Here is a 55,213-nt window from a genome sequence, read left to right as displayed (position 1 = left end):
GCTTGTCCTCCGGTGCCCACGCGAGCAGCACCGGCCGGTCGAACGTCCGCAGGGCTTCGGCGGCGGCCAGCGTGTGCCGCGGGTGCACTTCCCGCAGCAGCTTGCGCAGGTCGCGCCGCACCCCGGCGGACTTCCGCAGCGGCGAGAGGTAAGCCTGCGCGACCGCGTCCGGCAGCGGCCGCTTGACGACCCAGCCGAAGAGGATCGGCAGCGGGTACAGCGCGCGGATCCGCAGCAGCTGCCCGAGCACCGCCATCGACCCGGGGATCCGGGCGAGCGGCGGCAGGGCCTTGAAGATCGGCGGGAAGAAGTATTCGAAGCAGTCGGACGGCGTGAGCACGACCCGCCCGACCCGGTCCGGACGGCGGCTGAGCAGGATCTGCGTCAACGCGCCGCCGGTGTCGTTCGCGACGAGCGTGACGTCCCGCAGGTCGAGCGCGTCGAGGAAGTCGGCGATGACGTCGGCGTTGCCGGTGGGGGAGAGGTCGGCGCCGGTGTGCATCGGGAGCTCGTGCGAGCCGAGCGGCAGATCCGGCGCCAGGCACCGGAACCCGGCCGCGGCGACGTCGGGAACGACCTTCCGCCACAGCTCGGCGTTCGTCAGCACCCCGTGCACGAACACCACCGGGGCTCCCGTGCCCCGCTCGGAGTACCGCACCTCGCCGGCGGGCAGCCGGACGCGGCGCTCCTGACCCAGGGACTCACTGCGCTTCGTCATGCGATCAGGTTACATACATGGAGTATGTATGTAAATGGGTGAGAACGTCCGGCGGCTGATGTGCAAGCTGGAAGCGCTGCGGCTCGGCGCCCACGGCCGCGGCCGACATCTACGAGTACGCGTACGGCTCGCAGGGCTGGTGGTGGGAGAGTGGCCCTATCCGCTGAGTGATGCGGTGGTGCCCCGGGACTTGGCTTCGGGGAAAGGTCGGCTCCGGGGGCACCACCGCCCGCGGGACAGCTGACACGGTGTCCTGCGGTGGACTCACCCTACGAACCGCCGGGGGCTCTGACCAGGGCCTCGATGCGGTGTCGAAGGTTTGTCGCCCGGTCGGTCGGCAGGCCTACCGAGAGTGGGTCCCGGTGAACCCCGCATCGGGCGCGGGTTCGTCCGGGGGCCGGTCGGCGTGGCGGTGGACGATCTTCCACTCGCCGTTCTCGCGCCGGTACACGTGGGTGGCGCGCAGGGTGTACGTCGTCGGCGTGCCGTTGAGCGACACCGTGTTGTGCTCGAAGCCGATGGTGTAGGCGAGGTCGCCGCTCGCGCCGGCCGCGATGACCTCGAAGCGGTAGTCGCGCGAGTCGGAGAACTGGGCCGCGACGCGCTTGAAGGCCGCGCTGACGTCGGCCCAGCCGGTGCGGATCGGCAGCCAGGCCCCGAACAGGCTCACCGGGTCCGCCTGCGACCACAGGGTGGCACGCGGTTCCTGGTCCCCTTGGTGCATGGCCCTTTCGGCGGCGGTCTGCCGCGGCAGCATCTCGGCGAGGAACGCGTCGGTGGGTGATGGCATGATGACTCCAATGCAGTCAGACTGTTTTCAATACAGTGAGGATGTATCGAATGAGCGGGCCCGTCAAGCGCCAGTACGACTCGAGCCGGCGCCGGGAGCAGGCGGAAGAGAACCGGCGGCGGATCCTGGACGCCGCGCACGCCTTGTTCGTCACGCGCGGTTACGGCCGGACGACCATCGCGGACGTCGCCGCCGAGGCCGGGGTCGCTCCGGAGACGGTCTACTCGGCGTTCAAGAACAAGCCCGCGCTGCTGCACCGCGCGTGGGACGTGGCCGTGGGCGGGGACGACCAGGACGTGCCGCTGCTGGAACGCCCGGAACTGCGGGCCGTCTTCGCCGAGCCCGACCTGCGGACCCGGTTCGCCGCGTTCGCCGTCTTCAACACGGCGGTGATGCGGCGGACCGCGCTGCTGCACCTGGCCGTCCGCGGCGCGGCGGCGAGCGAGCCCGCGGCGGCGGCGATGCTCGAGGAGATCGACCGCCAGCGGCTGGCGGCGATGGCCGAGCACGCCAGGGCCGCCGCGGAGACCGGGCGGCTGGGGGTGTCCGAAGCCGAGTGCCGGGACGTGCTGTGGTCCACGACGGACGGCACGCTGTGGCACCAGTTCGTCGAGCGGCGCGAGTGGTCCGACGAGCGCTACGCGGCTTGGCTCGGCCGGCTGTGGGGCTCGGTCCTGGTGGGTTGACCCGTGCTGAACACGCGCTTAACATTAAGTTGAAACTTCAATAGAACTGCGCGCAGCACGGAGTCCCGATGTCGATCTTCCGCCTGAACCACGCCGTGCTCTACGTCCGGGACCTGGCCGAAAGCGTGGCGTTCTACCGGGACGTGCTCGGTTTCGGGTACATCGACGGCGGCGAGGCGCACCGGGGCGCGGCGTTCCTGCGGGCACCCGGGTCGGCCAACGACCACGACCTCGGCCTCTTCGAGCTCGGCGCGGCCGCGGCGGATTCCGGGGCCGGGCGGACCTCGGTGGGGCTCTACCACCTCGCCTGGGAGGTCGACACCCTCGGGGACCTCGAGCGGCTCGCCGCCCGGCTCACCGAAGCGGGCGCGCTGGTCGGCTCGGCCGACCACGGAACCACGAAGTCCTTGTACGCCAAGGACCCCAGTGGGCTGGAGTTCGAGGTCGTCTGGCTCATCCCCCGCGAGCTGCTGACCGACGAAGACCGGGCGAGGGGCGCGTCGACCGGGCGACTGGACCTCGCGCGGGAACTGGCGAAGTACGGTCCCGACGCGCGCAGCGGCGTCGGGATCTCCCGTACCTCCTAGACCTTCTGGACCTTCTGGACCGTGGCGCGCTCCCGCGTCGGCTCGGAAGTCCGCTGCCGGACCGAAAGGTTGCCCAGTGCGAAGCGGCCCGCACCGACGAACGCGATGAGCAGCAGCGACCAGCAGAACAGAACGGCCGCTTCGCCGCCGTTCTGGATCGGGAACAGGCCGGTCGGCAGGTGGACGGAGAAGTAGGCGTAGGCCATCGACCCGGAGCCGAGCACGGCGGCGACCCGGGTGCCGAGGCCGACGCAGACGAGCACGCCGCACACGAGCTGGATGACCGCGGCCCACCAGCCGGGCCAGGACCCGACGGTGGCGGCGGACTTCGCGCCGAACAGGCCGAAGAGCGTCTTGAGGCCGTGGCAGGCGAAGAGGAAGCCGATGACGATGCGGTAGAGCCCGAGGACGTGGTCTCGGGCCGGGTCCAGGCGGTGCATGGTGCCTCCGGGGAGCGGGGAGAGGGCAGCGGCGAACCGGCCGGTGGTACGGCCGGCCGCGTTCGAATTCCGGTCACCCAGATATACCGGTCGTGGAGAGTTGCCACAAGCGCCAAATGTCGGGTAAGCGAGTTTCAGAAATGTTAACTCGCTGGTCGTCGCGGTACCGCTGCCTTGTGGCGCAACGGAAAGCCGCCGTACGGGTGATCTTCCTCAGTGGTCTGGACCGCCGGATAATCCGGCGCGCTCTTTCGGGATTATTTTCGAGTCTTTCGATGCGGCTGCTTAACAGACGACTTAACAAAATGGTGGATCCGAATGTCGTATTCCACGCACCCGAATGATGTGCTGATTCCCGGGTGCCGCGTCTGCCGAACATGTTCGCGACGAACTTGCTCGTAACGAACATGTTCGTTACGGTGGGGGCATGACTCCGGGAAGCACCTACAACCGCCGGGAGCGCTCGGCGAAACCCGCGTTGACGCGCGAGGGCATCGTGGCGACCGCGCTCGCGGTGATGCGCGCCGAAGGCGTCGAGCGCGTCACCATGCGCCGGCTGGCCAAGGAGCTCGACACCGGGGCGGCGTCGCTCTACGTCTACGTCAAGGACACCGAGGAACTGCACGCCGCGGTGCTCGACGAGCTGCTCGCCGAGGTCGGCCCGGCCGGGGAGGGGGACTGGCGCGAACGCCTGTGGGCGGTGCTGGACTCCTACCGCGCGGTGCTGTTTGCGCACCCCACCCTGGCCAGGGTGGCGCTGGTGACCCGGCTGAGCGGCCCGCACTACCTCGCGCTCGTCGAGGCGGTGCTCGCGCTGCTCGACGAGGGCGGCATGGCGCCGGGGCAGGCCGCGTGGGCGGTCGACGTCCTGCTGCTGACCGCCACGGCGACGGCCGTCGAACACGGCACCCGCCGGGAGAAACCCGGGGCCGCCCGTGAACACGAAGAGATGACCGAGTCCCTGGCGGGTGTCTCGCCGCGGACGCACCCGCACATCGCCGCGCTCGGCCCCGATCTGGTGTCCGGGCCCGGCCCCGCCCGCTCGAGGTGGGCGTTCGACGCGCTGCTGAACGGCGCGCTCGCCACCCCGCGCCCCGGCCCCCGGGAGCCCCGATGATCGCCTCCGTCACGATCGTCGGCGGTGGCCTGGGCGGCCTCACGCTGGCCCGGATCCTGCACACGCGCGGAATCCCGGCGACCGTCTGCGAACTCGAAGCCACACCGGCCGCCCGCGACCAGGGCGGCACGCTCGACCTCCACGAGGAGTCCGGCCAGCGGGCGCTGGCCGAAGCCGGGCTGACGGCCGAATTCCGCGCCGTCGCCCGCGAAGAGGGCGACGCGCTGCGCATCCTCGACCGCCACGGTGCCGTCCGGTTCGAAGAAGGCCCCGGCGAGGGCGGCGGGACGCGGCCGGAGGTCGATCGCGGCGACCTCAAGCGGATCCTGGCCGGGTCGCTGCCGGAGGGCGTGGTCCGCTGGGGCACCAAGGTGACCGCGGTGTCGCCGGGGAAGGTCACTTTGGCCACCGGCGACGTCCTGGAAGCGGACCTGGTGGTCGGCGCGGACGGCGCCTGGTCGAAGGTCCGGCCGGTGCTTTCCGGCGCCGTGCCGCGCTACTCCGGGCTGTCCTTCGTGGAGGCCCGGCTGTCCGAGGTGGACGTCCGGCACCCGGCGGTGGCCGCACTGGTCGGGCCGGGGTCGATGTTCGCGCTCGCCGAAGGGAAGGGGCTGATCGCCCAGCGCACCGGCGGCGGCCGGATCCGGGTGTACGCCGCGATCCGCACGGAGGACGCCGGCGCCGTCACCGGGCTGGCCGAGCGGGACCGGCTGCTCGACGCCTTCGCCGGCTTCGCCCCGGGCCTGCGGGCCCTCGTCGCGGACAGCGAGGGTCCGTTGATCCCGCGGCCGATCCACGCTCTCCCGGTCGGGCACCGCTGGGCGCGGGTGCCGGGGGTGACCCTGCTCGGCGACGCCGCGCACCTCATGTCGCCCTTCGCCGGCGAGGGCGCGAACCTCGCCATGCTCGACGCCACCGAGCTGGCCCTCGCGCTGGCGGACCACGACGACGTCGAAAGCGCTCTCTCAGCCTACGAAACCGCGATGTTCCCCCGGGCGGAAGCAGCCGCCCGGGCCTCGGCGGACAACCTCGAAGCGTGCTTCGCCGCCGGCGCCCCCGACGCGATGGTCGAGCAGATGACGCGCTTCGCCACGCAGGGCCGACAGGACTGACAGGACTTACGGAAGGAAGCTCATGGATTTCGACCTCCTCGACACCGGCGGCGGCGACCGCGCCGTGCTGGTCCTCCACGGTGGCGCCGGACCCCGCAGCGTCACCTCGATCGTCGAGCACTTCGCGTCGCGTGCCCGGGTGCTGGCACCGACGCACCCGGGCTGGTCGGGCACCCCGCGCCCGGCCGCGTTCACCGGCGTCGACGACCTCGCCCTGGCCTACCTCGACCTCCTCGACGACGAAGGCCTGGCGGACGTCGTCGTGGTGGGCAGTTCCTTCGGTGGCTGGGTCGCGGCCGAACTGGCGGTGCGGGACCGCGGCCGCCGCCTCGGCCGGCTCGTCCTGCTCGACGCCATCGGGCCGGAGATCGCGGGACAGCCGGTGCGGCTGCCGCAGCCGCCGCCCGGTGCGCCGGGCCCCGACCCGGCCGATCTGGCCGCGATGCGGACCTACGCCGGTCCGGACCTCGCCGACCCGAAGCTGCTGCGCCGCCTCGCCCGGGTCCGGGTCCCGGCCCTGCTGATCTGGGGCGAAGACGATGTCGTCGTCCCACCGGCGTTCGGCAAGGCGTACGCGGCCGCCTTCGCCGACGCACGGTTCGAGGTGGTGGCGGGCGCCGGGCACCAGCCGGCGCTGCAGGCTCCGGAAAGGACGTTCGACTTGATCGACGAGTTCCTCGCCTAGCTTGAGGTGCCACCCCCTAAGGTGGCTCCATGGTGGACGAAGAAGTCGTCTCGGAGCGCATCCGGCAGATCGCCGCCACCCTCGAGGGCCGTGCGGGCGAACTCACCGGCGAGCTGGTCCAGCTGTACGCCACCGATCTGCCGCAGCTGGTCAACGACGACGAGCGCATGGTGAGCCTGCTGTCGGCGAGCGTGTACCAGAACATCGAGACCGCGCTGCAGATCTTCCGGCACGGCATCGACCCGGCCGGCGTCGAGCCGCCGGCCGCGGCGGTCGAGTACGCGCGCCGGCTGGCGCAGCGCGGCACCCCGGTGTTCGACCTGATCCGCGCGTACGACCTCGGGCAGGCCGCGATGCTCGACTTCGGGTTCCAGGAGTGCATCCGGCTGGTCGACGACGCGGCCCTGCTCGGCGCCATGATGCGCCGGCTGCTGCGGGTCGCCTACGAGTTCATCACCCGGGTCGTCCGCCAGCTCGTCGGCATCTACCAGGACGAACGCGACCGCTGGCTGCTCAACCGCAGTGCCGCGCGGGCGGCGAAGGTGGCGGACCTGCTCGACGGGAACGGCGAGCCGCCCGACGTCGACGCCGCGGAGGCGGTGATCGGCTACCGCCTGCGCGGCACGCACGTGGGCATGATCGTCTGGCACGCCTCCGAGGCCTTCGTCGACGACGCGCTGTCGTTGCTGGAGTCGGTCACGGGCGCGGTGTTCGAGCGCGTCCGCGGGCAGGGCCGTCCGCTGTTCGTGCCGCGTGACGAGGCCAGCGCCTGGGTGTGGCTGCCGCTCGCGCCGGGCGCGACGATCGGCCGGGCCCTCCTCGACGCGGCGCTCGCCGAAGCCGAAGCCGGCGTGCGGGTGACCGTCGGCGACCCGGGCACGGGGGTCGCCGGCTTCCGCGACACCCACCAGCAGGCCCGCCGGGTGCACGCACTGGCGCTGGCCGCCGGGGACCACTGCGACCGCGTGCTGACCTTCCGGGAGGTCGGCACGGTGGCGCTGATGACGAGCGACCTGAACGCGGCCCGCCTGTGGGTCGCGAGCACGCTCGGGCCGCTGGCCGCCGACGACGAGAACGGCGGCCGGCTGCGCGAGACGCTGCGGGTGTTCCTGACGACCGGCGGCAGTTACACGGCGGCGGCCGCGGAGCTGACGATGCACAAGAACTCGGTGCAGTACCGCGTCCGCAAGGCGCAGGAGCTGCTGCCGCGCGGCCTCGGCGAGGACCGGCTGGACGTCGAGCTGGCGCTCGCCCTGTGCCGCCGGCTGGGCTCGGCGGTGCTCTCCCCGGCGTGACTTTGGTGTCCCGGACCACCGGTGCCCAAGATCGTTGGGTCGCGGGCACGAAGCCTTGATCCGCCTTTTGGCCTAGTTTTCCGGCTATGGGTGAGAACGGTGGAATGCTCGCATTGGTGCGGCTACGCCGAGGCGTCGTCGGCGAGAGCAGACGCGTCTGCCACCTGATCCCGGTGCCCGCCGGCCCGGTGCCGGAGCACCTGACGGCGTTGTGCGGCGAGGCGATCTTCCCGGGCGAAGCCGAGGTGCTCGACGGGCTGTGCGGCATGCCGTGCCACGCGTGCCTGGTGCGCAGCGCCCCGCCGGGACAGGGCTTCCTGGCCAACGCGGGCTGAACCCCTTCGCGGGGCTCGGCTGCGGGCCGCCGTGGCAGGATGGCGCGATCATGGTGATCGACGACAAGCCGGTGGTGGTGCTGCTCGCCCACCCGCGGCCCGGCAGCTTCAACCACGCGCTCGCTTCGCGAGTGGTCGCAGCACTGGACCGGGCCGGGGTGCCGGTGCGGTTCCACGACCTGTACGCCGAAGGCTTCGACCCGGTCCTGACCGCGGAAGAGGCCTACACCAGCGGGACCCGGGCGGAGGAGTTCCTCGCCGCCGAACCCGACCCGCTCGTGCGGCGGCACCGGGAAGAGCTGGGGACCGCGGGCGGGCTCGTCGCGATCCACCCGAACTGGTGGGGCAAGCCACCGGCGATCCTCAGTGGCTGGCTCGACCGGATCCTCGTCCCCGGCGTGGCCTACCGGCTCGACGACGCCGGCGGCGCACCCGAGTCGCTCCTGTCCCTGCGGCGGCTGCTCGTCGTCAACACCTCGGACACCACGGAGGAGCGGGAGCGGACGCTGTTCGGCGACCCGCTGGACGCGATCTGGCGGCGCTGCCTCGCGCCCTACCTCGGGGAGCCGGAGGTGCACCGGCTGGTGCTGCGGGTGGTGGCCGACGCCGGCGCGGCGCAGCGGGCCGCGTGGCTCGACGACGTCTCGTCGGAGGTGCGGCGCCTCTTCGGTTAGCTCCGGAAGGCGTCGAGGGCCAGCTTCGCGGCCTGCGCGATGAGCCGGTCGTCGTGCTCGGCGTGCTCGGCCTGACGGCTGGACATGATCGCGAGGACGATCGGTGCCCGCCCCGGCGGCCAGACGACCGCGATGTCGTTGCGCGTGGCGTATTCGCCGGTGCCGGTCTTGTCGGCGACGGCCCAGCCGGCCGGCGTGCCCGCCCGGATCACGGTCGCGCCGGTCTTGTTGGCCCGCATCATGTCCGTGTACATGGTGCGCTTCTCCGGGGGCAGCGCGTCGCCGAGGGCGAAGGTGCGCAGGGTGCCGGCCATCGCGCGCGGGGTGCTCGTGTCGCGGATGTCGCCCGGAGCGAGGTCGTTGAGTGCGGGTTCGGTCCGGTCGACGTGGGTGGTCGTGTCGCCGATCGCGCGCAGTGCGGCGGCGAGTCCCGGCGGCCCGCCGAGCTGCTGGAACAGCAGGTTCGCGGCGGTGTTGTCGCTGTAGCGCAACGCCGCGTCGATCGCGTCGTGCAGCGAAATGCCGGTGTCGACGTGCTTCTCGGTGACGGGGGAGTTCTCCTGCAGGTCGGCTCGGCGGTAGGTCAGCACCTTCGCGAGGTCTTCGATGCCGGTGCGCTGGAGCACGGCGGCGGCGGAGAACGCCTTGTGCGCCGAGGCGTAGCCGAAGCGCTCGTCGGCGCGGTGGGCGATCTCGCGGCCGGAGCCGGTGTCGAGGGCGTACACGCCGAGGCGGGCGTCGAAGCTGCGTTCGAGCGGGGCGAAGTCCGGCTGCGGTGCTGCTGCCGGTGCCGCGACCGGGGCCGCGGCCGACGTCGGTGCCGGCTGCGGCGTTTCCGCCGTGCAGGCGGTCAGTGGGACGAGGAGCAGCGCGGCGAGCGCGGCCCACCTGGCTCGGGGGAACGGCACGAAGACTTCCTTCCGGTTTTCTTGATCGTCCTCCGCAGTCTCACGACGTTCGCTCATGCTGTCCAAGACGGAACTGTGCGGTTTGATGCCGAACCGGCATAAAATGAGGTCGTGGACCTGGTCGGCGGCTGCAGGGCGTTCGTGAGCGTGAGCGAGACGGGGAGTTTCACGGCCGGCGCGGCGCTCGCGCGGATCCCGCAGCCGGTCGCCAGCCGCCGCATCGCCGCGCTCGAACGGCACTTCGGGGAGCGGCTCTTCGACCGCTCGACCCGCCGGGCGCGGCTCACGCCGTTCGGCCGGGACGTGCTGCCCTCGGCCCGCCGGCTGGTGCAGCTGGCCGAGGCGATGGAGCACGACGCGAAGCGGGCCCGGCTGCGGCCGGTGCGGGTGGCCGTGCCGGCGACGTGCGGGGTGCGGGAGCTCGCCGGGCTCGCCGCCGAAGCCCGGGCATGCGAGATCCACCTCGAGTTCCGCGCGGCGGGGCCGGGGGAGCGGGCCGAGCTGGCCCGCACGAACGAGGTGCGGGCCGCGCTCACGGCGGTCCCGGCCGAGGAAGGCGTGTGGGCGGTCCCGCTGGGCGTCGCCGGCGTGGCGCCCTCGCCGAGCCGGGTCGTGCACCTGGAGACGCTGCGGGTGGGCCGGTCCACCGGCGTGCGGCGGCGGGTCTGGATCCAGCCGGAGGACGACGTCCCGCACGTCCGCGACCGGGTGCTGCGGGTGCGGGACGCGGTGGGCCTGTCCCCGGCCCAGGTGGCGGTGGCCGATTCGCTGACGTCGGCGGCCGCGGAGGTGTTCGCGTCCGAGGACCTGCTGCTGTGCTCGGTGGCGCAGGCGGAGGACCTGGGGTTGTCCTGGCGCCCGATCGGCGAGCTGGCGCCGGCCCGCGGCTTCGACGTCACGGCGGCACTGGCCGAGGACGCGGACCGGCTCCGGACGACGTTGCGCGCGGCGGTCGGCCGGTGCCTCGGAGCCGGCCGGTGACCGCCTCGCTGGTCCGCGACCTGCGCGCGGCCCTGGACGAGGGCGGCCTGCGCGGCTCGTTCCTGGTCCGCGACCTGCGCTCGGGCGCCGAACTCGGCATCGACCCGGACCGCGAGTACCCGATCGCCTCCCTGGTCAAGGTCCCCCTGGCGGCGGTCACCCTGGACCGCATCCGCCGGGGCGAGCTCGCCGCGGCCACCCAGCTGGAGGTACCGCCCGGCAGCGTCACGACCCCCGGGCCGACCGGCCTGACCCGCTTCCGCCACCCGGCGCGCGTGGCTGTCGGCGACTTGGTGTACTTGAGCACGTCCCTGAGCGACGGGACGGCCGCGGACGTCCTGTTCGGACTGACGCCGCCGCCGGAGATCACGCGAACGCTGGCGGAGTGGGGCATTCCCGGGATCGCGGTGCGCCACCTCATGCGCGACCTGGTGCAGACCCCGGCCGAGCGGTTCGACGCGGGCGAGGCGGACCTGGCCCACGCGCTGGCCATCGGCGCGTCGACGGCGGGCCAGGGCCACCGCCTTCCCCAGCTCGACGTCACCCGCGCGAACTCGGCGTCGGCCCGCGCGCTGCTCTCGCTGCTGGAAGCGCTGTGGACCCCGTCGAAGATCGACCCGGCGGTGGCCGCGGGCGTGCGGGAGCTGATGGCGAACAACGTGATCCGCCACCGGTTGACCCCCGAGTTCGCTTCCGACGCGGCCCGGTGGTCGTCGAAGACGGGAACGTTGCTGAACTTGCGGCACGAGATGGGCGTGGTCGAGCACGCGGACGGCGGGGTGTTCGCGGTGGTGGCGCTGACGGAGTCGAGGGTGCCGGCGGCGGTCCAGCCGGAGGCGGAGGTCCTGATGACCCGGGTGGCGCGCGCCTTGCGCGACGAGCTGCGCGGAGGTTGAGGAAGGGGGCGCGATTTCGCTGCTCCGGCTGGGCTGGGAGCAATCTTGCCGCTCCGCCCACGCTGCGAGCTGCTGACCGCTTGGCCTGGGCGCAGCTTCGCTGCCCTGGCCGCGCTCGGAAGGCGCCGACCGCCTGGCTGGGGCGCAGTTTCGCTGCTCCGGCTGGGCTGCGAAGGCGCCGACCACCCGGCCGGCCGCAACCCGGCCGCCCTCAACCCGCCGACCACCCCGCGCGGCAGCAACCTTGCCGACCGGTCGCGCCACGAAAACCGCCGACCACCCGGTCCGGCAGCAACCTTGTCCACCGGCCGCGCCCCCGAAACCCGCCGACCATCCGGCTGGCCGCAACCCGGCCGCCCTCAACCCGCCGACCACCTCGCCCGGCAGCAACCTCGCCCACCGGCCGCGCCCCGAAAACCGCCGACCATCCGGTCGCCCGCAACCCGGCCGCCCCCAACCCGCCGACCACCCGGCCCCGGCAGCAACCTCGCCCACCGGCCGCGCCCCCGAAGCCCGCCGACCGGAAACCGACCCTCAGGCGGGTGCCTTCACTCCGAACTCCACCTCGGCCGTCTCCACCGTGCCGGCCGTCCGGCCCGGTGCGGTCTGGTACTTCCAATACAGGTTCGTGTGCGCGATGACCTGCCCGGGCGGCGGCGCGCCATAAGCCGTCAGGTCCTCCGTCGAGTGCGCGTCCGCCACCAGCGTCACGTCGTAACCCCGGGCGAGCGCGCCGTGCAGGGTCGAGCGGATGCAGGCGTCCGTCTGCGCGCCGGTCACCACCAGCGATCCCACGCCCCGGTCCGCCAGCACGTCCTCGAGGTCCGTGTCCTCGAAGGAGTCGCCGTACTCCTTGTGCACCAGCGGTTCCTTCTCCGCGCGCACCAGCTCCGGTACGTACTCCCAAGTCCGGCTCCCGCGCGGCAGCTCGTCGCTGGTGTGCTGCACCCACACCACCTCGGTGCCGGCGGCGCGGGCGCGGTCCACCAGCGTGACGATGTTGCGCAGGACGGTTTCGCGCTCGTGTGCCGTCTCCATCACGCCGTTCTGCACGTCGATGACGAGCAGGGCGGTGTTCTGACGGCCGGTCAGTGTGGTCATGGCGTCACCCTAGCCACCGGTACCGACAATTTCCGCGAAGTAGCATGCCCGGCATGGACTACGGGATGCTCTTGTTCGGTGTCGTCGTGCTGGTCGCCGTCGTCGGGCTGGCTTCGTCCTCGACGGACCGCAAGCTCGGGCGGGTCGACCGCCGGCTCGCGCGGGTGGAGCGGAAACTCGATGCGATCGCCGATCGGCTCGGCGTGTCCACCGAGGAGCCGGAACTCGCCGAGGTGACCGCGTTGTTGCGGCAGGGCAAGAAGATCCAGGCGATCAAGGCCTACCGCGACCGCACCGGCGCCGATCTCAAGGAGGCCCGTGACGCCGTGGAGCGGCTCACCTAGGCGCCCCGCCGATGTGCTTGGCCGACACCGCTTCCCACACCGCGTCGAAGTCGTCGTACCGGTCGCTGTCCGGCAACCCGCCGAGCGACCCCAGCACCGAATCGCCGCCGCCCGCCGCGGCTGCCCGGCGCAGGAGCTCGTCGCGGCCGCAGGGGTACTCGGTCTCGGACAGGTGCTGCTCGAGGCTGGTCCGGTCCGGAGCGGGCATCGCACACCTCCTGATCGTTTCTCCTGCCCGGCGTACCCGGGCGGCCGGGAAGGGAAACTCAGCCTACGACGATCGTGTGCTCCGACCGCGGCTCCAGGGACCCGATCACCGGGTGGCCCGGCAGCTCCCCGGCGACCAACAGGCCACCGGACGTCTGCGCGTCGGCCAGCAGCAGCGCCTCGTCGGTCGAGATGCGGGACAGCTCGGCGTGCGGGCGGACCCAGTCGAGGTTCCGCCGGCTGCCGCCGCTGACGTACCCGTCGCGCAGCGCCTCCCGTGCGCCCTCGAGGTACGGCACCGCCGCCGGGTCAACCCGGGCCGTCACGCCGCTCGCGCGCGCCAGCTTGTGCAGGTGGCCCAGCAGGCCGAACCCCGTCACGTCGGTGGCGCACACGGCCCCGGCGGCCAGCGCGGCCCGGCCCGCGGCCGCGTTCAGCGTCGTCATCGCGTCGATGGCCTGCGGGAACCGTTCGCCGGTGGCCTTGTGCCGCGAATTGAGCACACCGATGCCGAGCGGCTTGGTCAACGTCAACGGCACGCCGGCCCGGCCCGCGTCGTTGCGCAGCAGCCGCGCGGGGTCGGCGATGCCGGTCACCGCGAGCCCGTACTTCGGCTCCGGGTCGTCGATGCTGTGCCCGCCGGCCAGGTGACACCCCGCCTCGGCGCAGACGTCGAGGCCGCCGCGCAGGACCTCGGCGGCCAGCTCGAACGGCAGCGTCTCCCGCGGCCAGCCGAGCAGGTTCACCGCCACCACCGGCGTGCCGCCCATGGCGTAGACGTCGGACAGCGCGTTGGCGGCCGCGATCCGGCCCCAGTCGTAGGCGTCGTCGACGACCGGGGTGAAGAAGTCCGTGGTGGCGATCAGCGCGGTGTCGCCGGAGATCCGGACCGCGGCCGCGTCGTCGCCGGTGTCCAGGCCGACGAGCAGCTCGCCCGGGGGATCGACGGGTACGGCGCCGGTCAGGCCGGCCACGGCCGCTTCCAGCTCGCCGGGCGGGATCTTGCACGCGCACCCGCCGCCGTGCGCGTACTGCGTCAGTCGGTAACCCACCGGTTCATCGTGCCCGCCGGGCGCGAACTTGGCAGGATGACCCCCATGGTGCAGGGAGGCGTATCCGGCCTGGTGACCGGCGCGGTCTTCAAAACCGTCGAACGGCAGGTTCTGCCGCTGGCGGGTTCGATTCCCGTCCGCCTCCGCCATGCCTGACCCGCGCCGCGCGGTCCCGCGGACCGACGCGGTCCTGGCCGAGCCCCGGATCGCCAAGGCCGCCGGGTCGCTCGGCCGGGACCTGGTCAAAGCGGTGGTCAACGACGTCCAGCAGGCGGTGCGGGCGGGGGAGCTCGCCCCCGCCGACGTCGTCGACACGGTGCTGGCCCGGCTCCCGGCGAGCGCCTCCTCGCTGCGGCCGGTGATCAACGCGACCGGCGTCGTCGTGCACACCAACCTCGGCCGCGCCCCGCTTTCGGCGGCCGCGCGCGACGCCGTCGTCGCGGCCGCCGGCGCCACCGACGTCGAATTCGACCTCGCGACCGGCGAGCGGGCCCGCCGCGGCCGTGGCGCCCTCGCGGCGCTGGCCGCGGCTGTGCCGGACGCCGGTGCGGTGCACGTGGTCAACAACAACGCGGCGGCCCTGCTGCTCTGCGCGCTCGCGCTGGCCCCGGGCCGGGAGATCGTCGTCAGCCGGGGCGAGCTGGTCGAGATCGGCGACGGCTTCCGGATCCCGGACCTGCTGGAATCGGCCGGCGCGCGGCTGCGCGAGGTCGGGACGACGAACCGGACGACCGCCGGGGACTACGCCGCGGCGATCGGCCCGGACACCGGGTTCGTGCTCAAGGTGCACCCGTCGAACTACCGCGTCACCGGGTTCACCGCGGAAGCGGCGCTGGGCGAGCTGGCCGGGCTCGGCGTGCCGCTGGTCGCCGACATCGGCTCGGGCCTGCTGGCCCCGCACCCGCTGCTGCCGGCCGAACCGGACGCGGCGAGCGCGCTGCGGGCGGGCGCCACGATCGTCACCGCGAGCGGGGACAAGCTGCTCGGCGGTCCGCAGGCCGGCCTGCTGCTCGGCGACGCGGACGTCGTCGAACGGCTGCGGCGGCACCCGGCCGCGCGGGCCCTGCGCATCGACAAGCTCACCCTCGCCGCCCTCGAAGCCACCCTGCGGGGGCCGCAACCCCCGGTGCGTGCCGCGCTCGACGTGTCCGTCGCGAGCTTGCGGGAACGAGCAGAAGCCCTGGTCAAGTCCCTCGAGAACGTCGATGCCGAGGTGGTCGCGTCGGCGGCGGCCGTCGGGGGCGGGGGAGCGCCCGGCGTCGAGCTGCCCAGCGTCGCCGTGAGCCTGCCCGCCCGGTACGCGGCCGCGCTGCGCACGGGCGAACCCGCCGTGGCCGGCCGGGTCGTCAAGGACCGCTGCCTGCTCGACCTGCGGACCGTGCGGCCGGAAGAGGACGCCCAGCTGCGGGAAGCCGTCCGCCGATGCGGGTGATCGTCACCGCCGGGCACGTCGACCACGGGAAGTCCACGCTCGTGCGGCGGCTGACCGGGATGGAACCGGACCGGTGGGCCGAGGAACGCCGCCGCGGCCTCACCATCGACCTCGGCTTCGCGTGGACCCGGATCGGCGCCGAGGACGTCGCGTTCGTGGACGTGCCGGGCCACGAGCGGTTCGTACCGAACATGCTCGCCGGCGCCGGGCCGGCCCCGGCGGTGCTGTTCGTCGTCGCCGCGGACGAGGGCTGGATGCCGCAGTCGGCCGAGCACCTCGCGGCCTTGGCCGCGTTCGGCGTCCGCCGCGGGCTCCTGGTCGTCACCAAAGCCGACCGCGCCGACCCGGCCGCCGCGACGGCCGCCGCGCTGCGGGAGATCGCCGCGACGTCGCTCGGGGCCGTCCCGAGCGTCGCCGTCAGCGGCACCACGGGCGCGGGCCTGGCCGGCCTGCGCGCGGCGATCGGGGAGCTCACCGCGGGGCTGCCGACGCCCGATCCGGACGCCGACGTACGGCTGTGGATCGACCGGGCCTTCACGGTTTCGGGGGCCGGCACGGTCGTCACGGGCACGCTGGCCGCCGGCACGATCGCCACCGGCGACGAGTTCCTGCTGGGTTCGGCGCGGGTGAAGGTCCGCGCCCTGCAAGCCCTCGGCGAACCCCGCGACCGGGTCGGCGCCGTGGCCAGGGTCGCGGTGAACCTGCGCGGCACCGCGCGGGGCGACGTCCGCCGCGGCGACGTCCTGCTCACGCCGGGCCGGTGGCGCACCACGGCCGAGTTCGACGTCCGGCTGCGCGGTGCGGCCGCCGCGGACCTGCACCGCGAACTGGTGCTGCACCTGGGCACGGCGGCCGTGCCGGTGCGGGTCCGTCCACTCGGGACGGACACCGCGCGGCTCACCACGGCCACCGCGCTGCCGTTGCGCACCGGCGACCGCGGCCTGGTGCGCGATCCCGGCGAACACCGGATCGCCGCCGGGTTCGACGTCCTCGACGTCGACCCGCCCGCCCTGTCCCGCCGCGGCGCGGCGCGGGCCCGCGGCCGCGAGCTGGCCGAACCCGACCTCGCCCGGGTTTACCTGCGCCGCAAGGGTTTCGTGCGTGCGGAGGACTTCACGGCGATGGGCCTGCCCGCGACGGGGGAGCGGCTGGGCGAGTGGTGCGCGGACGAGGAGCGCCTCGCGGCGTTGCGCACGCAGGCGGCCGAGATCGTGGGCGCGTGGGACAGCACGGCCGCGGGCGTACCGGTGGAGGCGTTGCGGCAGCGGCTCGGGCTGCCCGCCCCGGAGCTGGTCGTCCCCGTGGTGCGGGACACCGGCTTCGAGGTGGCCGGCGGCCTGGTCCGCCGTCCCGGCGCCGGGCTCGCCCCCGCCGTCGAGAAGGCCTTGGAAACGGTGGCGAAACGGCTCGCCGAGCACCCGTTCCGCGCGCCCGAGGCGGACGAGCTGCGCGCACTGGGTCTCGGCCGGCGCGAGCTGGCGGCGGCGGTCCGCCTCGGCCGGTTGACCGCGCTCGCCGAGGGGGTCGTGCTGGGCCCGGACGTGGCGGAGCGGGCGGTGGAGGAGCTGCGCCGGGTGCCCCAGCCGTTCACGGTTTCCGAGGCGCGCAAGGCCCTCGACAGCACCCGCCGGGTGATGATCCCGCTGCTGGAACGCCTCGACGCCGCCGGGCGGACCGAGCCCCTCGGCGACGGCACCCGCCGCACGAGGGACTAGCGCCGCAACGGCCGTGGCCGTCGGTTACCGGGTCGGCCTGCGGCCCGGCTGCGGGTGCCCGGCCGGCACCTCAGCTGCGTGCTCGAACCTCGGTCGCCGGCGTCTCCTCGCCGGCCGCCCACGACGCCAGCAGGGCCAGACCGTCCGCGGCCGCCGTGCCGGCGGCCGCGGTGTAGACGTTCAGGAGCAGGCCGGGGTCGGCGGTCAGCTCCATCGACTCGACGTCCAGGTCGAGCCGGCCCACCACCGGATGGTGCACGCGCTTGCGTCCGGACCGGTGGAACCGGACGTCCTGGGACGCCCAGCGCTGCCGAAACAGTTCACTGCGTGTCGACAGTTCGCCGACGAGGGCGATCAGGTCCTCGTCGTGCGGATTGCGGCCGGCTTCCATGCGCAGCTTCGCGGCCACATCGCCGACGATCCGGTCGTAGTCGACGAAGAACTTTTCTGCCGCTTCGGAATCCAGGTACACGAACCGCGCGGTGTTCGCCGGCCGTCGCGGGTCGGCCAGCAGCGGTGAATACAGCGCGCGGGCAAGGTGATTCACGGCCAGGACGTCGTAGCGGCCGTTGCAGATCCAAGCCGGCGCGTGCGCGATGGCGTCGAGCACCTGCTGAAGCGCCGGACGCACCGTCACGGCGGGTCGACGGCGGCGTGGACCGCCGGGCGCCCTGGACTGCCGCGCGAGGTGGAACAGGTGATCGCGCTCGGCCTCGTCGAGGTGCAAGGCGGAGGCCACCGCGTCGAGCACCCCGTCGGAGGCGCCGGTGAGGCTGCCGCGCTCCATGCGCACGTAGTAGTCGACCGATATCCCGGCCAGCAGAGCCACCTCTTCGCGGCGCAGGCCTTTGACCCGGCGGTTGCCGCCGTAGGCGGGCAGCCCGGCCCGCTCGGGCGCGATCCGCGCGCGACGCGAGCTCAGGAATTCCTTGATCTCGGTGCGCAGATCGATCTTGGTCACCCCTTCACCATAAGCCCTGTCCGCGGGCGGAGGGAGGTTCTGCTGGTACCCCCGACGGCTACGCACCCCTCGCACGCGGCCTAGGTACCAGTCGCGGTCGTGGCGATGCCGCCGTCGACCGGGATGACGGTGCCCGTGAGGTACGCGCCGGCCCGGCTGGCGAGGAACACGGCGATGCCTGCCATGTCGTCGTCGCGGCCGAGCCGGCGCAGCGGGGCCTTCGCCGCGATCGTGTCGCCGACGGCCTCGAGCGTGGCCGCCATCATCTGCGACGGGAACGGTCCTGGGGCCACCGCGTTCACCGTGACGTGCTGGGGACCCAGCTCGCGGGCCAGCACCCTGGTGAGCTGGTGGAGTCCCGCTTTGCTGCTGGCGTAGGAGTAGTTGGGCGACTCGGCGACGTGGATGGCGGCGATGCTGCCGATGTTGACGACCCGCGCGGGATCCTCGGCGGTGCCCGCCCGGCGAAGTGCCGGGAGCAGCGCCTGCACCAGCCAGAACGGCGACTTGAGGTTGAGGTCGAGCACCGTGTCCCAGGCCTCGTCCGGGAACGTCTCCAGCGGCTCGCGCCACATCGCTCCCGCGTTGTTGACGAGGATGTCCAGGCGTTCGAAGCCGGACTCGACAAGGTCGGCGAGGCGCTGACACTCGTCGTGAGTGGACAGATCGGCGGGGATGGCTTGAACGTCACCGAATTCGGACAGGAGCCGCTGGGCCTCCGCGCACGCGTCCGCCTTGCGTGAGCTGATGACCACGCGGGCGCCCGCCTGCAGGAGGCCGCGCGCGATCATCATTCCGATGCCCTTGGTTCCGCCGGTGACCAGGGCGTTCTTTCCCCGCAGATCGAAAAGGTCCGCGTGGGTGGTGAATGGGCTGTCCGCCATGGGTTTTCGGTCCTTTTGTCGTGGAAGCCTGTGCTGAAAGGTTGACAGGCGTCCAGGACGTCCGGGAGACCCTGGCGATCCAGGTACTGCGAGACCCCCTTGCCGGGGTCGATCAGCGTTCCTCGACCAGCGACTGCGTGCCGAGGACGCCCAGCAGCGCCAGCCGGTCGGCCGCTTCGGTGCCCGGTTCGGCCGAGTAGACCATGAGACGCAGGTCGCTGCCCGCGACGCTGAGGATGTCGCAGTCCAGGGTCAGCGCGCCGACGTCCGGGTGGTCGATGGTCTTGCGGGCGGACTCGTGCTGCCCGACGGCACCGGACTCCCAGAGGGCGGCGAAGCGCGGGCTGTGCCGCCGGAGGTCGGCGATGAGCGAGCGGAGGTCCGGGTCGCCGGGGTAGCGGCCGGCGGTGCGGCGCAGGTCGGCGACCAGGGCCGCCTGCAGCGCGTCCCGTGCTTCCGGGGTCTCGCGCACCCGGGTGCCGGGGCTGAGGAAGGTGCGCCGGACGCCGTTGAGGTCGCTGCCGTGCCGTTCGCCCATCAGGGCCGTGTGGAGCGGGTTGGCGAGCAGCTGGTTCCAGGCCGCGTCGAAGACGGCGACGGGGGTGCCGGCGAGCCGGTCCAGCATGCGGTGGACGCCGGGGGTGATGTGCCGCGGGACCGTGCCGGGGCTCGGGGGCGCGAGGCCGGCCAACCGGAACAGGTGCGTCCGCTCGTCCTGGGTGAGGCGCAGGGCCCGGGCCAGTGCCTCCACGACCTGGGCCGAGGGGCTGGTGGCGCGGCCCTGCTCGAGCCGGATGACGTAGTCGGCGGAGATGCCGGCCAGCTGGGCCAGTTCCTCGCGGCGCAGCCCGGCGGCGCGGCGGCGGCCGCCCGCGGGCAGGCCGGCGGCCTGGGGTGGGACGCGGTCGCGCCAGTGGCGCAGGGCCGTGCCGAGTCCGGTGTTCGCCATCCGTCGATTGTGCAAGCCGGCCGGCCGCTTGTCCTGGTATCGCCCGTCCCAGGAAAACCGGACCACTTCCTGGCGCCGCGGACCGGACCGATCCTGGTGGCAGCACTTCAGGAAGGAACGGAACCCATGCACCAGCTCGCTCTCGTGACCGGCGCCACCTCCGGCATCGGCCGGGCCTTCGCCGAACGCCTCGCCGCCGACGGCTACGACCTGATCGTCACCGGCCGTCGCGAGGACCGCCTCGCCGGGTTCGCCGCCGCGCACCCGGAAGTCAAGGTGCGCGCGGTGGCCGCCGACCTGTCGACCGACGACGGCGTCGCCACCGTCGCCGCCCTCTGCGCCGCCGAGCCGCTGACCATGCTCGTCAACAACGCCGGTGTCGCGCACTACATGCCGCTGGCGCAGCTGCCCGCCGACAAGGCCGCCGAACTGGTCCACGTCAAGGTCGCCGCGCCCACCATGCTCACCCGCGCCGCCGTCGCGGGCATGCAGGAACGGGGTGAGGGGCGGATCGTCAACGTGGCCGGGATGATCGCCTTCAGCGGTCCCGCCGGCTCCTCGGTCATGCCCCGCCGCGCGGTCTACGCGGGGTCCCTGGCCTACCTCGTCGCCCTGTCCCAGACCTTGAGCGCCGAACTCGAGGGCACCGGCGTCGGGGTGCAGGTGCTGTGCCCGGGCGTCGTCGCCACCGAGTTCCACGAGCGCCAGGGGCTCGACCTGAGCGCGGTACCGCGGATGTCCGCCGCCGACGTCGTCACGGCGTCCCTGCGCGGCTTCGAGCTCGGTGAAGTCGTCACCGCCCCGGGTGTCGAGGACACCGGGCTGCTCGACGCCGTTTTCCGGGCCGACCTCGCGGCCTTCGGCGGGCAGGGCCCGCAACTCGCCTCGCGCTACCGCTGAATGCCGCCGAAGAACGCACTCAGGGCGGTGGCGAGTGCCGCGGGGTTCTCCTCGGCCACGTGGTGCCCCGACTCGATCGCGTGGCCGCGCAGATCGGACGCCCACGGCCGCCAGACGGCCAAGACGTCGCCGTAGAGGTCTTCCAGGTCGTCATCGCCGGACCACAGCACCAGCGCCGGGCAGGTGATGCGCCGCCCGGCCGCGCGGTCGACGTCGTCGTGGGCGCGGTCGATGCCCAGGCCGGCGCGGTAGTCCTCGAGCATCGCGGTGACCGTGGCCGGATCGTGGACGGCGCGGTGGAAGTCGGCGAAGTTCTCTTCGCCGAGGCGTTCGGGCGTGTTCCTCGTGCCGACGTCGTACCAGGCGTCGGGGTCGGCGGTGATCACCCGCTCGGGTTTTTCCGGCTGGGCGAAGAAGAACCAGTGGTACCACTCCCGCGCGAACCGCGCGTCGCAGCGGGCGAGGGCCTCGCCGATCGGGACGGCGTCGAGGATCGCCGCGCCGCAGACCACGTCCGGGTGGTCGAGCGCCAGCCGCGTGGCCACGTAGGCGCCGCGGTCGTGCCCCGCCACGAAGAACTCCTCGTGCCCGAGGTGCCGCATCAGGGCGACGCAGTCGGCCGCCATGACGCGTTTGCTGTACGGCGTGTGGTCTTCGTCGGTCGGCGGCTTGGTGGATCCGCCGTAGCCGCGGGTGTCCGGGCACACGACGGTGAACCGCTCCGCGAGCCGCGGGGCGACGCGGTGCCACGTCGTGTGCGTGCGCGGGTGCCCGTGCACCAGCAGAACCGGCGGCCCGGAGCCGCCGTGGCGCACCCGCAGGGTCACTTCACCGACGTCGACGTGGTCCAGCCTGAAGCCCTCGAACACCTACCGCCCCCGGACACAAGCCCGCTGCCGCACCCCGGGGTCCGGGGCGCGGCAGCGGAGAAACGGGTCACTTCTTGTCCGTGACACCCTTCACGGCGTCCTTGATCTTCTCGCCGGCCTGCTTGAGCGAGCCCTTGGCCTGCTCGGACTTGCCTTCGGCCTGCCACTGCTCGTTGTCGGTGGCGTCGCCGACGGCTTCCTTGGCCCGGCCCTTGAGCTCTTCGCCCTTGTTTTCCAGCTTGTCGTTCATCTGGGTGCACCTTCCGTCGCGGCGACATTTCCGGATCGGCCAGTCGCCAAAAGGGCCTTGACAGACTGATACCCACTCTCCGCGCGGCTACACATCGGCGGGCAGATGCCCGCCCATCCGCTCGATCCGCTGGATGGCCGGCTCGGCGAGGACGCCGTGCACGATGACCGACACCGCGACGGCGAGCGCGCCGACCCGCCACAGCACGTCCTGCTGCGGCACGGGGAGCCGGTTGAGCGTGTAGGCCAGGTAATAGAGCGTGCCGATACCGCGCACGCCGAAGAACGCGATCGCCGCGGTGGCGGGCCGTCCCGGTGACGGCGCGCCGAGCAGGGAAAGCCAGCCCACCAGGGGCCGCACCACCAGCACGGCGACGACGGCGATCACCACTTCGAGGGGCTGCAGCCCGCGCAGCAGGCCGTCGCCGATCGCCAGGCCCAGCCCCAGCAGGGCGAGCGGGACGAACAGCCGTTCCAGCTGGTGGCCGAAGGCGTGCAGGACGCCGTGGTACTCGTGCTCGCGCTCCTGCGTGCGCACCGCGACCGCCGCGACGAACACGGCCACGAACCCGTTGCCGTGGGCGGCTTCCGCCAGCGCGTAGGGCACGAACGCCAGCGCGAGCAGGACCAGCCCGTCGGCGTACTCGGCCAGCCGCAGCCGGTCCGACGGCGTGCGGAAGATCGCCCAGCCGAGCAGCCGGCCGGTGACGAGGCCGACCACGACGCCGACGACCAGGGGCAGCAGCAGGTCCACCAGCACCCAGGACAGGTCCAGGCGCGGCTCGCCGCTCGCCAGGGCCAGGCCGAGGACGACGAACGGCATGGTCAGGCCGTCGTTGAGCCCCGCTTCCGTCGTCAGCGTGAAGCGGATTTCGTTGTTCCTGGCCAGTTCCGGCTCGACGTCGGGGTGCGGGACGCCGATGTCGCCGGCCAGCACCGGGTCGGTCGGGGCCAGTGCGGCGGCCAGCAGGAGCGCGACGCCGGGAGCGAGCGCGAGCCACCAGTACCCGAGTACGGCGATCGCGAGGATCGACACCGGCATGGTGATCGCGAGCAGCCGCCACGTGGACCCCCACCGGCGCAGGCCGAACGGCCGGTCGACCGACAGTCCCGCCCCGGCGAGCGCGACGAGGATGCCCAGCTGGGCGAAGGATTCCACGCCGTCCAGGTGGGCGGCCGGGTCGCCCCAGCCGTTGCCGTAGGGGGCGGGCAGCGGGAGCAGCCCGAGCACGATCCCGGCCAGGAGCATCACCAGCGGCACCGAGAACGGCCGGTCGGCGACCAGCTTGGGCACGATCGCCGCCGCGAGCGCGAGCAGGCCCGCCACCCCGAACAACACCGTCAACGACGCCAAAGGTCTCCTCCTGCCGCTCGTCCCGCACCACTGCGGCCAGGAGACCCGGCCGAGCGTGACGCCGGGTTCCACCGGGGCGCACCGCGATCGGCCAGGCCCCCGGGAGCCGGGTAGCGTGGCGGGAAGAGGCGCGCCGCGACCCGGATTCCCGGCGTGCGGGCGGCGAAACCGAGGAGGCCGCGGTGACGGCGATGAACGGGGCCGGCAGTCCGTGCCGGTTCTGCGGCAGGCGGCGCGACCCCCGGGTGCCCGGCCGCAACGGGCCGATCTGCGTGGACTGCGTCCGCGCCGGCCTGCGCGTGGCGCGCGACGGTGCGGACCGGGAGAGCGGCGCGGGTGACGTGCTGGCCGCGGTGACGTCGCCGCTGGCCGCGGTCTGCGACTTCTGCGGCCGCCGCGAGCGCCGGACGTTCCTCGGGCTCCGGCGTCCGCTGCTGCGCGTGGACTGCGCGGCCCGGGACGCGGTGATCTGCGTGGACTGTCTCGACCACGCCGGCGACGTGCTGAACGTCGCCATGCGCGGCTGAGGGCGTTTCGGCGCGGCCACCGCGGGTAGCCGGGCGTCATGACGTCCACTCGGGAACACCGCACGCGACCGGAGACCGCTTCGGTGGCCGAGACCCTGCGTGTCGCGGTCGAGGTGGCGCTGCCCACACTGGCCGGCGGGGTGATCAAGCGCCGTCCCGCGGCCATGGCGCTGGCCGGGAAGCTGCAGTTCGACCGCCCGGCCGTGCGGTTGCTGCGCCGCCTGCGCGAGCGCCACTACGGCCGCCCGCTGAAGCTGCGCGTCCCCGGCCGGTCGGTGGAACTGGCACTGTCCGGCGCGGACGTGAAGCGGCTGCTGGCCGGCGCGCCGACGCCGTTCAGTCCGTCCACAGTGGAGAAGCGGGCCGCGCTGGGGCACTTCCAGCCGCACGGCGTCCTGATTTCGGACGCCGCCGGCCGGCCCGCCCGCCGCCGGTTCACCGAGGCCGTGCTCGACACCGGCCGTCCGCTGCACGAGCTCGCGACGCCGTTCGCCCACGCGATCGCCGAAGAGGCGGCCTTCCTGCCGAGCGAGGGTTCCCTCGACTGGGACACCTTCAACGTCGCCTGGTGGCGGCTGGTCCGGCGCGTCGTGCTCGGCTCGGGTGCCCGCGACGACACGACGCTGACCGACCAGCTCGAACGCCTGCGGTTCGACGCGAACTGGGCGTACCTGCACCCGAAGCGCAGGCAGCTGCGCGAGGAGTTCCGGCGCCGCCTGACGGAGCACCTGAACCGCGCCGAGCCGGGCAGCCTCGCCGCCGTGATCGCCGAGGTCGGCGAAGACACCGCGCCCGATCAGGTGGCGCACTGGCTGTTCGCGTTCGACGCGGCGGGGATGGCGACGTACCGCACGCTGGCCCTGCTGGCGAGCCACCCGGCGGAGCAGGAGCGGGCCCGCGCGGACATCGGGGACACCGAGCCGGCTCAGCTGAGCTACCTGCGCGCGTGCGTGCTGGACGCGGTCCGCCTGTGGCCGACCACGCCGATGATCCTGCGCGAGACGACGGAGGAGACCTCCTGGGGGCCGGCGGGGACCACGGTGCTGATCTTCACGCCGTTCTTCCACCGCGACCCCGACCTGCCTTACGCCGACCGGTTCGAGCCGGACCTCTGGCTCGACGGCCGCGCGGCCGAGAACCCGGCCCTGGTCCCGTTCAGCGCGGGCCCGGCGATCTGCCCGGGCCGCGACCTGGTGCTGTTCTGCGCGAGCACGATGCTGGCGAACCTGCTGCGCCACCACCGGTTCGAGCAGGCGTCGGGACCGGTCCTGTCCCCGGACCGCCCGCTGCCGGCGACCCTGGACAACTTCCACCTGAAGCTCAACCTGGTCGGCTGAGCCGGTGCCGCCGCCGTGTTCGCGGCGGCACCGGCTCACCGGTCACGCCGGAGCCGTGAAAACGTACGAGCCCGACGGCACGAAGTACGTCCCCGCCGCCGAAGGCACCGCCTCGGGCGGCGCGGTGATCCCCGCCGGCCGGGACGTCGGCACCACCACCGTCGCCGAGGAGCCGGCCGGGACCGTCACCCGCAGCGTCAGCTTCCCGTTCGCGATCGACCAGTCGCTGACCGCGCCGCCGTACGGCGTCTCGTACGCCGACTTCGCCGAGGTCAAGCCGCCACCCGGGCCGGGCGCGATCCGCAGCGACGAGTAGCCCGGGGACGCCGGGGCCAGCCCGCCCACCGAGCGGTACAGGAAGTCGCCGACCGAGCCGAGACCGTAGTGGTTGAACGAGTTCATCCCGGGGTCGTTGAACGAGCCGTCCGGCTTGATGCCGTCCCAGCGCTCCCAGATCGTCGTCGCGCCGTGGCCGATCATGTAGCCCCAGCCGGGGAAGTCCGGCTGCAGCAGCACCCGGTAGGCGACGTCGGCGTGGCCGTGCGCGGCCAGCACCGGCAGCAGGTTCTCCACCCCGAGGAACCCGACGATGAGGTGCCCACCGGCCGCGGCGACGCGCGCCGCCAGCTTGTCGGCCGCCGGCTGGACGCGGTCGGCCGGGAGCAGCCCGAACGCCAGTGCCAGCACGTACCCGGTCTGGGTGTTCGACCCGACCGTGCCGTCCGCGGCCACGAACCGGTTGGTGAACGCGACGCCGACCTGGTCGGCGAGCGTCCCGTACTTCGCCGCTTCGGTCGTGTGCCCGGTGGCCGCGGCCATCCGGGACAGCAACCGCGCCGACCACGCGACGAACGCCGTCGAGACCAGGTCGTGCGGGGTCTCGTCGTTGACGTTGAGCCAGTCCCCGTAGGTCTGGTGGTCGCGGATGAGGTCGGCGCCGGAGGTCGAACGCAGGTACTCGACCCACCGGACCATCGCGGCGAAGTGCTCGTTGATCACACCGGTGTCGCCGTACCGCTGCCACAAGGTGTACGGCACGATGACGCCCGCGTCGCCCCAGCCGGCCGTGCCCGAGCCGCCCAGCACCCCCGGCGCGACGTCGGTGAACGACCCGTCGTCGTGCTGCGCGTCGACGAGGTCGTCGCTGAACTTGCCGAGGAAGTTCGCGACGTCGAGGTTGAACGTCGACGTCCCGGCGAAGATCCCGATGTCGCCGGTCCAGCCGAGCCGCTCGTCGCGCTGCGGGCAGTCGCTCGGCACCGACAGCATGTTGGAGCGCTCACCCCACAGGATGTTGTGCTGCAGCTGGTTCACCAGCGGGTTCGACGTCGTGAACGTGCCGGTCTGCGCGCCGGTCGTCCACATCGCCCGGCCGGTCAGGGTCGACGCCGTCGGCGCGGACGGCAGGCCGGTCAGCTCGACGTACCGGTAGCCGTGCACGGTGAACCGCGGCTCGTACGTCTCGGCGCGACCGGTGCCCGCCAGGGTGAACCGGTCGGTGGCCTGGGCCGCGCGGAGGTTGGTGGTGTAGACCGTGCCGTCCGGGTTGAGCACTTCCGCGTGCCGCATGGTCACGGTGGTACCGGCCGGCCCGGTCACCGAAAGCCGGTTCCAGCCGCTGAAGTTCTGGCCGAGGTCGGCCACCCACACGCCGGGCTTCGGCTGGGTCCACGCGACCGGCTTGAACTCCTGCTGCACCGTGACGCCATTGTCCGCTTGCGACACCAGGTTCGGCTGCGCGCCGGTCTTCACGCGGGGTGCCGCCCAGCCGCGGTCGTCGAAGCCGGGCCGGTCCCAGCCGGTGGCGAGCCGCGCGTCGTAGGTTTCGCCCTGGTAGAGGTCGTCCGCGCGGATCGGGCCGTCACCGGCCTTCCACGTGCCGTCGGTCGCGATCGTGGTGCTCGTGCCGTCGGTGTAGGTCAGCCGCAGCTGCGCGGAGTACCACGGTTCGGTGCCGTACTTCCGGCTCCCGGCGATGCCGAGGCTCCCGGAGTACCAGCCGTTGCCCACCATCGCGCCCAGCACGTTCTCGCCGGGGCGGATCTGCCCGGTGACGTCGGAAACCCGGTACTGCACGCGTTTGGTGTAGTCGGTCCAGCCGGGGGACAGGACCTCCGAGCCGACCTTGACCCCGTTGAGGTGGGTCTCCTGCAGCCCGAGCGCGGTCGTCAGCAGCCGCGCGTTCGCGACCCGCTTGGTGACCGTGAAGCTCTTGCGCAGCAGGGGAGCGGGAGCGCTGACGGCGACGTTCGCGCCCCACGGCCCGGTGCCGTAGGCGGTCAGCGCCCGCGCCGCGGGCCAGGAGCTGTCGTCGAAGGCGCGTTGCTCCCAGCCGTCCGGGCCGCTCTGGCTCGCCTTCCACGTGCCGTCGGTGACCAGCGAAGGTCCACCTTGGACGGTCAGCTTCGCGATCGCCCCGGCCGGGCTCTGCGTGGTGTTCTCCGTGCTGATGGCGATGGTGTTCGCCCCGGCCGTCAGCAGGCTGCCGACTTCGGTGACCGCGGCCGTCTTCCACGAGTCGGCGACCCGCGGCGAGTCGCTGACGCGGGTGCCGTTGACCCAGACGGTGGCGGTGTCGTCCCCGGTCACGACCAAGGTGGCCTTCGCCGGGGCCGCGGCCAGGTCCAGGGTCTTGCGGAAGAAGCGGGTGGACGGCGGTACGCCGCCGAGCGGATCGCCTTCCGGGTACCAGATCCAGCTCGCGCCGGCGAGGTCCGGGCCGGCCGTGGCGCGGCCGAGGAACGCGCCGGTCCACTCGGTCGCCGGGGCCCGCAGCGCGGTTTCGAAGCGCTGCACCGGGCTCCAACCGGTCGTGCGGCCCTGGCCGTCCCAGACGCGGACGCGCCACGTGTACGCGGTCAGCGAGCCGAGCGCCGGGCCGCCGTAGGCGATGTCGGCCTGCTGCGCGGACGCGACGCGGCCGCTGTCCCACAGGTCGCGCCCGCCGGCGGAGACGACGATCTGGTACGCCGACTGCCGCTGCTGCGGCGCGGGGGAGGTCAGCTTCCAGGCGAACCGCGGCTGCGCCGGATCGACGCCGAGCGGGTTGACGCGGTTCGCGACCGTGGCGCTCGCGACCGACAGCGGTGACGCCGCGGCCTGGTTCGGGGTGGTGACGCCGGTGCCCCACGGCGCGGTGCCGTAGGCGCCGAGATCCGCGGCGGCCGCCCAGGTCCCGTCCGCGAAACCGGGCTGTTCCCAGCCTTCCGGCACGGTCGGCGCGCTCTTCCAGCCGGCCCCGGTGGCCAGGTCGGTGGTGCCGGCCGCGGTCGTGACCCGCAGCCGCCCGAGCAGGCCGGCCGGGCCGCCGGCGTTGCGGACGGCGACGGCGAGGGTGTTGACGCCGGGGGCGAGCGCCGGCCGCAGGTCCACCGGAAGCGCCGTGCGCCACGAGTCCCTGGTGCGGGCCGAAGACGCGAGCGGGGTGCCGTTGAGCCAGACGTCGGCGGTGTCGTCGCCGGTGAGGACGAGCCGGGCGTCGGTGACCGCACCGGCGGGCACGGCGAACGTCGTCCGGAAGTACCGGGTCCCGGCGGGCGCGGGAGTTCCTTCCGGGTACCAGATCCAGTGCGCGCCGGCCAGGGCGGGCGGTGGCGCGGCGCCGGCCGGAGGGACCGCGGCGGCCGACAGGGCCAGGATCGCGGCGAGGGTCGTGGTGGTGGCGCGCCAGAGCTTCGAGGGCAGCATGCAGGCTCCCTTGCGGCGGGGGTGGGGACGCGAATTAGAACGTTTCAACCAAGCTTTGCGAGGTGACTGTAATCACCACCTCACGTGTTGGCAATACGCCACTGGTATGCGGGAAGCCCGAAAACTGCCGGTGCGGGGAGTTCCTAAATCGTTTCAGGTCGGCGGTGCCGCCGCACCCGGACGACCACGACGACGCCCGCCGTGCCGAGCAGCACCAGCACGATCGGCAGCGCCGTCGGCAGCCACGGCCACGCGTCGCCTTCGAAGACGACTCCGTCGGTGGGCAGCTCCAGCACCTTCGCCGTCCAGCGCGCGGTGGCGACGTCGGTGCGGCGGGACAGCCCGCCGACCGCGGTGTCGTAGGGGAAGCCCGGCCGGTCGTGGACGTACTCGGGCGCCGGGCCGCCGGGTGGCGGCGTGACCCCGCGCGTCGCGCCGGGTACGAGCAGCCGGTCGAGGTCCGGCGCGGCGGTCAGGGCCGCCCGGGGCAGGAACGTCAGTCCGTGCCGGGACCGGATCGGGCCGCCGTCGGCGCTCACGGACAGGGTGCGCGAGGACAGCGACTGGCCTTCGGTGTCGAACACCGACGCGAGTTCGACCTCGCCGACGCCGTTCGCGAGGAGTACGCCGATCTTGTCGGGATTCCAGCGGAACCCGGCGTTGACGATCGCCGCCGCGTCCGGCGTCCCGGCCGGCGGGTGCACCGGCACCGCGGTGCCGTAGCGGCGCCAGCCGACGGCCGCCGCGGCGTCGGCCGCCACCGCGGGCCCGGCCAGCCGCTCGACCCAGTGCAGCGTGCCGTCGATGCCGGAGAGGATTCCGGCGGTGGTGACGACGTTCCCGTCGTCGACGAACCGCATCCCGCGCACCCACCGCACCGCCGGGTAGGCGGCGGCCCAGGCGTCGACCTTCAGCCAGTGCGCGGTGGCCGGCCGGCCGTCGAGCAACCCGGCGGAGGCGAGCACCGCGCCGCCGTTGCAGACGCTCAGCAGCTTCGAACCGTGCGCTGCCTGCGCCCGCAGCCAGGTGGTGACCGGCTCGGTGCCGGGCTCGCCGACGTCCGGGAACGCGGGCACGACGACGAGGTCCGGCGCGGATCCGCCGAGCCGGGCGGCGAGACCGGCGAAATCGAGGTCCGGGACCAGGTCGAGGCCGCCGGTCAGCGGTTCCGGCTCGCGGTGCGGCGCCACCGTGTAGACGTTGAACCGGCCGGTCGCGGCCAGGATTTCGTAGGGGGCGAGTGCGTCGGAGACCACGGCACCGCGGTCGCCGACGACGACCACCGCGGTCGGCTTGGCCGGGTCGTGCGGGACCGGCGCCGCGGCGGGGACGGGCCGCGGCGGGCCGGGAGCGTAGAGGGCGTCGATCGCGCCGAGCGCGGAGACGGTCGCGCCGACGGCGGGAACCACCAGCACGGCGGCGACCGCGGCGAGGAGGAAAGCGAGGCGCTTCAGCATGATCAGTGCCAGTACTCGGCGCGGCGCCGCACCATGGCGGCGAGCATGAGCGGGAACATGATCACGTGCCCGGCGACCATCAGCGCGGTGCCGGAGATCGCGCCCAGCCCGTACGGCACGAGGAGCGCTGCGAACGGCAGGTACATCACGGCGGCCATCTCGGCGATCCGCGGCCACGCGTGGCGGCGCAGCGCCATGGCGAGCACCATCGCGACGGTCATGTTCGTGGCCATCACGATCGCGTCGACGGCCGGGCGCTCGAGCCAGGCGGCCGGCCACAGCGGGCCGAGCGCCACCATGCCGATGAGCATGGCGACGACCATTTCGACGTAGTGGCCGGCGAACCGGGCGAGCTTGCGGGCGGTGGTCCGGGTGGCTTCGGTGGTGGTCATGGTTTCCCTCCAGGGTTGCTCCTGGACGAGAATCGCGGTTCCCGGCCGTGCTGCCAGGTGCCGGAAGTCATGACCGGGGGTCACGGTCTAAAGCAGGCCGAGATCCCTCGCGCGCAACGCGGCCTGGGTCCGGTCGCGTGCGCCGAGCTTGCCCAGCACGTTCGTGACGTGGTTCTTCACCGTGCCTTCGGCGAGGAACAGCGCCGCGGCGATCTCGCGGTTGCTGCGGCCCTCGGCGAGCAGCCGCAGCACGTCGAGTTCGCGCTCGGACAGCGGCACCACCAGCGGCTGGGGCCGCGGCGCCGGCGTGTCCGGCAGCTGGGCGAACCGCGCCACCACCTTGGCCGCCACCGACGGCTGCAGCACGGACTCCCCGCGAGCCGCCGCCAGCACCGCCTCGACCAGCCGTGCCGACGAGACGTCCTTGAGCAGGTAGCCGACGGCGCCCGCACGCAGGGCCGCGAAGACGTCTTCGTCGTCGTCGAAGGTGGTCAGCGCGATGACCCGGACGCTCGCCTGCTCCGCCCGCAGCCGCCGGGTCGCGGCCACGCCGTCGAGGACCGGCATCCGCAGGTCCATCAGGACGACGTCCGGTGCCAGCGAAGCGGCTTCGCGCAGGGCTTCGGCGCCGTTCCCGGCTTCGCCGACGACGTCGATGCCGTCGTGCGCGGCGAGCAGGGTGGCGAGGGCTTCGCGGAACAGGGCCTGGTCGTCGACGAGCAGGACGCGGACCGGCGTCATCCGGGGATCTCCATGGTCAGGGCGCTGCCGCCACCGGGGGTCGAGGTGAAGGCGAGTTCGCCGCCGAGGTGGGCGGCCCGTTCCCGGAGCCCGACCAGGCCGAAGCCGGCCGGCTCGCCGCCGTCGCTGCCCCGGCCGTCGTCGCGGACTTCGACCCGGACCGCCGTGGCGGCGTAGTCCAGGACGACGGCCACGGTCTCGGCGCCGGCGTGCTTGCGGACGTTCGTCAGGCCTTCCTGCGCGGCCCGGTAGAGCGCTTCGCGCTGCTCCTCGGAGAGCGGGCGTTCGGTGCCGGTCACCGTGAGCCGGGCCGCGACACCGGTCGCCGACGTCTCTTCCGCGAGGGCTCGCAGCGCTTCCGGCAGCGGCGGGATCGCCCGCGGTTCGCGAAGCGTCCGTACCGAGCGGCGCACCTCGGCCAGCGCGGTTTCGGCCTGCTCCTGCGCTTTCGCCAGGACGGCGTCGGCCTTGCCGGGATCGGCCGGCAGCACCGCCCGCGCGGCCTTCACCTGCATCTGGACGACGGTGAGCGAATGCCCGAGCCCGTCGTGGATGTCGCGCGCGACGCGGTTGCGCTCCTGCGCCGTCGCGAGGCGCTCGGCCTGGGCGGCGTGGTCGCGGAGTTTCGCGTGTGCCTCGGCGAGTTCGCCGCGCGAGCGCTGTTCCCGCAGCAGCAGTTCGGTGATGATCGCGGCGAACAGCACCGACATGAACGTGCCGATCCCTTCCCGCAGCCCTTCGCCCAGCGACATCCCGAGGTGCACGAGCGGGACCACGGCGATCACGAGCGCGATCGCCGGGCGCGGCAGGCGCAGCAGCACGCACTGGCTGACCAGCACGACCAGGAACAACGTCGTCCCGACGCCGGCGTCGATCGTGAAGAGCACGAAAGCCAGCGGCAGCTGGACGGCGACGTAGGCCGCGCCCCACGCGAGCCGCTCGCGGCCGCGCACCCAGCCGAAGACCACCGTCGCGAGCACGGCGAAGACCGCGCCGAGCAGGAGGGCGAGCCGGGGTTCGCCGGAGCCGAGCACCCCGAGCACGATCGAGAGGAAGGCGCCGCAGGTCAGCACCCCGAGGGCCCGGTTCATGCGGTCACTGTGGAGGCTGCGGCGCCCCGCGGTCAACCACGAAAGCGCTCACACGGCCGTTCGACGTCCCGGCGCTTACGCTGGAAACCACGGCGAGGCCGATACGGGGGTTTGACATCGATGTCAGTGCTCTGGGGCGTGTCCTTCGACGCCACTCCGCTGTCCGGGGTCGTGGTCGAGTTCCTCAAGACGGCGCACCGCTTCGCCGCGCGCGGGCACCGCGTCCACCTGGATCTCGGGTACGACATCAAGGCCGACAAGGGCGCGTTCTTCCGCCCCTACCGCGACGAGGCCCAGCTGCTGCCGGACTGGGTCACGCTCGACCGCGTCGAAGGCGTCGAGCGGATCCGCGGCTACGACCGCGAGTTCGTCGAGCGGGTCCTGGGCGAAGTCGTGCAGGACGGCGACGACACGCTGCGGCCGGAGATCGACCGCGTCGCCGGCGAACTGGCGGACCGGATGGTGGCCACCTGGGAACGCCTCGGCGTGACCGTGGTGATGGTGGAGAACGGGACCCTGCCGGAGAACCTCGCCTACACCGAGGCGCTGTACGCCGCGATCGATCGCTACGGCGCTCGCCACCGGCTCGGCCGGTTCGTGTTCTGGCGCGACCACGACCTGATGTGGCAGAGCGAACCCGGCATCGCCAAGTACGGCACGTTCCCGTACCCCGGCGTCCCCGCGCCGCGGAACTCCCCGCACATCCACTACTTCGCCCTGCACGAGCAGGCGAAGGCGCGGACGCTGGAGTGGGTCCCGGAGCTGGCGAACATCGACGTCCTGCCCAACTCCTTCGCCATCGCCCCCGCGCGCATCGACGAGCGCAACGCGGCTTTCCGGCGCGACCACGGGATTCCGGACGGCGTCCCGCTGCTGGCCCGGATCACCCGGATCATCCCGCAGAAGCGCATCGACCGGGACCTCCACCTGCTGGCCCTGCTGCCGGACGCGTGGCTGTTCGTCGCCGGTGACGTCGGCGAGACACCCACCGAACACGCCCGGCTCGTCGACCTCGCGAATCGCCTGGGCGTGCGCGAGCGCGTCGTGTTCGGCGGCTGGCTGACCCCGTACGACACCGCCGTCCCCGGCCGGTACTCCGTGCGCGACCTCTTGGCCCACACGACGGTCGTGTCCTTCCTGACCTCCTACGACTACGAAAGTTACGGCAACCCGGTCAGCGAGGCGATCGCGTCCGGGACGCCGTACATCACCAGCGGGTACGAGCTGTACGACGTCGTCTACGGCGGTTTCCGGGCGCCGGTGCTGGACATCCGGGCCCGCGACCTGCCGGACGCGGCGTTCGCGCGCGAAGTCGCCGAGCTGATCACCGACGAAGGGAAACGGGCGGAAGTGGTGCGGGTGAACTCGGAACTCGGGCAGGCGCGGTTCGGCGCGCGGGTCGTCGACGACCTGGTGGACCGGCTGTACCCGCCGCCGATGGGCGCGGCGACGCGGCTGAGCGTCGTGCTGCCGGTGTACAACGAGGCCGCGAACCTGCCGGAGGTGCTGCGGACGCTGCACGACCAGCACGACGGCGACGCGCCCCTGGACAAGAGCCGGTACGAGGTCGTGCTCGTCGACAACAACTCCACCGACGACACCGTGGCCATCGCGCACGCCTTCGCGGCCGCGCACCCGGACCTGGCGCTGCACGTCATCCACGAACCCGAGCAGGGTGTTTCGTGCGCGAGGCGAGCGGGGATGGACTTCGCCGCGGCCCGCAGCCGGAACCGGCCCGACAGCGACCCGGGGGAGCGGTACTATCTCGTCTCCGCCGACGCGGACTGCCGCGTCGACCCGCACTGGCTGAGCGAACTGTTCACCGCGATGGAGTCGAGCAAGGCCGCCATCGGCGTCTGCGACTACTACTACAACGCCGAACACTTCACCGGGCGGCCGCGGCTGTGGGACGCGATCCAGCGGACACTCCGGTGCCGCGCCGTCACCTTCGCGCTCTTCGGCGGCTTCCCCGACGGCAAGGGCTTCGCGGTCGAGCGCGACGCCTACGAGCGCGCCGGCGGCATCGAGATCTTCTACCAGCTGCAGGACGGGAAGTTCGTCAACCACCTCTCCGACGACTGGGACTTCGGGATCAAGGTCGCCAGCGGCGGCGACGCGATCACCTACGCCCCGCGCTCGCGCGTCGAGATCAACCCGCGGCGCGTCGACCACGCCATCGACGAGGTCATCGCCGGCCGGGCCTACGGCTCGGACGGCATCATCGTCATGCGCGACATCCGGCCGTCGGCGCCTCCGGTGCCGGCCGACCTCACCGAAGCCGAAGCGAAGCAGGCCTGGGAGTTCTCGATCAAGGACTTCACCCCGAAGAACACCATCCTGCCGGTGCTCCTGACGCCCGCGCTGCTGGAGGACGACGCCGTCATCGCCTTCTTCGGCGCCGATCTCGCCGCGCGGCTGGCCCGGCGGATCAGTGAGATCCGGCACGAGATGCGGGTCGTCGACTTCACGCCGATCCACGCCTACAAGACGCCGTCCTACCGGCTGTACTTCGAGTTCGCCGACGAGCTGTTCGCCTGCCTGCGGCGGCACGTCGGCGCGGACATCGGCCACCCGCCTCCCCTGCCGCCGTGCCTGGCGGCGGTGCCGGCCGCGCGGTTCGCGGAGTTCGTCCGCTACTACTGCGAGGACCGCGAGTCGGGAGAAGCCCACAACTACTTCGGCAACGGAGGGGTGTTCTGAATGACCCTGGGCTATGAAGAAGCGGTCGGCTCGCTGCACGCCATCGACCCCGCGTGGCCGCGGCCCGCCGTGCTCGACGTCCTGGAGGCGCCCGAGAACCGGCACCTGCTCGACTTCGTGCAGGAAGACCCGTTCGGGGCGCACGTGTTCCCCGGCAACGTACCCGGCACGCCGGCGGAGTTCCTGCGCGACCTGGACGCGCAGCTGGCCTCGTCCGGGCCGATCCACCTGTGGTCCTACATCCCCACGTGCGCCTACCGCTGCCGGTTCTGCCAGTACCCGGTGGTGCTGGTCAAGGGCAAGATCGAGAAGGCGGCCGACTGGGTCGACCTCAACATCGCCGAGGCGCGGCTGTGGCTCGACGCCGTGCCGAACCTGGCCGGTGCCGCGGTGGGGGAGTTCAACGTCTTCGGTGGCACGCCGTCGCTGCTGCCGGAGGCCGAGATCCGCCGCCTGCTGGAGTTCTACCGCTCGCACTTCGGGTTCACCGCCGACACGACGATCCGCTTCGAAGGCGACCCGAGCACGTTCACCCCGGCCAAGCTCGACCTGCTGCGGGAACTGGGCTGCACCAAGCTGTCCAGTGGCGTCCAGTCGTTCGACGACCACGTGCTCGAGCTGTGCGGCCGCGAGCACACCGCGAAGATGTGCGTCGACTTCGTCCGCAATGCGACGGCGGCGGGCTTCGAATGGGTCAGCATCGACCTGATGTACGGCCTGCTCGACCAGACCCTCGACAGCGTCCGCCGCGACCTCGACGTCGTGCTGGAGAACGAAGTCACGGCGGTGGTGTGCACGAAGCTGCACCTGGCTTCCTACAGCGACACCCGCACCGGCGTCACCGGGGAGAAGCCGGCCGCGTGGCAGCTGCCGTCCTACCGGGACAAGCTGGTGCGCGACGGGCACCGCTGGCCGACCCTCGGCGAGCAGTACCAGATGCGGGAGCTGCTGACCGAGGGCCTGCGCGCGGCCGGGTACACCGAGCACCCGACGATGTACTTCGCGCGCGACGGCCTCGGGCCGGAGAAGTGGAAGTCCATCATGGTCGACCAGGACAAGCAGGAGGCCGAGGTCGCGATCGGGCTGGGCGGCAGCTCGAGCTGCCGCGCGTCCGAGGCGATCACCGACGTGAACTCCCGCCGCTACCCCGAAACCGTGCGCTCCGGCCGGATCCCGCTGGGGTCCGCGACGCGGTTCACGCCCGAGGCGCAGGAAGCACGGGCCGTCAAGATGGCGCTCACGACGTTGCAGCCGCTGCGGGATTCCCTGCACACAGCGCGGTTCCCCGGGCGCTCGCTGTTCGCGGAACCGTGGCTGGGCAAGTTCCGCTCGCTGGCTTCGCGGGGCCTCGTCCGGTTGCGGCCGGGTGTCGTCGAGCTGACGCCGGCCGGGGAAGTGCTCGTCGAGGCGATCATCACCACCGAACTCTGAAGATCACTGCATCGGGTGACACAAGCCTCGCGGGGACCGAGCCCGGCAGGCAGCATGGATTCCGGATCTGCCCGTACCGAGATCGGAGCCCGGATGAACCGAACCGTACCGGGACAGCGGCCGGCGGGAGCGGCCGCGCTGGCGGTGCTCGCGGCGCTGGTGGCCGCGACGCCCGCCCGAGCCGACCATTCCCCGGCCGACTACTCCCTGGCCGACTACTCCCCGGCCGACTACTCCCTGGCCGACACGAACTACGCGGGCACGCAGATCGCGCGCCACGAAGGCGTCCGGGGCACCCCGCGGACCGACCCGGCCGAGCAGACGCTCGGGCACGACGTCAGCGGGCACCAGGGCCCGGTCGACTGGGCCGCCGCGGCCGGCGCCGGGGCGAAGTTCACCTACGTCAAGGCGACCGAGGGCACCGGCTTCGTCAACCCGCAGTTCGGCCAGCAGTACGACGGCGCGCACGCGGCGGGCATCATCCGCGGCGCCTACCACTTCGCCCGCCCGGACGTCTCGGGCGGCGCCGAGCAGGCGGAGTACTTCATCGCCAACGGCGGCGGCTGGCGCGCGGACGGCACCACGCTGCCCGGCGCGCTCGACGTCGAGTACAACCCGTACGGCGACGTCTGCTACGGCAAGAACCCGGCCGACCTGACGGCGTGGATCGCGGACTTCACCCGCACGTACCTGGCGAAGGTCAAGCGCAGCGCACTGATCTACACGAGCACGGCCTGGTGGAAGCAGTGCACCGGCAACACGGCCCGCTTCGGCAACACCGATCCGCTGTGGCTGGCGCGCTACGGCCCGGACGTCGGCGAGCTGCCGGCGGGGTGGGAGAAGCAGAGCATCTGGCAGTTCGCCCGCGGCGGCGGCCTGCCGGGCGACCAGAACTACTACAACGGCCCGATCGGCCGGGTGCAGGCGCTGGCGAAGGGCTAGGTCGCCCTGGCCGGCCCCCGGCGCTAGCGCCTGCGTTGGCGCAGGTCCGGCCACGGCGGCCGGTGCACCATGGCGATCCCGGCGAGGGTGGCGGCGACCAGCCCGATGCCCACGCCCAGCAGGGCGACGCGGGTGGCGTCGACCGCCGGTTCCCACCTGGCCTGGCCGTCGCGGACCGCGAACACGCCGACCGGCCGGTGGACCGGGAGCACCGTCGTCCCGTCCGGGGTTTCGTACGGATCGCCGAACGTGCGGGGTTCGCTCATGCCGCCATCGAACCGGAGACCGCCGCCGCTGACAAGATCGGACAAATCCTTGTCGCCTGCGTGACCGGCTGCTTACGATCGGCGGAGGAGCTGTTCGTCGCTCGTCCTTTGTGGACTCAGGAGGCGCCGTGCGCAGGATCGCCGTTCTCGCTGCGGTTTCCGTGGCCGCGGCCGCCGTCGTCTCCGCTCCGGGCGCCGCCGGGGCCGGGCGGGCGTGGTTCACGTCGTGGGCGCAGTCCCAGGACGGGCGGGCCGACACGGCGGTCACCGGGCAGTCGCTGCGGATGATCACCCACCTGAGCCAGGGTGGCGACGCCGTGCGCGTCCGGTTCCAGAACACCTTCGGCACCGGGCCGCTGACCATCGGGCACGCCACCGCCGGGCCGAGCGCGGGCGGTGCCGCCGTCACCGGGGTCCGCGACCTGACCTTCTTCGGGCGCCACGCCGTCACGATCCCGGCGGGCGGCGAGGTCTGGAGCGACGAGACGAAGCTCGTGACGCGCCCGGACTCCGACCTCGCGGTGAGCATGGCGGTCGAAGGGACCGCCGTGCCCGGCCGCCACGGCGCGGCCTTGCGCGACAACTACCTCACGCCACCGGACTCGGGCGACCACGCCGGCGATGCTTCGGGCGAAGCCTTCACGGCGACGGTGGGCGCCACGTACGTCGTCAGCGCCGTCGACGTGCACAACGCGGCTTTGCAGGGCGTCGTCGTCCCGTTCGGCAGCTCGGTCGTCGACGGCATCGGCAGCACCAACTGCGGCCCCGGCTGCACCGAGCTCGGCGCGAACCGCCGGTGGACCGACGACCTGGCGCGGCGGATCGTCGCCTCGTCCGCGCAGCTCGCCGTCGCGAACGCCGGCGTCTCGGGCACGACGAGCGCCCGGTCGTGCCCGGGGATGCCGCCGTCGGTCGCGGGCCTGGACGCGGCGAGCCGGCTGGACCGGGACGTCCTGGCGCTGCACGGCGTCACGGCCGTCATCTACTACTACGGAACCAACGACCTGGCGTACGGCTGCGACGCGGCGACGATCCTCGACAGCTACCGGGCGGTGTTCGCGCGGCTGCGGGCGGCGGGCATCCCGGTGTACGTCACGCCGAGCACGCCGCGGCCGGGGTACAGCGACCAGGCGAACCTGGCCCGGCACGAGATCGCGCTGTTCGTCGAGCGCTGGAACACCTGCGGCGGCACGTGTTCCGGTGTCGTGGACTTCGACACGGTGCTGGCGGACCCGCTGAAGCCGAACAGCATCCTGCCGGCCTACGACAACGGCGACGGCATCCACGCGAACGCCGCCGGCCAGCAGGCACTCGCGGACTTCGTCTCGGTGCCGATGCTCACCCGATCCGGGCTGGTCGGCCACACGATGGGGTGAGCCGGCGAGTCGGAATGGCGGAACTGTGCGTGCCGGTCAGCAGAGTACGTCCGGTGATGAACGAGTCGATGGACGACGCCGGGTGCTGCCTGCTGTCGGTGGCCTGGAACGTCGCCCCGCTGGCCGAAGGGCCGCCGGGCTCCCGTCGCGGCGACCTGCGGCGCACGGTGGAGACGGTCTGCCGCACCGCCGGTCACGGCGCCCGTGACTGGGCCGCGCGGCACGGAGCGGGCACGGAGGCCCAGTACCGGCCGTTCCTGCAGCTCGCCGACGTCGCCTACGAGATCGCGACGCTCCTGCTGCTGGTGGAGGACTTCCTGGTGCCGGACCTGGAGCGCGAGCACCGCCGCTGGGCGGAGATCGAGGAGCTGACCGGCCGGCTGACGGAGCTGTCCGAGTGGACGGCGGCCTTCCTCTTGTCAGGCGCACCCTTACGACTGTAAGGTCGCGCCTGACAAAGGAGGTCTCATGGGTACTGCGGTGTTCGCACGCTGCTCGTTCTGTTCCAAGCCCAACACGGAAGTGGACACGCTGGTCGCCGGCCCGGGGGTGTTCATCTGCGACGGGTGCGTGCAGCTGTGCGTGTCGGTGATCGAAGGAAAGCCGGCGGACGTCCCGCTGATCGCGCCGTGGGAGCACGACCTGCCCTTGGAGCAGGTGCTTTCGAACCTGCGCCCGGTATCGGCGGCGAGCACCCAGGTCCAGGACAACCTGGCGGCCTGGGTGGGCAAGGCCCGCGCCCTGGGCGGTACGTGGTCCCAGATCGGCGAGGCGCTGGGGATGACCCGCCAATCGGCTTGGGAGCGGTTCGCTCAGATGTGATGTCCGCGGAGGTTGGTCAGCCGGGTGATGGGTGGCTTGCCGCCGGTTGCGCTGTGGGGTCGGTGGTGATTGTAGAAGTGCAGCCAGCCTGGTAGCGCGGTCCGTCGCAGGGTTTCGGAGGGGTAGAAGCGGGCGTAGGCCGAGCCGTCGGCCAAGGTGCGGTGGAACCGCTCGATTTTTGCCGTTGGTTTGCGGCCGGTATGGCTGGGGTCCGTTTCGGGGTGATTCCCAGCTCGGTGCAGGTGTCGCGCCAGGCGTGGGAGCGGTAGGCCGACCCGTTGTCCGATAGCACCCGTTTGACGGTGACGCCGTGGGCGGCGAACCAGGCCACCGACCGGTGCAATACCCCGGTGGCGGTGGCGGCGGTTTCGTCGGCGTGGATCTCGGCGTAGGCGAGGCGGGAGTGGTCATCGAGCACCGTGTGCACGAATGCGGTCCCGATCTTGGGGTTGTGGTAGGCGTTGCGGGGCTTGCCCGGGGTCGCGGCGCGGTTGCGATCTCCTTGCTGCCGGCCGACGAATCGGTGTCCGCCGCCGTCGGGGATGTTGCCGAACTTGGTGACATCGACGTGGATCAGCGAGCCGGGGTGGTCGTGTTCGTAGCGGCGCAGCGGTTCACCGGTGACCCGGTCGATGCGGGAGAGTCGGTTGATCCGGCAGCGCACCAGCACCGCGTGCACTGTGGAGGCGGGTAGGTCGAGCCGGCCGCCGATCTGGACCGGGCCCAGCCGCTTGCGCCACCGCAGCCGCACGATCGCCCGCACCAGGTGCTGGGGTGTGCGGGCCGGACTGTGATGCGGACGGCAGCTGCGGTCAGCCATCCCGGCCGGGCCTTCAGCGCGATAGCGGTCGGCCCATTTGCGGGCGTTTTGGGTGCGACCATGAACATCTTCGCCCTGCGGTCGGGGTCCAGCCCTGATCGACGATCAGACGAGCCAGCCGCAGCCGGGTGCGTGGGGTCAGGGTGGCGTTAGGGTGGGACACGAAGGCCTCCGGAGGGTGTGAAGCGGTTCCTAGACAGCTCCACTTCACATCCGGAGGCCTTCACCTGTCAGCACGACAGGCCGCCACCGGGTCACCTCAACTCGGGACAACGTCCCTGGACATCACACCTAGACCTTCACGCCGACCCCGGCGTAAAGACCGTCTTCTTCGGGATCGACGACGGCGGCGAGCCGGTCCGGCCGCCAGTTGGCCGAGGTGGTCAGCCCGGGTTCGACGAGCTCGAAGCCCTCGAAGAGCGCCAGCACTTCGTCTTTGGTGCGCGGGTGGATGTGGTCCTGGGTCTGGCGCATGGTTTCGGCGACGCGCGGGTCGCTCAGGACGGCGAAGTCGTTGGTCAGATGGGTGAGCGCGAGGTAGCTGCCGGGCGCGAGGGCGTCGCGGTAGGCGGCGAACACCCCGCGGACCTCGGGCAGGTAGTGCCCCAGGGTGATGGCCAGCAACCCGACGGGCTTGCCGAGGTCGAGCAGCCGTTCCACCGGTTCGGACTTCAAAACAGCCGCGGTGTCGGTGGCATCGGCTTCGAGGGCCTCGGCGTGAAGGTTGCCTTTGAGCAGCATCCGGCTGTGCGCGACGGCAACGGGTTCGTAGTCGACGTAGACGACCTTGGCGGCCGGATCGACCTCTTGGGCGACTTCGTGCACGTTGCCGACGGTCGGGATGCCGGAGCCGAGATCGAGGAACTGCCGGACGCCTCGGTCGAGCATGAACCGCACCACGCGCCGGAGAAAGGCCCGGTTCCGCCGGGCGACCGCGGCGACCTGGGGCTGGATGGCCTCGAGCTTGCGCGCGACGTCCCGGTCGGGCGCGAGATTGTGGGCCCCGCCCAGCAGGTAGTCGTAGATCCGCGCGGCACTGGGCCGCGAGAGATCGGCCCCGGCCGGGATCCAGTCGGCGCCTTCCTGATCGGTCATGGTGGTCCCCTCGAGTCGGCTCGGCTCACTTTAGCGCTCCCCACGGCGCTCATCCCGTGAACGGCTTGAGCACCATGGCGACCGTCGTTTTCCCTCTCGCTGCCAAAGGATCTCGGAGCTGGGCAGTCGGCGTTCGAGACTGGCATCGTCTTTCGCATACGGGCGCCGGCATCACTCGGGAGCGAAGAAGATGTGCGACGCGCGTTCTCGGACGTCGGCGTCGGAGTGGTCGCGCAACGCCGATACCAGCTCGCGCCACGGACGCGGCCATCCGGCGTGAGGTCCGGCCTGGCTCGCGATACTCGCCGCGAGCAACGCCTCCGCCGGGCTTGCCGTGAGGGCTTGGGCGGTGCCGCGCAGCTCTGGGCGGCCCGGGGCGTGGCCGGCCAGCCAGGCCGCGAGCCGGTCCGCCACTTGCCAAGCCAGTGCGGGACGGTCGGCGAGGGCGGCGATCCGGCGGAGGTCCGGCAGCAGGTCGCCGCGGCGGGGGAGGGCGGTGACGGCGAGCAGGAGCGCGTCCGTTCGGTACTCCGCCCGTTCCGCCAGTTTCATGGACAGTTGCTGCGCCGCACCGCACATCGTTTCGCCGCTCGCGTCCAAGCGGGCCGCGAAGCGCACGAGGAAGAGGCGGAGCCGTTGCCGCGCCGGCTGGTCCCGGCCGTCGACGACGACGCCGGCCGATTCGGCGAGCGTCGTGGCCGCGGCGTGCAGGGGCGCGGGATCGCCGGTGACCGCGGCCGCGACGAGCACCGCGTCGACCGCGGCTCGCCAAGTCGCGGTGCTGGTCAGGTCGCCGATCAGGGTCACCAGCGCGGCAGGCCCTTCGCGGTCCCAGACGCTCCACGCGGGCCAGGCGGCCAAGCCGATCCGCGCGGTGTCCGGGTCGGTGCTGCCCGCCACGGTCCGGACGAGCACGCCGTAGCGCGCGCGGTACTGCTCGGCGACGGTCATCGGGTCGGCTTCGGTCACGGCCGTGGCCACCGCGGTCATCGCGGACGCTTCGGTGAGCCACTGCCACGCGCGTTCGTCGTCGAGCAGCCGGCGCGCGGCCGACACGATCGCGCGGCGGAGGTCGCGGTGCAGGCGCGGGTCCGCCCACAGCGCGGCCAGTTCGCCGGCCGCGCCGGGCACGCGGTGCTCGGCGAGCAGCCGGACCGCCTCCTTGCGCGACGTCAGCTTCTTCCCCGCCAGCACCGGCCGGAGTGCCGCACCCAGTTCGGCCGGCGGGATGGTCCGCGCGGCGCGGCCGGCCGCGTACACCGCGACCCGGGCGCGCTCGGTGTCGGCGTAGCCGAGCAACGTGCCCAGCGCTTCGCCCGGCCGATCGGTCCAGGCCAGCCCCGCCAGTGCGGCCTCGACCACGGCGACTTCGCCGTCCTGGAGGAACGGTGCCACGTCGTCGACGCGGACGCCGGGCAAGCTCGCCAAGCGGCGCACGGCGGAAACCCGTTCCCAGACCGGCTTGCGGGGCGCGGTGGCGAGGTCGGCCAGCAACTCGGCGTACCGGGCGACCTGGCGCGGCAGCCAGTGCCGCAACGACCCGCCGAAGGTCGGCACCAGCCGGACGCCGCGGGCGGCGAACCGGCCGCGCGGCGGCCGGTCCAGCACGAGGTCGAGCAGGTCGGTCCGGCGCCCGCTGACCGCGTTCGCCACCGCGGCGACCGCGATCGTGGACGAGTCGCGCCGCAGCACGGACCCGACGCGTTCGTCCCGGGTCGCGGGCGGGGCCAGCCACAGCTCGAGGGCCCGGTGGACCGTGGTGTCGTCGGCCGCGCCGGTCGCTTCGCCGACGACGGCCTGGAGGCCGGGCATCGCCCACGCCCGCCGGTGCAGGCCCGCGGCCAGGGACAGGACCAGGGCGTAGCGGCCGGCGCGGGCGTCGGCGGCGATGCGCGGCCGCAGCGCGGAGAACAGGCCGTGCTCGGCACCGCGAGGCAGATCTCGGTCGAGCCGGTGCAGGTCGAGGGTGTGCGCGTGGCCACCGGACAGTTCCAGGATCCGCAGGCCGCTTTCGACCAGGTCGGGCCGCGTCGTGAGCGTGCCCTGCCGGACCAGGCCGACGGCCGTGGTGCCGACCGCTTGCCGGGTGCCCCAGGACGCGTCCCGGGCCTGCACGGCATCGGTGGCCAGCTTGACCAGGGTGGCCGGATCGGCCGCCCGCAGCAGCCATCCCGGGATGGCGGCGACGGCGGCGAGCGCGACCTGGCGGACCGGGTCCTGCTCGTTGGGCAGCCGGGTCAGCGACGCCAGCAGGCCGGCGACGACGTCCGGATCCCGGGTCGCGGCCGCCGCGCCGATCAGCAACGGGTAACCGAGGGCCCGCTCCGCCGCGGTCGGCCGCGCGATCGCGGCGCGCAGCGGGGGCTCGGCCTCCGGCCACGGCAGCCGGGCGGTCGCCTGCCGCCGCAGATCGGGGTGGTCGGCCACGGTTCGGGTGGCGAGCTGCCGGCGGGCCTGCTCGTGCCGGGACCACCACGGCAGGACGTCGAGCAGCGTCATCGGCAGCCGGGCCTGCTGCAGGTCCCGTTCGCCCAACGCTCCACTCAGGACGGCCGGGCGCCGGCCGGGCGGAAGGCCGCGCAGCAACGCCGTCAACCGGTTCGCGTCGGTGAGGCAGGTGCGCGCCAGCGAGGTCAGTGACTCGTCCGAGGCCTGCCGGAAAGCACGCTGCGTGCTCCGGCCCGGCTGGAACCGGATGAGCCGCGTCGGATCGGCGAGGATCGCGACGACGCGCTCCGGATCGGCGGCGGTCGCCGCGGCCAGCCAGCGGTCCGCGCCGGCCGGGAGCCCGGTGAGCGGTCCCGAGTGCGCGAGCAGGTCGACGAGCTGGGCCGGATCGTGCCGGACCAGTTGTTTCAGCGCGGGCCCGAAGCGCGCCCAGGTGGCGTTGCGGCCGGCGTCGCCGGCTTCGGCCAGCCGGCGGCGCAGGTGCGCGAGCACGACGGCGGGGTGCCGGCGGGTCAGCGCGGCGAGGTTGGGCACGGCGAAGTCCAGCTCCGGCAGCAAGGCCGTCACCGTGCCGGCTTCGCAAGCCGGCAGCACGGCGGCGGCCTCGTGGTCGCCGAAGCGGGCGCGCACCGAAGGCAGGAGAGCTTCGGCCCACTCGGTGGCGCCGGTGGCGCGCACCGCGCGGTAGAGGGTGTGCCGCCACCCGAGCGGCGCGGCCGGCAGGGCCGCGGTGACGGCGTCGAAGTGCCGGCCGCGGCGGGCGCAGTGGTGCATCGCCGGACCGGCGACGCGGGCATCGGCCGCGACGAGGCTGCGGCGCAGGTGCGTGTCGTCGCCCCCGATGACGGCCATCGTCGCGGCCCAGGTGCGCGGGAGGCCGGGGAGGGCGTCCAGTTCCGCGAGCAGTGCGGTCAGCTCCGGGGAGCCGGCCAGCGCGCGTGCGGTGTCGGCGAGGACCCGACGCCGGGCCGGCGCGGCCAGCGGATCGATCCGGGCGAGCAGGGCGCGCATGTCCATTCCGGCGATTGTTCCCGATCATGGAGCTCGCACCAACGCAATTCCGCCCGGCGGCGCTGCGGAACCGGGCAACCCCGGTCGAGCTCCGAACTCAATCCTCGAACTGCCCGCTCGGCCGGACGCCCAAGGAGGCGAAGGCGTCCTGCGCCCGTTCCCGCCACACCCGGGCCGCGTCGGCACCTTCGGACACCTCGAACACGGCGGCGAGGGCGGCGAGAGTAACCGCTTCCCCCAGACGATGTCCGGTGTCGCGGTGGATTTCCAGCGCCTGCCTGCCGTATCCGGCGGCTTGCTCGGTCTCGCCGCGCCGGTGCAGAAGCCGGGTCAACGCGGTGAGCGCCCGGCCTTCCAGGCCGCGGTAGCCGGCCGCGCGGGCGAGGCCGAGTGCCTCCCGGACCCCACCGGGATCCTCGCGCGTCATCGCCAGCTCGATCAGGGCTTCGACGGTGCCGTACCGGATTCCGCTGTGCCGGGCGAGCTCGAGTGCCTTCCGGTGGCAGTCGATCGCCGCCACCGGTCGCCCGAGGCGCCGGTTGACGGTGCCGAGGACGTTGAGGGCGTCCGCTTCCCCTCGCTGGTCCCCGGCGCGGCGCGCGAGCTCGAGGGCGGCCCGGGCGCGTGCGTCCGCGCGCTCGAGGCGTCCGCTGTCCCGGTCCACCGCCGCCATGCTGCGCAGGGTGGCGGCTTCGGTGCCGACGTCCCCGATCTCGCGGAAGAGGGGCAGCGCGCGAGCGAGTTCCGTCAGCGCCTCGTCGAAGCGGCCCAGCGCGTGCAGGGCGTCCCCGAGATTGCCCAGTGCCGTGGCCTGGCCGGAACGAATCCCCAGTTCGCTGTAGCGCGCCAAGGCTTGGGCGTGTCCGGCGGCGGCTTGCTCGTAGGCGCCCGACTCGTACTGGACGAACCCGAGGTTCCCGAGCGCGCCGGCCTCCCGGACCGGGCTGTGCGACTCCGCGGCCAGCGCCAGCGCACGCCGGTAGCAGTCCGCCGCCTTCGCGGTGTCTCCCGACTCCCGGTACACCAGGCCCAGCTTGCCGAGCACCGCGGTCCGGCCCGCCACCCAGCCCGCGAGGCGGAGGAAGCGGTCCGCTTGGGTGTAGTGCTCGATGGCTTGGTCGTGCTGGTTGCGGCGCAGGAACAGGTCACCGAGGTTGATCCGGGCAGCCGCGCGGGCCCGCGCGTCGCCTTCGGCGTCGGCCGCGGCCAGCGCCACCGACGCCAGCGCGGACCAGTCGGGGCGGTGCAGGCCGATCCAGAAGTACCCGCGGAGGGTGTCGGCCAGCAGCCAGGCGACCCGCCGGTGGCCCTGTTCGGCGGCCAGCCGGCCGACCGCGACCACGTTGGCCCGCTCGCTGTCCAGCCAGGCCACGGCCTCGGCCCGATCGCCGGTCCCGCTCGGCGGCGCGGAGTTCGGCGGCTCCGGCAGGCGCACCAGCTGCGGGTGGATCACCTTCGCCGCGGCGTCGGCGGTGCCCAGGTACCAGCCGAACAGCCGAGCCAGCGCCGCCGCGCCCTCGCTCTCGCCCTGGAGCCGGGAGCGTTCGCCGGCGTACCGCCGCAACAGGTCGTGGAAGGTGTACCGGGCGGGCCGGTGCTGTTCGATCAGGTGGGCCGCCGCCAGGCCGTCCAGCAGGACCGCCGCCTGCTCGGTGGTGCTGCCGGCGAGGGCCGCGACGGCGTCCGGGGCGAAATCCTCGCCCGGGAACAGGCCGAGCAGGCGGAACAACCGTTGCTGATCCCCGGCCAGGGCCTGGTAGGACAGGTCGAAGGCGGACCTGAGGGCGGCGCGTTCGTCGTCCGGGATCGCCAGGCTGCCGAGCTGGTCACCCGGGCGGAGCCGGGTGACGTAGTCCGCCAGGCTGCCGGGGTGGCGGCCCAGCTTCGCGGCGGTGATCCGCAACGCCAGCGGAAGCCGGGCCGTGCGCCGGATCAATGCGGCCACGGCCGCGGGTTCGCGGCCGACCCGCTCGGCGCCCAGGGTCGCGGCCAGCAACCGGCCGGCTTCCTCCTCGGTGAAGACGTCCAGCGTCAGCAGGACGGCGCCGTCGCAGGCGACCAGGCCGTCGAGCCGGTTCCGGCTCGTCACCAGCACGAGGCAGCCCGCCGTTCCCGGCAGCAGGGGACGCACCTGGTCCGCGGTCGCCGCGTTGTCCAGCAGCACCAGGACTTTCCGGCCGGCGAGCATGGTGCGGAACAGCGCGGCGGCCTCGTCGGCGTCGACCGGGAGCTGCTCCGGTGCCACCCCCAGCGACCGCAGGAACCGGGTCAGGGCCTCCAGCGGCCCGATCGGCGTCCCGGGCCCGTAGCCGCGCAGGTTGACGTACAGCCGGCCGTCGGGGAACCGATCGGCCACCCGGTGCGCCCATTCGACGGCCAAGGCCGTCTTCCCCACTCCGGCGGTACCCGCGATCGCCGCGATCACCACGGCCGGGCACCGGGGGAAGGCCTGGTCCAGTTCCTTGAGGGCGTCCACCCGGCCGGTGAAGTTGGTGACGGCGGCCGGAAGCTGCTGCGGAACGGGCAGCCCGGCACTCGTCGACGGCTCGTTCGCCACGTGCAGATCGGCGCTCGCGCGCAGGATCCGTCCGTGGAGCTCGCGCAGCTCCGGGCCGGGATCGATGCCGAGGTCGTCGGCCAGCTGCTTCCGGAGGCTTTCGTAGTGGGCCAGGGCCTCGGCCTGGCGGCCGCACCGGTAGAGGGCCAGCACGAACTGACCGGCCAGCTGCTCGTCGAGCGGCCGGTCCGCCGTCCGGGCGGCCAGCCCGGCCAGCAGCGCGTGGTGCTCACCGCGTCGCAGCCGGAGGTCGGTGTGGTCCAGTTCGGCGGTGAACCGCTCGGTCTGGAGAGTGGTGCGCAGGGCGTCCGCCCACGGGGTCTCGAGGCCGGCCAGGGGCTCGCCGCGCCACAGGCCGAGTGCCTCGCCGAGCAGCGCCCGGACCCGGTCTTCGTCCGCGCTCGCCCGCGCCTCGGCCACCAGCGCCCGGAACCGGTGCAGGTCCACCGAAGACGGCTCGGCGAGCAGCACATAACCCCCCGGCCGGTGCTCGATCCGCATCTCGGCGATCCGGCGCAACCGGGACAAATACGAACGAAGCGAATTGCGGGCGTCGCCCGGAGTACGGGAACCCCACACGCGGTCGATCAATTGATCAACCGGCACGACGCGGTTGACGTCGGCCAGCAGGGCGGCGAGAACCCACCGTTGCCGGGCGGGCCCGGCCGGCACCGCGACGCCGTGGACGCGCACCTCGACGGTGCCCAGTATCCGGAACTCCATGACCACGTCCCCGGCGAGTCGAGCACCCGGCATAGCACGCCGAATGTCCCGGAATCAATGTTTCGCCAATCTTCGTTCATTTCCCGGCGGGCATGCTCTTCGGCGTGACCCGGTGCGGAACCGGTGATCGACGGAAAGGGAGGTCCAAAGTGAAAAATTCTCCATTGCGGCGGGGGCTCGCCGTCCTGGTTTTCGGGGCGGCTCTGGTGGGCGGTGGCCTGGCCATGTCCGGCACCGCCGGCGCCACGACGCTCGGTGACCCGGCCCCGGTGCTTCCGATGACTCTGGCGCCCTCGTGCGTGTCCTTCACGCAGTACCAGCACGGGAACGCCATCACCGGCTACTACACGACCGTCTACCTCGACAACAACTGCGGTTACCAGACGCGGGTGAAGATCATCATGCGGAACGGCTACGACAGCGGCTGCCTCCAGATGAACCCGGGCCTGCTCGACAAGAAGTTCACGTCGGACTCGGACAACGGGCTGAAGCCCTACGTCGATCGTCTCGACGCCTGTTGAGTGCGTCACCATCCTGGATCGATCGGTCTGCTAATCGGGGACTGATCGATCCAAGATGGTGATCGTCAGGCTCATGGAGCACTGGCCATACTCGGTGGGACGCTGCCCGTCCCGCTGTACGCGTTCTGGGCGGCCGACCTGGGCTTCGGCTCGTTCACCACGACGCTGATCTTCGCCGTCTGCGCAGTGGTCTCGTTGCTGCTGTTCGCCGGCGTGTCCGATCGGTCCGGACGGCGTCCCCGCACCCTCGCCGCCGGTCTGCTCGCCCAGTTCGCGCCGGCCCCGGCCCACCGGGTCTTCTGGCTCTACCTGGCGCTCTGGTCCCGGCGTTCGTCGCCGTGGCCCTCGCTCCCGAGACCGTCACCGACCGGCAGCCGGCGCGGGTGGTGGTGCAGCGTCCGGCCGTCCCCGATTTCCCGCCGGTTTCGCGTCGCGCTGGGCCTAGACGACGGCGTCGGTGCAGCTCATCGCCGGGTCCGGGGCCGTCCCGCTGCGGGTGCGCCGGAGGTGCGCTTCGCCCCAGACCCGGACTCCTTCGACGACGGGCAGGAGGGTCGTCCCGTAAGGAGTGAGGCGGTAGAGGACGCGCGCCGGGACCGGTCCGGTCACCACGCGTTCGACGAGCCCGTCGGCTTCGAGCTCGCGCAGCTGTTCGGCCAGGACCTTGGCCGTGATCGGCGTGCCCCGGCGGCGGAGGCCGGCGAAGTGGCACTCGCCGTGGGCGAGCCAGTAGAGCAGGGTCAGCTTCCACTTCCCGCCGATCGCGGCGAACGCCGCGGCCATCGGACAGCCGGGCAACGGGTTGGGACGGTTACGTGCAGGTGCCTTCTTGTCCACGGCGGTGCTCCCCTCGGATAGTCGAACCATGACCGTGCCATACAGAAGAGCCCTCACCGCCGGCCTTTCGGCCCTCCTGCTGGTCGCGACGGCCGCGTCGACCTCGCCCGCGTCGGCCGCGTCGCCGGCGAGCGCCGCCGGCCGGCAAGACTTCGCGTGGGAAATCGGCACGTGGCGCAGCACCGTGCGGGTGCTCGCCGAGCCGCTGTCGGACTCCGCGGACACCTGGCTCCAGTTCGCGGGTACCAGCACCGTGCGGCCGCTCCTGGACGGGCGCGCGAACGTTCTCGAGTTCGCCGTCTCGGGGCCGAACGGGCGCATCGACGCACTCAACATGCGGCTGTACGAGCCGCAGGCCCAGCGGTGGAGCCTGACGTTCGTCAACATGCGCGACGGCTTGCTCACCCCGGCGGTGTACGGCGGCTTCCACGACGACAGGGGCGAGTTCTACGGCGACGACCAGCTCGGCGGCCACCCGATCAAGGTGCGGTTCCTCATCTCCCGGCCCACCCCGGACGAGGCGAGGTTCGAGCAGGCGTTCTCGGCTGACGGCGGGACGACGTGGGAAACGAACTGGCTGGCCGTGGATCGCCGGATTCGCCGGTGAGGGGAAACGCCGGAGCAGCTTGAAAGGCCGCGCCGGGAACGGCTGGTTCAGTCTGCGGTGCTTTCGTGGGCTTCGCGGGCAGCGAGCAGTTCGGGCAGATGCTCGCGGCTCCAGGCGCATTGGGCCGCCATCGGCTCGAAAAGTGTGTGGCCCAGTGGGGTCAGTTCGTACTCGACCCGGGGTGGGATCTCGGGGTAGGCGGTGCGCGTGATCATCCCGTCCCGTTCCAGCGCCCGCAGCGATTCGGTGAGCACCTTGGGTGTGATGCTCCGCAACGGCGCCTGGAGCTCGGAGAACCGGCGGGGCCCCGATCGCAAACACGTGATGATCTTGGCGGTCCACTTGTCACCGATGCGCATCGGTGCCGCGACGGGGGCGCAGTCGGCGAACATGTCGGGGTCCAGCGGCTCACTCACACTGTCCACCGTACGTAACTATCGTTGCGGAAACCAAGGGTTCGCCCCGTAGCGTTCGCGGCATCGGCAGGTGATCGAATCCCTGCCAGGCCGGACGGAGTGAGCGCAGTGGGCAAGATCGTCGTTTTCGGGGCCGGTGGCCGGGCAGGACGCCGCGCGGTGGCCGAGGCCACGGCCCGGGGCCACCAGGTCACCGCCGTCGTGCGCGACCCGCGGCAGCACCCGGACCTGGCCGGTACCGGGACAGCCGTGGTCGCGGGCGACGTCACCGAGCCGGACAGCGTGGCCGAGGTGGCCGCGCGCCACGACGCGGCCGTCAATGCCGCGGCTCGGCTGGACGTGCCGGCGGAGACCTTCTTCCCGGCCGCCGCCCGCGCGTTGCTGGACGGGCTGGCGCGGGCCGGAGTCGGGCGGTTGGTCGCGGTCGGAATCGGCACGGTGCTGGAAACCGCACCCGGTGTCGCGGTGCACGACGCCCCCGGTTTCCCGGCGGAGGGCCGGGCGTTCTCGCTCGGGCACGCGGCCGGGCTCGCGGCGCTGCGCGGAGCGGACACCGACATCGACTGGGTGGTGCTGGCCCCGCCGCCCATCGTCTTGGACGACGAAGCGGCGCGCACCGGCCGCTACCGGACGGGCGGCACCCGGATCTTGCCCATGGACGATGCGACGCCGTTCTCCTACGCCGATCTCGCCGTCGCCCTGATCGACGAGATCGAGACCCCGAAGCACCATCGCGCCCTGGTCGCAGTGGCGCCGTGACGCCTTTCCACCCGCTGACGCTGGCGAGCCAGGCCCTGAGCGTGCAAGCGGCCATCGGCGACCGCCTCACCCTCGGCATCAGGCCCGGCCACCGGCACCGCATCGAATCGGTGTTCGGACTGCGTTTCGAGCGCCCGGCCCGGCACACCCGAGAGTATCTCGGCGTTCTGGTGCCCCTGCTGCACGACGAGACGGTCGAGTTCGACGGCGAGATGTACCAGGTTGCCGGACAGACGCACACGCCGGACGCGCTACCGCCCTCCGTGCTCCTTGCCGCGCTGGGCCCGGTCATGCTGCGCATCGCCGGTGAACTCGCCGACGGAACGGTGGCCGTATGGACAGGCCCACGAACGATCGAAACCCATGTCGCCCCACGGATCACGGCGGCCGCAGCTACCGGGTGCTGTTCGACCGGGAAGGCGTACGCGGACCGGCGGATGTCGTCGTGGTCGGCGAGGTCACCGTCTGAGGCATAGAGGGCCGGCGTCGTCCGCGCAGGTGTAGAAACGGAATGCGGCCAGCGCACTGTGACTCTCAGGAGTGAACAAGAAGTTCTTGAACGCAGATGCCAGTGATCCGGGTTCGGACCCGGCGAGACTGTAGACGTATTCGACGGTCCAGAACGGGTAGCCGTGCTCCCGGATGTCGGCGAAGGTTCCCTCGCGGCCGTCCAGGGTGATCTTCTTGACGCCGTCCGCCTGGTCCACATCGGACACACTCGCGTACCCGATCGCGCCGTCCAGGTTGGCGACCCGGTCGAGCAGGTCGCCGGTCGAGCCTTGCTCGCACACGGTCGGCGACCCGGGCGGGGCACCCTGACGCGGTTCCCGGCACGAGTCCGACGTCGGGGCCGCCTGCTGGACCGGGGTGCCGGGATGGCCGCCGAGCACGTACTTTTCCAGGGCCTGCCGGGTTCCCGAGTCGGTGGACCGGCCCACGACGCGGATCGCGCCGGTGTCGCGCGGGTTGTGGGTGATGTCGCTCCAGGTGTGCGCCGCGCCGGTGAAGATCCGCCGCGCGTCGTCGGCCGACAGGGCGCCGATCGGCACGTCCGCACCGGCGACGAGCGTGAACGGCACGATCGCCAGCGGCTCGGCCACCAGCTCCCGGAACTGCGGATCGTCGAACCGGCCATCGGACAGGGCGAGCTGCTCGGTCCCGTTCTTGCCGGCGGCCACCAGCCGTTCCAGGCCTTCCCGGCTGCCGGGCGTGCGAACCTTGACCGACGCTTCCGGGCAGTACGCGCCGTACGACCCGGCCAGCGCCGTGGTGGCCCGGCTGAACGCGGTCGACCCTTCGACACTCAGGGCGCCGGACGCGCACACGACGCCTTCGGGGAGCTTGGCGAACGGGGTGACGTTGTTGAGCAGCAGCACCACCGCGAACGCCCCGGCGCAGAGCGCGGCCAGGCCGCCCCACGCGAGGGTCTCCGGCCGGATCTTCTCCCGGCCTTGACGGGTGGTGATCCGGCCCCCGCGCAGCCCGCCTTCGACCACGACCTGGTGATTCGTCCCGGGCTTGGTGCCCGACAACACGATCACCAGCTTGAACGAGTCGCCCGGCTGGAGCGGGACCGCGGGCAGCTTCACCCGGTCCCGCTCGATGCCGGCCTCGCCCAGCCCGGTCAGCACCCGCTCCAGCACCGCGGGCTCGAACTCGGTGGCGTCCACGGACACCACCGTCCGGCCCGGGAAGTAGAGGCTGAGCGGGGAGACGTAGTCCTCCTGGCGCAGCGGCGCGCCGCCGGTGTTCTTGATCCGGACGACCACGACACCGGGATCGGCCACGGCGTGGTGCTCGCTTTCCAGCCGGACGGTCTCCCCGACGTCGACGCCGAACGGGGCGTCGATCCGGACCCGGCAGGACAGCACCCGCTCGCGCCGCGCACGCACGACGGACGCGACCATACCGGTGATCGCGACCGCGGCCGCGGCCAGCAGGCCGGTGATGCCGATCGTGCTGATGGCCGCCTCGGCGACCCACCGCCGTTCGGTGATCCCGAGCACGGCGGCCACGACCGCCACCGCGCCGAGACCGGCGCCGAGGACGATCCGCTGGCGGGTGGTGCGCCGACGCGGAGCGGCGTGGTTGAGCACCACGTCGGACAGCCGGCGCGCCCCCTCGGCCGTGGACGGCCGCGCCAGCATGGCGCGGCCGATCCGGGCTTCGGCGGTGGCCACCCGCTCCTCGATCCAGGCGGGCTCGGAGCCCGGATAGGCGGCCTGGTGCAGCTGCCTGGAGAGGTCCCGGGTGGCGCGCTGCGGGTCAGTGCTCGCCATCGCCGGCCTCCCCGCGCCCGGTGCATTCGGGGCAGCGGCCGGACATGCCGTCCAGTACGTAGGACGCCTCCAGCACGGCCTCCCACATGACCCGCTTCGGTCCCTTGCCGCGGCCGTCCCCGGCGTTCAGGAACTTCTCGACGACGATCTCCCAGTGGTCCTGCGCGGTCCGCCAGTCCCCGTCGTGCCGCAGCGCGAACCGGATGCCGAAGTAGTCCGGGACCTCGAAGCCGTGCCTGCCGTACTGCAGGCGGTCCAGCAGCGGGATGGCCCCGATGCGCCGGCCGGCCGCTCGCCCGCGCGAGCGCCGGAGGCTCCGGTTGTCCGTCACCTCGGACACCACGTAGCCGGCGACGGCACCCGCGAACCCGGTCACCACCAGCCAGCCCGAGATCGACAGGGGCAGCGCCACCCACGGCGCCTCCGTCTCCCACGGCGAAGCGATCTGCACGCTGACGTCGTAGGCGACCCGGCCCCCGATGACCAAGGCGTTGAGGGTGAAGAGACCGGCGAAGGCGGCCAGGATGTAGTAGCCGCGGACCCGGAGCCAATACTGGATTCCGGTGTGCCGGCCGAGCGAGCGGCGCCGCCGCCGGAGCAGCGCCGTCAGCGTTTCCCGCCGCGGCGGGTCGACCGCACCCGGTTCGCTCGCTTCGGCCGCGCGCACCGTCTGCTGTGCCGACGTCATTCCCGCTCGGGACGTCGGCCGATTCCCTGCCCCACAGCTGGAAACTACCCCGAGCGGAGGCCCGGGACCGGCCCCGAGCGCGGTTGTCCACCTTCCGTTCGTCTGGTGGACACCGGGGACCGGCTACGACGTCCCCTTGAGGTGGCGGACCACGCCTCGCGCCGCGAGCGGCGTCGGACTTCCGGTTGTTGCGGCTCGGAGCCGGTAGGGAGGGGTCGGCGGATGACCGGAAGGACTCAGGAATCCACGATCGCCGCGGCCGACGGCGCGGCGATCACCGGCGGCAGCGCGTCGTGGCCAGCGGGACCGGGCGGCCCGACATCCGATCAGCCGATCCCGCGCCTGTGGCCGGAAGTTCACCGGATCGGTACGTTCGTGGTCGCCTTCCGGCGAAGCGCGGCAGCCATCAATTCCCGGTGCCCGTACGAGACGAGGAGGTTCC

General features: G+C 72.9%; 53 protein-coding genes, 1 tRNA gene and 1 pseudogene (1 of these 55 cut by a window edge). 28 read left to right on the top strand and 27 right to left on the bottom strand.

All coding sequences use genetic code 11. From position 1 onward, the window contains the following. Positions 1-718, bottom strand: the 5' portion of a protein-coding gene (locus AB0F52_RS46760) for an alpha/beta fold hydrolase (protein WP_360185469.1). 152 nt of this gene lie to the left of the window's left edge; only the first 718 of its 870 coding nucleotides appear in the window; its start codon is at positions 716-718; its stop codon lies beyond the left edge, outside the window. 343 nt (positions 719-1,061) lie between these two features. Further along, the gene (locus tag AB0F52_RS46755; protein WP_360185466.1) at positions 1,062-1,508 is read right to left on the bottom strand and encodes a nuclear transport factor 2 family protein; all 447 of its coding nucleotides are present in this window, start codon (positions 1,506-1,508) and stop codon (positions 1,062-1,064) included. 50 nt (positions 1,509-1,558) lie between these two features. Here AB0F52_RS46755 and AB0F52_RS46750 point away from each other — a divergent pair, with 50 nt between their 5' ends. Both AB0F52_RS46750 and AB0F52_RS46745 read left to right on the top strand, forming a co-directional pair. After that, positions 1,559-2,194, top strand: a complete 636-nt coding sequence (locus tag AB0F52_RS46750) for a helix-turn-helix domain-containing protein (protein WP_360185464.1) — start codon at positions 1,559-1,561, stop codon at positions 2,192-2,194. A 68-nt stretch (positions 2,195-2,262) separates the two neighbouring features. Next, the gene (locus AB0F52_RS46745; RefSeq protein ID WP_360185461.1) at positions 2,263-2,781 is read left to right on the top strand and encodes a VOC family protein; all 519 of its coding nucleotides are present in this window, start codon (positions 2,263-2,265) and stop codon (positions 2,779-2,781) included. Here AB0F52_RS46745 and AB0F52_RS46740 read toward each other — a convergent pair. Next, on the bottom strand, positions 2,778-3,221 hold the full coding sequence (locus AB0F52_RS46740; RefSeq protein ID WP_360185458.1) for a DoxX family protein: 444 nt from the start codon (positions 3,219-3,221) through the stop codon (positions 2,778-2,780). The two genes, AB0F52_RS46745 and AB0F52_RS46740, sit on opposite strands and share 4 nt — an antisense overlap. 427 nt (positions 3,222-3,648) lie before the next feature. Between AB0F52_RS46740 and AB0F52_RS46735 the strand changes: the two genes are divergently transcribed. The 6 genes from AB0F52_RS46735 (at position 3,649) to AB0F52_RS46710 (ending at position 8,439) form a co-directional block, all read left to right on the top strand. After that, positions 3,649-4,338: a TetR/AcrR family transcriptional regulator gene (locus AB0F52_RS46735; protein ID WP_360185455.1), complete on the top strand. Its 690-nt coding sequence runs from the start codon at positions 3,649-3,651 to the stop codon at positions 4,336-4,338. Next, on the top strand, positions 4,335-5,450 hold the full coding sequence (locus tag AB0F52_RS46730; RefSeq protein ID WP_360185452.1) for an NAD(P)/FAD-dependent oxidoreductase: 1,116 nt from the start codon (positions 4,335-4,337) through the stop codon (positions 5,448-5,450). The genes AB0F52_RS46735 and AB0F52_RS46730 overlap by 4 nt, the downstream gene beginning before the upstream one ends. A gap of 22 nt (positions 5,451-5,472) precedes the next feature. After that, positions 5,473-6,135, top strand: a complete 663-nt coding sequence (locus AB0F52_RS46725; protein ID WP_360185449.1) for an alpha/beta hydrolase — start codon at positions 5,473-5,475, stop codon at positions 6,133-6,135. 29 nt (positions 6,136-6,164) lie between these two features. After that, positions 6,165-7,430, top strand: coding sequence for a helix-turn-helix domain-containing protein (locus tag AB0F52_RS46720; RefSeq protein WP_360185446.1), 1,266 nt, complete (start codon positions 6,165-6,167; stop codon positions 7,428-7,430). An 86-nt stretch (positions 7,431-7,516) separates the two neighbouring features. Beyond that, on the top strand, positions 7,517-7,765 hold the full coding sequence (locus AB0F52_RS46715; protein ID WP_360185443.1) for a hypothetical protein: 249 nt from the start codon (positions 7,517-7,519) through the stop codon (positions 7,763-7,765). Between the two features lie 50 nt (positions 7,766-7,815). Beyond that, complete coding sequence (locus AB0F52_RS46710) at positions 7,816-8,439, top strand: NAD(P)H-dependent oxidoreductase (RefSeq protein ID WP_360185440.1); 624 nt, start codon at positions 7,816-7,818, stop codon at positions 8,437-8,439. On the opposite strand, the gene bla is transcribed toward AB0F52_RS46710, so the two are convergent. Next, positions 8,436-9,347 (bottom strand): class A beta-lactamase, encoded by a 912-nt coding sequence (bla, locus tag AB0F52_RS46705; RefSeq protein WP_360185437.1) that lies wholly within the window; start codon positions 9,345-9,347, stop codon positions 8,436-8,438. The two genes, AB0F52_RS46710 and bla, sit on opposite strands and share 4 nt — an antisense overlap. A 111-nt stretch (positions 9,348-9,458) precedes the next feature. Here bla and AB0F52_RS46700 point away from each other — a divergent pair, with 111 nt between their 5' ends. Beyond that, positions 9,459-10,328, top strand: coding sequence for a LysR family transcriptional regulator (locus AB0F52_RS46700; RefSeq protein WP_360185434.1), 870 nt, complete (start codon positions 9,459-9,461; stop codon positions 10,326-10,328). Beyond that, positions 10,325-11,224: a serine hydrolase gene (locus AB0F52_RS46695; RefSeq protein WP_360185431.1), complete on the top strand. Its 900-nt coding sequence runs from the start codon at positions 10,325-10,327 to the stop codon at positions 11,222-11,224. The genes AB0F52_RS46700 and AB0F52_RS46695 overlap by 4 nt, the downstream gene beginning before the upstream one ends. 534 nt (positions 11,225-11,758) lie before the next feature. Here the strand turns inward: AB0F52_RS46695 and AB0F52_RS46690 are convergent. Further along, entirely contained in the window at positions 11,759-12,325 is a 567-nt protein-coding gene (locus tag AB0F52_RS46690) for a cysteine hydrolase family protein (RefSeq protein WP_360185428.1), read from the bottom strand. Between the two features lie 53 nt (positions 12,326-12,378). Here AB0F52_RS46690 and AB0F52_RS46685 point away from each other — a divergent pair, with 53 nt between their 5' ends. Further along, entirely contained in the window at positions 12,379-12,669 is a 291-nt protein-coding gene (locus AB0F52_RS46685) for a hypothetical protein (RefSeq protein WP_360185425.1), read from the top strand. Here AB0F52_RS46685 and AB0F52_RS46680 read toward each other — a convergent pair. Continuing rightward, a complete protein-coding gene (locus AB0F52_RS46680; RefSeq protein WP_103340712.1) occupies positions 12,662-12,877 on the bottom strand; it encodes a DUF2795 domain-containing protein in 216 nt (71 codons plus the stop codon). The two genes, AB0F52_RS46685 and AB0F52_RS46680, sit on opposite strands and share 8 nt — an antisense overlap. A gap of 58 nt (positions 12,878-12,935) precedes the next feature. After that, positions 12,936-13,928 (bottom strand): selenide, water dikinase SelD, encoded by a 993-nt coding sequence (gene selD / locus AB0F52_RS46675; RefSeq protein ID WP_360185421.1) that lies wholly within the window; start codon positions 13,926-13,928, stop codon positions 12,936-12,938. A 54-nt stretch (positions 13,929-13,982) separates the two neighbouring features. On the opposite strand from selD, the gene AB0F52_RS46670 reads away from it, so the two are divergent. The 3 genes from AB0F52_RS46670 (at position 13,983) to AB0F52_RS46660 (ending at position 17,075) form a co-directional block, all read left to right on the top strand. Further along, positions 13,983-14,077, top strand: a tRNA-Sec gene (locus AB0F52_RS46670). After that, positions 14,077-15,360 (top strand): L-seryl-tRNA(Sec) selenium transferase, encoded by a 1,284-nt coding sequence (gene selA, locus AB0F52_RS46665; protein ID WP_360185418.1) that lies wholly within the window; start codon positions 14,077-14,079, stop codon positions 15,358-15,360. Before AB0F52_RS46670 ends, selA begins: the two co-directional genes overlap by 1 nt. Next, the gene (locus tag AB0F52_RS46660) at positions 15,351-17,075 is read left to right on the top strand and encodes a SelB C-terminal domain-containing protein (protein ID WP_360185416.1); all 1,725 of its coding nucleotides are present in this window, start codon (positions 15,351-15,353) and stop codon (positions 17,073-17,075) included. The genes selA and AB0F52_RS46660 overlap by 10 nt, the downstream gene beginning before the upstream one ends. A gap of 70 nt (positions 17,076-17,145) precedes the next feature. Here AB0F52_RS46660 and AB0F52_RS46655 read toward each other — a convergent pair whose 3' ends face one another. From AB0F52_RS46655 to AB0F52_RS46645, 3 genes are all read right to left on the bottom strand, one after another. Beyond that, a complete protein-coding gene (locus tag AB0F52_RS46655; RefSeq protein WP_360185413.1) occupies positions 17,146-18,036 on the bottom strand; it encodes a helix-turn-helix transcriptional regulator in 891 nt (296 codons plus the stop codon). Positions 18,037-18,116: 80 nt separating this feature from the next. Next, positions 18,117-18,920 carry an SDR family oxidoreductase gene (locus AB0F52_RS46650; RefSeq protein ID WP_360185410.1) on the bottom strand — a complete coding sequence of 268 codons (804 nt, stop codon included), beginning with the start codon at positions 18,918-18,920 and terminating at the stop codon, positions 18,117-18,119. 112 nt (positions 18,921-19,032) lie between these two features. Beyond that, a complete protein-coding gene (locus AB0F52_RS46645) occupies positions 19,033-19,869 on the bottom strand; it encodes a helix-turn-helix transcriptional regulator (protein WP_360185407.1) in 837 nt (278 codons plus the stop codon). 126 nt (positions 19,870-19,995) lie between these two features. Between AB0F52_RS46645 and AB0F52_RS46640 the strand changes: the two genes are divergently transcribed. Continuing rightward, positions 19,996-20,769 carry an SDR family NAD(P)-dependent oxidoreductase gene (locus tag AB0F52_RS46640; RefSeq protein ID WP_360185404.1) on the top strand — a complete coding sequence of 258 codons (774 nt, stop codon included), beginning with the start codon at positions 19,996-19,998 and terminating at the stop codon, positions 20,767-20,769. On the opposite strand, the gene AB0F52_RS46635 is transcribed toward AB0F52_RS46640, so the two are convergent. From AB0F52_RS46635 to AB0F52_RS46625, 3 genes are all read right to left on the bottom strand, one after another. Beyond that, a complete protein-coding gene (locus AB0F52_RS46635) occupies positions 20,760-21,638 on the bottom strand; it encodes an alpha/beta hydrolase (RefSeq protein WP_360185401.1) in 879 nt (292 codons plus the stop codon). The genes AB0F52_RS46640 and AB0F52_RS46635 overlap by 10 nt on opposite strands. A 67-nt stretch (positions 21,639-21,705) precedes the next feature. Then, a complete protein-coding gene (locus tag AB0F52_RS46630) occupies positions 21,706-21,888 on the bottom strand; it encodes a CsbD family protein (RefSeq protein ID WP_013226939.1) in 183 nt (60 codons plus the stop codon). An 87-nt stretch (positions 21,889-21,975) separates the two neighbouring features. Then, positions 21,976-23,241, bottom strand: a complete 1,266-nt coding sequence (locus tag AB0F52_RS46625) for a cation:proton antiporter (protein ID WP_360185397.1) — start codon at positions 23,239-23,241, stop codon at positions 21,976-21,978. Positions 23,242-23,432: 191 nt separating this feature from the next. Between AB0F52_RS46625 and AB0F52_RS46620 the strand changes: the two genes are divergently transcribed. Both AB0F52_RS46620 and AB0F52_RS46615 read left to right on the top strand, forming a co-directional pair. After that, positions 23,433-23,768, top strand: a complete 336-nt coding sequence (locus tag AB0F52_RS46620) for a hypothetical protein (protein ID WP_360185530.1) — start codon at positions 23,433-23,435, stop codon at positions 23,766-23,768. Between the two features lie 38 nt (positions 23,769-23,806). Further along, positions 23,807-25,105, top strand: a complete 1,299-nt coding sequence (locus tag AB0F52_RS46615; protein ID WP_360185394.1) for a cytochrome P450 — start codon at positions 23,807-23,809, stop codon at positions 25,103-25,105. Positions 25,106-25,147: 42 nt separating this feature from the next. Here AB0F52_RS46615 and AB0F52_RS46610 read toward each other — a convergent pair whose 3' ends face one another. The 5 genes from AB0F52_RS46610 to AB0F52_RS46590 all read right to left on the bottom strand — a co-directional run bounded on the left by AB0F52_RS46610 (position 25,148) and on the right by AB0F52_RS46590 (position 32,473). Next, the gene (locus AB0F52_RS46610; RefSeq protein WP_360185391.1) at positions 25,148-28,792 is read right to left on the bottom strand and encodes a family 78 glycoside hydrolase catalytic domain; all 3,645 of its coding nucleotides are present in this window, start codon (positions 28,790-28,792) and stop codon (positions 25,148-25,150) included. Between the two features lie 143 nt (positions 28,793-28,935). Beyond that, entirely contained in the window at positions 28,936-30,249 is a 1,314-nt protein-coding gene (locus AB0F52_RS46605; protein ID WP_360185388.1) for a DJ-1/PfpI family protein, read from the bottom strand. Positions 30,250-30,251: 2 nt separating this feature from the next. Further along, entirely contained in the window at positions 30,252-30,641 is a 390-nt protein-coding gene (locus tag AB0F52_RS46600; protein WP_360185385.1) for a hypothetical protein, read from the bottom strand. Between the two features lie 87 nt (positions 30,642-30,728). Then, entirely contained in the window at positions 30,729-31,382 is a 654-nt protein-coding gene (locus tag AB0F52_RS46595) for a response regulator transcription factor (RefSeq protein ID WP_360185383.1), read from the bottom strand. Continuing rightward, positions 31,379-32,473: a sensor histidine kinase gene (locus tag AB0F52_RS46590; protein WP_360185380.1), complete on the bottom strand. Its 1,095-nt coding sequence runs from the start codon at positions 32,471-32,473 to the stop codon at positions 31,379-31,381. The genes AB0F52_RS46595 and AB0F52_RS46590 overlap by 4 nt, the downstream gene beginning before the upstream one ends. A gap of 120 nt (positions 32,474-32,593) precedes the next feature. On the opposite strand from AB0F52_RS46590, the gene AB0F52_RS46585 reads away from it, so the two are divergent. From AB0F52_RS46585 to AB0F52_RS46575, 3 genes are all read left to right on the top strand, one after another. Continuing rightward, positions 32,594-35,173 carry a glycosyltransferase gene (locus tag AB0F52_RS46585; protein WP_360185377.1) on the top strand — a complete coding sequence of 860 codons (2,580 nt, stop codon included), beginning with the start codon at positions 32,594-32,596 and terminating at the stop codon, positions 35,171-35,173. Continuing rightward, the gene (locus AB0F52_RS46580) at positions 35,174-36,604 is read left to right on the top strand and encodes a radical SAM protein (protein ID WP_360185375.1); all 1,431 of its coding nucleotides are present in this window, start codon (positions 35,174-35,176) and stop codon (positions 36,602-36,604) included. Positions 36,605-36,697: 93 nt separating this feature from the next. Then, on the top strand, positions 36,698-37,546 hold the full coding sequence (locus AB0F52_RS46575) for a GH25 family lysozyme (RefSeq protein WP_360185372.1): 849 nt from the start codon (positions 36,698-36,700) through the stop codon (positions 37,544-37,546). Positions 37,547-37,569: 23 nt separating this feature from the next. On the opposite strand, the gene AB0F52_RS46570 is transcribed toward AB0F52_RS46575, so the two are convergent. Next, complete coding sequence (locus AB0F52_RS46570; protein WP_360185369.1) at positions 37,570-37,812, bottom strand: hypothetical protein; 243 nt, start codon at positions 37,810-37,812, stop codon at positions 37,570-37,572. A 128-nt stretch (positions 37,813-37,940) separates the two neighbouring features. On the opposite strand from AB0F52_RS46570, the gene AB0F52_RS46565 reads away from it, so the two are divergent. Genes AB0F52_RS46565 through AB0F52_RS46555 form a run of 3 tightly spaced genes read left to right on the top strand, consistent with a single transcriptional unit; the run spans position 37,941 to position 40,010 of the window. Next, the gene (locus AB0F52_RS46565) at positions 37,941-39,188 is read left to right on the top strand and encodes a GDSL-type esterase/lipase family protein (protein WP_360185366.1); all 1,248 of its coding nucleotides are present in this window, start codon (positions 37,941-37,943) and stop codon (positions 39,186-39,188) included. Positions 39,189-39,244: 56 nt separating this feature from the next. Next, entirely contained in the window at positions 39,245-39,631 is a 387-nt protein-coding gene (locus AB0F52_RS46560; RefSeq protein WP_360185527.1) for a hypothetical protein, read from the top strand. Between the two features lie 25 nt (positions 39,632-39,656). Continuing rightward, the gene (locus tag AB0F52_RS46555; protein WP_360185363.1) at positions 39,657-40,010 is read left to right on the top strand and encodes a ClpX C4-type zinc finger protein; all 354 of its coding nucleotides are present in this window, start codon (positions 39,657-39,659) and stop codon (positions 40,008-40,010) included. Here the strand turns inward: AB0F52_RS46555 and AB0F52_RS46550 are convergent. From AB0F52_RS46550 to AB0F52_RS46535, 4 genes and pseudogenes are all read right to left on the bottom strand, one after another. Continuing rightward, a pseudogene (locus AB0F52_RS46550) lies at positions 40,001-40,993 on the bottom strand (IS481 family transposase). The gene AB0F52_RS46555 and the pseudogene AB0F52_RS46550 overlap by 10 nt on opposite strands. Before the next feature lie 128 nt (positions 40,994-41,121). Beyond that, positions 41,122-41,925: an SAM-dependent methyltransferase gene (locus AB0F52_RS46545; RefSeq protein WP_360185361.1), complete on the bottom strand. Its 804-nt coding sequence runs from the start codon at positions 41,923-41,925 to the stop codon at positions 41,122-41,124. Positions 41,926-42,096: 171 nt separating this feature from the next. After that, entirely contained in the window at positions 42,097-45,390 is a 3,294-nt protein-coding gene (locus tag AB0F52_RS46540) for a hypothetical protein (RefSeq protein WP_360185358.1), read from the bottom strand. Between the two features lie 91 nt (positions 45,391-45,481). Next, positions 45,482-48,664: a BTAD domain-containing putative transcriptional regulator gene (locus tag AB0F52_RS46535; protein ID WP_360185355.1), complete on the bottom strand. Its 3,183-nt coding sequence runs from the start codon at positions 48,662-48,664 to the stop codon at positions 45,482-45,484. A gap of 149 nt (positions 48,665-48,813) precedes the next feature. Between AB0F52_RS46535 and AB0F52_RS46530 the strand changes: the two genes are divergently transcribed. Continuing rightward, positions 48,814-49,185, top strand: a complete 372-nt coding sequence (locus tag AB0F52_RS46530) for a hypothetical protein (RefSeq protein WP_360185352.1) — start codon at positions 48,814-48,816, stop codon at positions 49,183-49,185. Between the two features lie 441 nt (positions 49,186-49,626). Here the strand turns inward: AB0F52_RS46530 and AB0F52_RS46525 are convergent, their stop codons facing one another. Next, the gene (locus AB0F52_RS46525; RefSeq protein WP_360185349.1) at positions 49,627-50,022 is read right to left on the bottom strand and encodes a helix-turn-helix domain-containing protein; all 396 of its coding nucleotides are present in this window, start codon (positions 50,020-50,022) and stop codon (positions 49,627-49,629) included. Positions 50,023-50,050: 28 nt separating this feature from the next. Here AB0F52_RS46525 and AB0F52_RS46520 point away from each other — a divergent pair, with 28 nt between their 5' ends. Next, positions 50,051-50,629 carry a hypothetical protein gene (locus tag AB0F52_RS46520; RefSeq protein WP_360185346.1) on the top strand — a complete coding sequence of 193 codons (579 nt, stop codon included), beginning with the start codon at positions 50,051-50,053 and terminating at the stop codon, positions 50,627-50,629. A 47-nt stretch (positions 50,630-50,676) separates the two neighbouring features. Here AB0F52_RS46520 and AB0F52_RS46515 read toward each other — a convergent pair whose 3' ends face one another. Next, positions 50,677-51,045 carry a helix-turn-helix domain-containing protein gene (locus AB0F52_RS46515; protein WP_360185344.1) on the bottom strand — a complete coding sequence of 123 codons (369 nt, stop codon included), beginning with the start codon at positions 51,043-51,045 and terminating at the stop codon, positions 50,677-50,679. A gap of 108 nt (positions 51,046-51,153) precedes the next feature. Between AB0F52_RS46515 and AB0F52_RS46510 the strand changes: the two genes are divergently transcribed. Beyond that, positions 51,154-51,804 carry an NAD(P)H-binding protein gene (locus AB0F52_RS46510; RefSeq protein ID WP_360185341.1) on the top strand — a complete coding sequence of 217 codons (651 nt, stop codon included), beginning with the start codon at positions 51,154-51,156 and terminating at the stop codon, positions 51,802-51,804. Continuing rightward, complete coding sequence (locus AB0F52_RS46505) at positions 51,801-52,280, top strand: LLM class flavin-dependent oxidoreductase (RefSeq protein WP_360185338.1); 480 nt, start codon at positions 51,801-51,803, stop codon at positions 52,278-52,280. The genes AB0F52_RS46510 and AB0F52_RS46505 overlap by 4 nt, the downstream gene beginning before the upstream one ends. Here the strand turns inward: AB0F52_RS46505 and AB0F52_RS46500 are convergent. Then, positions 52,263-54,083: a substrate-binding domain-containing protein gene (locus AB0F52_RS46500; protein WP_360185336.1), complete on the bottom strand. Its 1,821-nt coding sequence runs from the start codon at positions 54,081-54,083 to the stop codon at positions 52,263-52,265. The genes AB0F52_RS46505 and AB0F52_RS46500 overlap by 18 nt on opposite strands. Continuing rightward, positions 54,070-54,771, bottom strand: a complete 702-nt coding sequence (locus tag AB0F52_RS46495; protein WP_360185334.1) for a DUF6313 family protein — start codon at positions 54,769-54,771, stop codon at positions 54,070-54,072. Before AB0F52_RS46495 ends, AB0F52_RS46500 begins: the two co-directional genes overlap by 14 nt. 222 nt (positions 54,772-54,993) lie before the next feature. Here AB0F52_RS46495 and AB0F52_RS46490 point away from each other — a divergent pair. After that, a partial coding sequence (locus AB0F52_RS46490) for a hypothetical protein (protein ID WP_360185331.1) occupies positions 54,994-55,213 on the top strand: 220 nt, incomplete at its 3' end.

Origin of the sequence: Amycolatopsis sp. NPDC024027, assembly GCF_040638975.1 — a bacterium.
Classification (GTDB): Bacteria; Actinomycetota; Actinomycetes; order Mycobacteriales; family Pseudonocardiaceae; genus Amycolatopsis.
The sequence above is the reverse complement of the archived record's forward strand: the minus strand, read 5'-3'. Positions and strand labels throughout refer to the sequence as shown.

Bases quoted from the DNA above. Each gene is read 5' to 3' on its own strand.
- AB0F52_RS46750 (WP_360185464.1), top strand. From the start codon at position 1,559: ATGAGCGGGCCCGTCAAGCGCCAGTACGACTCGAGCCGGCGCCGGGAG.
- AB0F52_RS46590 (WP_360185380.1), bottom strand. From the start codon at position 32,473: ATGAACCGGGCCCTCGGGGTGCTGACCTGCGGCGCCTTCCTCTCGATC.
- AB0F52_RS46580 (WP_360185375.1), top strand. From the start codon at position 35,174: ATGACCCTGGGCTATGAAGAAGCGGTCGGCTCGCTGCACGCCATCGAC.
- selA (WP_360185418.1), top strand. From the start codon at position 14,077: ATGCCTGACCCGCGCCGCGCGGTCCCGCGGACCGACGCGGTCCTGGCC.
- AB0F52_RS46620 (WP_360185530.1), top strand. From the start codon at position 23,433: ATGAACGGGGCCGGCAGTCCGTGCCGGTTCTGCGGCAGGCGGCGCGAC.
- AB0F52_RS46745 (WP_360185461.1), top strand. From the start codon at position 2,263: ATGTCGATCTTCCGCCTGAACCACGCCGTGCTCTACGTCCGGGACCTG.
- AB0F52_RS46520 (WP_360185346.1), top strand. From the start codon at position 50,051: ATGACCGTGCCATACAGAAGAGCCCTCACCGCCGGCCTTTCGGCCCTC.
- AB0F52_RS46575 (WP_360185372.1), top strand. From the start codon at position 36,698: ATGAACCGAACCGTACCGGGACAGCGGCCGGCGGGAGCGGCCGCGCTG.
- AB0F52_RS46495 (WP_360185334.1), bottom strand. From the start codon at position 54,771: ATGACGTCGGCACAGCAGACGGTGCGCGCGGCCGAAGCGAGCGAACCG.
- AB0F52_RS46660 (WP_360185416.1), top strand. From the start codon at position 15,351: ATGCGGGTGATCGTCACCGCCGGGCACGTCGACCACGGGAAGTCCACG.
- AB0F52_RS46640 (WP_360185404.1), top strand. From the start codon at position 19,996: ATGCACCAGCTCGCTCTCGTGACCGGCGCCACCTCCGGCATCGGCCGG.
- AB0F52_RS46680 (WP_103340712.1), bottom strand. From the start codon at position 12,877: ATGCCCGCTCCGGACCGGACCAGCCTCGAGCAGCACCTGTCCGAGACC.
- AB0F52_RS46630 (WP_013226939.1), bottom strand. From the start codon at position 21,888: ATGAACGACAAGCTGGAAAACAAGGGCGAAGAGCTCAAGGGCCGGGCC.
- AB0F52_RS46720 (WP_360185446.1), top strand. From the start codon at position 6,165: ATGGTGGACGAAGAAGTCGTCTCGGAGCGCATCCGGCAGATCGCCGCC.
- AB0F52_RS46690 (WP_360185428.1), bottom strand. From the start codon at position 12,325: ATGACCACACTGACCGGCCGTCAGAACACCGCCCTGCTCGTCATCGAC.
- AB0F52_RS46740 (WP_360185458.1), bottom strand. From the start codon at position 3,221: ATGCACCGCCTGGACCCGGCCCGAGACCACGTCCTCGGGCTCTACCGC.
- AB0F52_RS46610 (WP_360185391.1), bottom strand. From the start codon at position 28,792: ATGCTGCCCTCGAAGCTCTGGCGCGCCACCACCACGACCCTCGCCGCG.
- AB0F52_RS46570 (WP_360185369.1), bottom strand. From the start codon at position 37,812: ATGAGCGAACCCCGCACGTTCGGCGATCCGTACGAAACCCCGGACGGG.
- AB0F52_RS46710 (WP_360185440.1), top strand. From the start codon at position 7,816: ATGGTGATCGACGACAAGCCGGTGGTGGTGCTGCTCGCCCACCCGCGG.
- AB0F52_RS46645 (WP_360185407.1), bottom strand. From the start codon at position 19,869: ATGGCGAACACCGGACTCGGCACGGCCCTGCGCCACTGGCGCGACCGC.
- AB0F52_RS46650 (WP_360185410.1), bottom strand. From the start codon at position 18,920: ATGGCGGACAGCCCATTCACCACCCACGCGGACCTTTTCGATCTGCGG.
- AB0F52_RS46725 (WP_360185449.1), top strand. From the start codon at position 5,473: ATGGATTTCGACCTCCTCGACACCGGCGGCGGCGACCGCGCCGTGCTG.
- AB0F52_RS46615 (WP_360185394.1), top strand. From the start codon at position 23,807: ATGACGTCCACTCGGGAACACCGCACGCGACCGGAGACCGCTTCGGTG.
- AB0F52_RS46755 (WP_360185466.1), bottom strand. From the start codon at position 1,508: ATGCCATCACCCACCGACGCGTTCCTCGCCGAGATGCTGCCGCGGCAG.
- AB0F52_RS46715 (WP_360185443.1), top strand. From the start codon at position 7,517: ATGGGTGAGAACGGTGGAATGCTCGCATTGGTGCGGCTACGCCGAGGC.
- AB0F52_RS46585 (WP_360185377.1), top strand. From the start codon at position 32,594: ATGTCAGTGCTCTGGGGCGTGTCCTTCGACGCCACTCCGCTGTCCGGG.
- AB0F52_RS46540 (WP_360185358.1), bottom strand. From the start codon at position 45,390: ATGGACATGCGCGCCCTGCTCGCCCGGATCGATCCGCTGGCCGCGCCG.
- AB0F52_RS46545 (WP_360185361.1), bottom strand. From the start codon at position 41,925: ATGACCGATCAGGAAGGCGCCGACTGGATCCCGGCCGGGGCCGATCTC.
- AB0F52_RS46605 (WP_360185388.1), bottom strand. From the start codon at position 30,249: ATGCTGAAGCGCCTCGCTTTCCTCCTCGCCGCGGTCGCCGCCGTGCTG.
- AB0F52_RS46600 (WP_360185385.1), bottom strand. From the start codon at position 30,641: ATGACCACCACCGAAGCCACCCGGACCACCGCCCGCAAGCTCGCCCGG.
- AB0F52_RS46500 (WP_360185336.1), bottom strand. From the start codon at position 54,083: ATGGCGAGCACTGACCCGCAGCGCGCCACCCGGGACCTCTCCAGGCAG.
- AB0F52_RS46560 (WP_360185527.1), top strand. From the start codon at position 39,245: ATGAACGAGTCGATGGACGACGCCGGGTGCTGCCTGCTGTCGGTGGCC.
- AB0F52_RS46735 (WP_360185455.1), top strand. From the start codon at position 3,649: ATGACTCCGGGAAGCACCTACAACCGCCGGGAGCGCTCGGCGAAACCC.
- AB0F52_RS46555 (WP_360185363.1), top strand. From the start codon at position 39,657: ATGGGTACTGCGGTGTTCGCACGCTGCTCGTTCTGTTCCAAGCCCAAC.
- AB0F52_RS46730 (WP_360185452.1), top strand. From the start codon at position 4,335: ATGATCGCCTCCGTCACGATCGTCGGCGGTGGCCTGGGCGGCCTCACG.
- AB0F52_RS46685 (WP_360185425.1), top strand. From the start codon at position 12,379: ATGGACTACGGGATGCTCTTGTTCGGTGTCGTCGTGCTGGTCGCCGTC.
- AB0F52_RS46595 (WP_360185383.1), bottom strand. From the start codon at position 31,382: ATGACGCCGGTCCGCGTCCTGCTCGTCGACGACCAGGCCCTGTTCCGC.
- AB0F52_RS46535 (WP_360185355.1), bottom strand. From the start codon at position 48,664: ATGGAGTTCCGGATACTGGGCACCGTCGAGGTGCGCGTCCACGGCGTC.